The 56607-nt window shown below is 73.7% G+C and carries 48 protein-coding genes (2 of these 48 cut by a window edge); 29 read left to right on the top strand and 19 right to left on the bottom strand.

What is annotated here, in order from left to right; translation table 11 throughout:
• The 3 genes from ACZ52J_RS25805 to ACZ52J_RS25795 form a co-directional block, all read left to right on the top strand.
• Positions 1-470 carry the 3' portion of a DedA family protein gene (locus ACZ52J_RS25805; protein ID WP_465622122.1) on the top strand. Its footprint begins 202 nt before the window's first position, so the window shows 470 of its 672 coding nt (coding positions 203-672); its start codon lies off the left edge, out of view; its stop codon occupies positions 468-470.
• A gap of 468 nt (positions 471-938) precedes the next feature.
• Entirely contained in the window at positions 939-2453 is a 1515-nt protein-coding gene (locus ACZ52J_RS25800; RefSeq protein ID WP_465622120.1) for an APC family permease, read from the top strand.
• Between the two features lie 104 nt (positions 2454-2557).
• Positions 2558-4195, top strand: a complete 1638-nt coding sequence (locus ACZ52J_RS25795) for an amidohydrolase (RefSeq protein ID WP_465622118.1) — start codon at positions 2558-2560, stop codon at positions 4193-4195.
• A 129-nt stretch (positions 4196-4324) separates the two neighbouring features.
• On the opposite strand, the gene ACZ52J_RS25790 is transcribed toward ACZ52J_RS25795, so the two are convergent.
• Complete coding sequence (locus ACZ52J_RS25790) at positions 4325-5062, bottom strand: TetR/AcrR family transcriptional regulator (RefSeq protein WP_465622116.1); 738 nt, start codon at positions 5060-5062, stop codon at positions 4325-4327.
• Between the two features lie 99 nt (positions 5063-5161).
• Positions 5162-6250: a branched-chain amino acid aminotransferase gene (locus ACZ52J_RS25785; protein WP_465622114.1), complete on the bottom strand. Its 1089-nt coding sequence runs from the start codon at positions 6248-6250 to the stop codon at positions 5162-5164.
• A 414-nt stretch (positions 6251-6664) separates the two neighbouring features.
• On the opposite strand from ACZ52J_RS25785, the gene ACZ52J_RS25780 reads away from it, so the two are divergent.
• Positions 6665-7486: a lipase family protein gene (locus tag ACZ52J_RS25780; RefSeq protein WP_465622112.1), complete on the top strand. Its 822-nt coding sequence runs from the start codon at positions 6665-6667 to the stop codon at positions 7484-7486.
• Positions 7487-7608: 122 nt separating this feature from the next.
• Here the strand turns inward: ACZ52J_RS25780 and ACZ52J_RS25775 are convergent, their stop codons facing one another.
• Positions 7609-8901, bottom strand: a complete 1293-nt coding sequence (locus ACZ52J_RS25775; protein ID WP_465622110.1) for a helix-turn-helix domain-containing protein — start codon at positions 8899-8901, stop codon at positions 7609-7611.
• A gap of 110 nt (positions 8902-9011) precedes the next feature.
• Positions 9012-9731, bottom strand: a complete 720-nt coding sequence (locus ACZ52J_RS25770) for a DUF4232 domain-containing protein (RefSeq protein ID WP_465622108.1) — start codon at positions 9729-9731, stop codon at positions 9012-9014.
• 484 nt (positions 9732-10215) lie between these two features.
• On the opposite strand from ACZ52J_RS25770, the gene ACZ52J_RS25765 reads away from it, so the two are divergent.
• The 5 genes from ACZ52J_RS25765 to ACZ52J_RS25745 all read left to right on the top strand — a co-directional run bounded on the left by ACZ52J_RS25765 (position 10216) and on the right by ACZ52J_RS25745 (position 14523).
• Entirely contained in the window at positions 10216-10536 is a 321-nt protein-coding gene (locus ACZ52J_RS25765) for a hypothetical protein (RefSeq protein ID WP_465622106.1), read from the top strand.
• Between the two features lie 3 nt (positions 10537-10539).
• Entirely contained in the window at positions 10540-12129 is a 1590-nt protein-coding gene (locus tag ACZ52J_RS25760; RefSeq protein ID WP_465622104.1) for a peptidoglycan-binding protein, read from the top strand.
• 28 nt (positions 12130-12157) lie between these two features.
• On the top strand, positions 12158-12529 hold the full coding sequence (locus ACZ52J_RS25755; protein WP_465622102.1) for a hypothetical protein: 372 nt from the start codon (positions 12158-12160) through the stop codon (positions 12527-12529).
• Positions 12526-13014 (top strand): protease inhibitor I42 family protein, encoded by a 489-nt coding sequence (locus ACZ52J_RS25750; protein WP_465622101.1) that lies wholly within the window; start codon positions 12526-12528, stop codon positions 13012-13014. Before ACZ52J_RS25755 ends, ACZ52J_RS25750 begins: the two co-directional genes overlap by 4 nt.
• A gap of 207 nt (positions 13015-13221) precedes the next feature.
• A complete protein-coding gene (locus ACZ52J_RS25745; protein WP_465622099.1) occupies positions 13222-14523 on the top strand; it encodes a YhgE/Pip domain-containing protein in 1302 nt (433 codons plus the stop codon).
• A 32-nt stretch (positions 14524-14555) separates the two neighbouring features.
• Here the strand turns inward: ACZ52J_RS25745 and ACZ52J_RS25740 are convergent, their stop codons facing one another.
• The 5 genes from ACZ52J_RS25740 to ACZ52J_RS25720 all read right to left on the bottom strand — a co-directional run bounded on the left by ACZ52J_RS25740 (position 14556) and on the right by ACZ52J_RS25720 (position 21004).
• The gene (locus ACZ52J_RS25740; protein WP_465622097.1) at positions 14556-16928 is read right to left on the bottom strand and encodes an FdhF/YdeP family oxidoreductase; all 2373 of its coding nucleotides are present in this window, start codon (positions 16926-16928) and stop codon (positions 14556-14558) included.
• Positions 16929-17030: 102 nt separating this feature from the next.
• Positions 17031-17948: a LysR family transcriptional regulator gene (locus ACZ52J_RS25735; RefSeq protein ID WP_465622096.1), complete on the bottom strand. Its 918-nt coding sequence runs from the start codon at positions 17946-17948 to the stop codon at positions 17031-17033.
• On the bottom strand, positions 17949-18863 hold the full coding sequence (gene fdhD, locus ACZ52J_RS25730) for a formate dehydrogenase accessory sulfurtransferase FdhD (protein WP_465622094.1): 915 nt from the start codon (positions 18861-18863) through the stop codon (positions 17949-17951). It lies immediately after the preceding gene.
• A complete protein-coding gene (locus tag ACZ52J_RS25725; protein WP_465622092.1) occupies positions 18851-20284 on the bottom strand; it encodes an MFS transporter in 1434 nt (477 codons plus the stop codon). The genes fdhD and ACZ52J_RS25725 overlap by 13 nt, the downstream gene beginning before the upstream one ends.
• 249 nt (positions 20285-20533) lie before the next feature.
• Positions 20534-21004 (bottom strand): GreA/GreB family elongation factor, encoded by a 471-nt coding sequence (locus ACZ52J_RS25720; RefSeq protein ID WP_360490604.1) that lies wholly within the window; start codon positions 21002-21004, stop codon positions 20534-20536.
• A gap of 445 nt (positions 21005-21449) precedes the next feature.
• Here ACZ52J_RS25720 and ACZ52J_RS25715 point away from each other — a divergent pair, with 445 nt between their 5' ends.
• Complete coding sequence (locus tag ACZ52J_RS25715) at positions 21450-22892, top strand: glyceraldehyde-3-phosphate dehydrogenase (protein WP_360490601.1); 1443 nt, start codon at positions 21450-21452, stop codon at positions 22890-22892.
• Positions 22893-23076: 184 nt separating this feature from the next.
• Positions 23077-23583, top strand: a complete 507-nt coding sequence (locus tag ACZ52J_RS25710; protein ID WP_465622090.1) for a hypothetical protein — start codon at positions 23077-23079, stop codon at positions 23581-23583.
• Here the strand turns inward: ACZ52J_RS25710 and ACZ52J_RS25705 are convergent.
• Together ACZ52J_RS25705 and ACZ52J_RS25700 are read right to left on the bottom strand one after the other, a co-directional pair.
• The gene (locus ACZ52J_RS25705) at positions 23557-24501 is read right to left on the bottom strand and encodes an alpha/beta fold hydrolase (protein WP_465622088.1); all 945 of its coding nucleotides are present in this window, start codon (positions 24499-24501) and stop codon (positions 23557-23559) included. The genes ACZ52J_RS25710 and ACZ52J_RS25705 overlap by 27 nt on opposite strands.
• Positions 24502-24589: 88 nt before the next feature.
• Positions 24590-25123: an RNA polymerase sigma factor gene (locus ACZ52J_RS25700; protein ID WP_465622086.1), complete on the bottom strand. Its 534-nt coding sequence runs from the start codon at positions 25121-25123 to the stop codon at positions 24590-24592.
• A 237-nt stretch (positions 25124-25360) separates the two neighbouring features.
• On the opposite strand from ACZ52J_RS25700, the gene ACZ52J_RS25695 reads away from it, so the two are divergent.
• The gene (locus tag ACZ52J_RS25695; RefSeq protein ID WP_465622084.1) at positions 25361-26167 is read left to right on the top strand and encodes a hypothetical protein; all 807 of its coding nucleotides are present in this window, start codon (positions 25361-25363) and stop codon (positions 26165-26167) included.
• A 39-nt stretch (positions 26168-26206) separates the two neighbouring features.
• On the opposite strand, the gene ACZ52J_RS25690 is transcribed toward ACZ52J_RS25695, so the two are convergent.
• A complete protein-coding gene (locus tag ACZ52J_RS25690) occupies positions 26207-26536 on the bottom strand; it encodes a hypothetical protein (RefSeq protein ID WP_465622082.1) in 330 nt (109 codons plus the stop codon).
• A gap of 305 nt (positions 26537-26841) precedes the next feature.
• Between ACZ52J_RS25690 and ACZ52J_RS25685 the strand changes: the two genes are divergently transcribed.
• The 3 genes from ACZ52J_RS25685 (at position 26842) to ACZ52J_RS25675 (ending at position 32968) form a co-directional block, all read left to right on the top strand.
• Positions 26842-27873 (top strand): hypothetical protein, encoded by a 1032-nt coding sequence (locus tag ACZ52J_RS25685; RefSeq protein ID WP_465622080.1) that lies wholly within the window; start codon positions 26842-26844, stop codon positions 27871-27873.
• Positions 27874-28010: 137 nt separating this feature from the next.
• Complete coding sequence (locus tag ACZ52J_RS25680) at positions 28011-29885, top strand: HSP90 family protein (RefSeq protein WP_465622078.1); 1875 nt, start codon at positions 28011-28013, stop codon at positions 29883-29885.
• Positions 29885-32968 carry a hypothetical protein gene (locus ACZ52J_RS25675; protein ID WP_465622076.1) on the top strand — a complete coding sequence of 1028 codons (3084 nt, stop codon included), beginning with the start codon at positions 29885-29887 and terminating at the stop codon, positions 32966-32968. The genes ACZ52J_RS25680 and ACZ52J_RS25675 overlap by 1 nt, the downstream gene beginning before the upstream one ends.
• Positions 32969-33184: 216 nt before the next feature.
• On the opposite strand, the gene ACZ52J_RS25670 is transcribed toward ACZ52J_RS25675, so the two are convergent.
• Positions 33185-34552, bottom strand: a complete 1368-nt coding sequence (locus tag ACZ52J_RS25670; protein WP_465622074.1) for a carbohydrate-binding protein — start codon at positions 34550-34552, stop codon at positions 33185-33187.
• A gap of 333 nt (positions 34553-34885) precedes the next feature.
• Between ACZ52J_RS25670 and ACZ52J_RS25665 the strand changes: the two genes are divergently transcribed.
• The 3 genes from ACZ52J_RS25665 to ACZ52J_RS25655 all read left to right on the top strand — a co-directional run bounded on the left by ACZ52J_RS25665 (position 34886) and on the right by ACZ52J_RS25655 (position 36535).
• Complete coding sequence (locus ACZ52J_RS25665) at positions 34886-35086, top strand: hypothetical protein (protein ID WP_465622072.1); 201 nt, start codon at positions 34886-34888, stop codon at positions 35084-35086.
• A gap of 48 nt (positions 35087-35134) precedes the next feature.
• Positions 35135-35911 (top strand): ABC transporter ATP-binding protein, encoded by a 777-nt coding sequence (locus ACZ52J_RS25660; protein ID WP_465622071.1) that lies wholly within the window; start codon positions 35135-35137, stop codon positions 35909-35911.
• A 168-nt stretch (positions 35912-36079) separates the two neighbouring features.
• Complete coding sequence (locus ACZ52J_RS25655; protein WP_465622069.1) at positions 36080-36535, top strand: S26 family signal peptidase; 456 nt, start codon at positions 36080-36082, stop codon at positions 36533-36535.
• 345 nt (positions 36536-36880) lie between these two features.
• On the opposite strand, the gene ACZ52J_RS25650 is transcribed toward ACZ52J_RS25655, so the two are convergent.
• The 3 genes from ACZ52J_RS25650 to ACZ52J_RS25640 form a co-directional block, all read right to left on the bottom strand.
• Positions 36881-37855: an Lrp/AsnC family transcriptional regulator gene (locus ACZ52J_RS25650; RefSeq protein WP_465622067.1), complete on the bottom strand. Its 975-nt coding sequence runs from the start codon at positions 37853-37855 to the stop codon at positions 36881-36883.
• Positions 37845-39335, bottom strand: a complete 1491-nt coding sequence (locus ACZ52J_RS25645) for an MFS transporter (protein ID WP_465622065.1) — start codon at positions 39333-39335, stop codon at positions 37845-37847. The genes ACZ52J_RS25650 and ACZ52J_RS25645 overlap by 11 nt, the downstream gene beginning before the upstream one ends.
• Before the next feature lie 129 nt (positions 39336-39464).
• Positions 39465-40367: a LysR family transcriptional regulator gene (locus ACZ52J_RS25640; RefSeq protein WP_360490554.1), complete on the bottom strand. Its 903-nt coding sequence runs from the start codon at positions 40365-40367 to the stop codon at positions 39465-39467.
• Between the two features lie 132 nt (positions 40368-40499).
• On the opposite strand from ACZ52J_RS25640, the gene ACZ52J_RS25635 reads away from it, so the two are divergent.
• The 8 genes from ACZ52J_RS25635 (at position 40500) to ACZ52J_RS25600 (ending at position 50934) form a co-directional block, all read left to right on the top strand.
• A complete protein-coding gene (locus tag ACZ52J_RS25635; protein ID WP_465622063.1) occupies positions 40500-41441 on the top strand; it encodes a DMT family transporter in 942 nt (313 codons plus the stop codon).
• Positions 41442-41736: 295 nt separating this feature from the next.
• A complete protein-coding gene (locus ACZ52J_RS25630; protein ID WP_465622061.1) occupies positions 41737-42660 on the top strand; it encodes a GNAT family N-acetyltransferase in 924 nt (307 codons plus the stop codon).
• Positions 42653-43441, top strand: a complete 789-nt coding sequence (locus tag ACZ52J_RS25625) for an aminotransferase class IV (RefSeq protein WP_465622059.1) — start codon at positions 42653-42655, stop codon at positions 43439-43441. Before ACZ52J_RS25630 ends, ACZ52J_RS25625 begins: the two co-directional genes overlap by 8 nt.
• Before the next feature lie 131 nt (positions 43442-43572).
• Positions 43573-44415: an ABC transporter ATP-binding protein gene (locus tag ACZ52J_RS25620; RefSeq protein ID WP_465622057.1), complete on the top strand. Its 843-nt coding sequence runs from the start codon at positions 43573-43575 to the stop codon at positions 44413-44415.
• Positions 44412-46967, top strand: a complete 2556-nt coding sequence (locus ACZ52J_RS25615; protein WP_465622055.1) for an FtsX-like permease family protein — start codon at positions 44412-44414, stop codon at positions 46965-46967. The genes ACZ52J_RS25620 and ACZ52J_RS25615 overlap by 4 nt, the downstream gene beginning before the upstream one ends.
• Positions 46968-47321: 354 nt before the next feature.
• Entirely contained in the window at positions 47322-47795 is a 474-nt protein-coding gene (locus ACZ52J_RS25610; RefSeq protein WP_465622053.1) for a hypothetical protein, read from the top strand.
• Positions 47792-49369 carry a multicopper oxidase family protein gene (locus ACZ52J_RS25605; RefSeq protein WP_465622051.1) on the top strand — a complete coding sequence of 526 codons (1578 nt, stop codon included), beginning with the start codon at positions 47792-47794 and terminating at the stop codon, positions 49367-49369. The genes ACZ52J_RS25610 and ACZ52J_RS25605 overlap by 4 nt, the downstream gene beginning before the upstream one ends.
• Positions 49370-49575: 206 nt before the next feature.
• A complete protein-coding gene (locus ACZ52J_RS25600; protein WP_465622049.1) occupies positions 49576-50934 on the top strand; it encodes a DUF2252 domain-containing protein in 1359 nt (452 codons plus the stop codon).
• On the opposite strand, the gene ACZ52J_RS25595 is transcribed toward ACZ52J_RS25600, so the two are convergent.
• On the bottom strand, positions 50912-51850 hold the full coding sequence (locus ACZ52J_RS25595) for an LLM class flavin-dependent oxidoreductase (protein ID WP_465622048.1): 939 nt from the start codon (positions 51848-51850) through the stop codon (positions 50912-50914). The genes ACZ52J_RS25600 and ACZ52J_RS25595 overlap by 23 nt on opposite strands.
• Positions 51851-51935: 85 nt before the next feature.
• On the opposite strand from ACZ52J_RS25595, the gene ACZ52J_RS25590 reads away from it, so the two are divergent.
• Positions 51936-52676, top strand: coding sequence for a helix-turn-helix domain-containing protein (locus ACZ52J_RS25590; RefSeq protein WP_465622046.1), 741 nt, complete (start codon positions 51936-51938; stop codon positions 52674-52676).
• Between the two features lie 13 nt (positions 52677-52689).
• On the opposite strand, the gene ACZ52J_RS25585 is transcribed toward ACZ52J_RS25590, so the two are convergent.
• Entirely contained in the window at positions 52690-53145 is a 456-nt protein-coding gene (locus tag ACZ52J_RS25585; RefSeq protein ID WP_465622044.1) for a hypothetical protein, read from the bottom strand.
• A 232-nt stretch (positions 53146-53377) separates the two neighbouring features.
• Positions 53378-54526, bottom strand: coding sequence for a Cmx/CmrA family chloramphenicol efflux MFS transporter (locus ACZ52J_RS25580; protein WP_465622043.1), 1149 nt, complete (start codon positions 54524-54526; stop codon positions 53378-53380).
• Between the two features lie 335 nt (positions 54527-54861).
• On the opposite strand from ACZ52J_RS25580, the gene ACZ52J_RS25575 reads away from it, so the two are divergent.
• Positions 54862-55404: a GNAT family N-acetyltransferase gene (locus ACZ52J_RS25575; RefSeq protein ID WP_465622219.1), complete on the top strand. Its 543-nt coding sequence runs from the start codon at positions 54862-54864 to the stop codon at positions 55402-55404.
• A gap of 301 nt (positions 55405-55705) precedes the next feature.
• Positions 55706-56607, top strand: partial view of a DUF6891 domain-containing protein gene (locus tag ACZ52J_RS25570; protein WP_465622041.1) — the 5' portion only. 19 nt of this gene lie beyond the right edge of the window; only the first 902 of its 921 coding nucleotides appear in the window; its start codon is at positions 55706-55708; its stop codon lies beyond the right edge, outside the window.

Below are 56607 nucleotides of genomic sequence, written 5' to 3'. Positions count from 1 at the left end.
TGAGTCTGCCGGCCGTCATCGTCTGGACCACGATCGGCTCGATCGTCGGCTCCTGGATCGTGTACGCCGCAGGTGCCCTCCTGGGCCGCGACCGGACCCGCGCACTCATCACCCGCATCCCGCTCATCCATGCCCACGAGATCGACCGGGCCGAGGCGTGGTTCGAACGGCACGGCCGCAAGGCCGTGCTGATCGCCCGCATGGTGCCGGTGGTGCGCAGCCTCATCTCCGTACCGGCCGGGATCCAGCGGATGCCGCTGATGGCCTTCACCGCCATGACCGTCCTCGGCAGCCTGGTGTGGAACACCGTGTTCGTGCTGTTGGGCTACTGGCTGGGCGACAACTGGCACCTGGTGGACGAGTACGGCGGCTGGGTGTCGAAGGGCGTGGTGGCGGTGGCGCTCGTCGTCATCGGCCGCTGGTTCCTGGTGCGGATGCGCCGCCGCCCGAGCGCCCGGCACCGCGGCTGAGGCCCGGGGCCCTTCGGCGTTCTGCCGCGTTGAGCCGTGCGGTGGGCACGTGGGGGTCGCGTCGTGGTTGCGGGGAGCTCGGGCAGGTGGTCGACCGGCTGCCCCCGCGCTCAGGATGAGGGCGGTGGACCGGCGGTTGCGCTGGAGCAACTGTGGGTTCCCTCTCGTTGACGCGGCTTCGTCGGCACGGCTTCGTTGGCACGGCTTTCGTTGACGCGGTTCCGATGACCTGCGGCGGAAAGAACGTAGGCGTCCTGCGTGAACGTGGTTTCCGGCTCCACGTGAACCCGTGGTGAGGCGGCGGGGGTTGAGGCGGAACGCGGCGGCCGCGCTCTTATGACAACGGCATTGACGTGTGGCGTGGGTCACCGGTTTCATGGCTCGCACTTCCCGCGCACGCCTCCCCTACGGTGCGCGCGGCCTCCCACCCACATCCCCCACACCCCCCACGACCTAGGCGGTGATCCGTTGGCATCGACGGTGAAGGACACGGGCGGCGGCCCGAGAACGGATGCGGGCAGCTCCCGCGTCGTGATGCGGCAGTCCCTCGGCTTGCTGGACGGCGCGGCGATCGCCGCGTCCAGTACGGCCGCCACCAGCAGTATCGGGATCGGCCTGGGCCTGATGGCCGGGGTCGTCGGCCTGCACCTGCCGGCGATCATGCTGCTGGCCTTCCTGCCGGTGCTCGCGATCGCCGGCGGGTACGGCCGGTTGAACGCGGTGGAGCCGGACGCCGGCTCCAGCTACCGGTGGGTCGGGCGCACCCTCAGCCCCTGGCTGGGGTTCCTCACCGGGTGGGTCAACACGGTCGGCACGGTGGTGTTCATGGCGTACACCACGACCGTCACCGGCTCGTCGGTCATCCAGCTCCTCGACCTGGCGCACGTGCGCAGTGTCGCCGGCCTGCGGCTGGACGCGGACTCCACCGTCCAGTGCACCCTGCTCGGCCTGGTGGTCCTGGTCGGCGCCGCGCTGGTCGCGGTGCGCGGGCTGGAGATGGCCGCCCGGCTGCAGAAGGCGCTGCTGGTGTTCGAGTACGCCGTGCTGCTCGGCTTCTGCGGGTACGGGCTGTTCGCGGGTGACCAGCCGTTCTCGCTGCAGTGGTTCAACCCCTTCGACATCCCCTCCTTCGGCGCCGTCGCGCAGGGCATGGTGCTGGCCGTGTTCTGCTACTGGGGCTTCGAGTCGGTGTTCAGCGTCGGCGAGGAGGTGCGCGACCCGCGCGACGCCTCCCGGGCCGGCCTGCTCGCCCTGGTGGTGATGATGCTGCTGTTCCTGCTCGCTGGTACGGCCTTCCAACGGGTGCTGCCGATCGACGAGTTGGCCGACAACGGCGCGCACGGGCTGACCTACTTCGGCACCAAGCTCGCCCACCAGCCGCTCGCCGCACTGCCGTTGATCGCCCTGACGTTCTCCGCGATGGCCTCGCTGCAGTCCTCGGTGATCCCGACCGCCCGCGGGATGTACGCGATGGGGCGCGACCGGGTGCTCGGCCCGGTCTGGACCCGGCTGCACCCCCGGCACGCCACACCCGCCGTCGGCACGCTGCTGATCACCGGTATCGCCGTTCTCCTGGCCCTGGCCTCGATCGCCATCCCGACCGTCAACGACCTGATCTCGGCCGCCGTCAACGCGATCGGCATCATCGTCGCGCTCTACTACGCGCTGACCGCCATCGCCGCCGCCGTCCGGTTCCGCGGGCTGCTGCGCACCGACCTGGCGGAGGGACTGCGCGCGGTGGTCGGCCCACTGCTGGGCGCGGCGGCGCTGCTCGCCGTCGGTGGCTACCTCGCCTGGACCTTCTACGACTCCGCCGACCACTTCGAACTGTCCGCCGACAACGGGTGGTTCGAGCTGACCGTGGTGACGCTGATGGTCGTCACCGGGCTGCCGGCGGCGGCCTGGGCCCGCTGGCGCCGGCGTTCGCCGTACTTTCAGGCGAACGCGACGGGGGATGTCAACTCCCTTGCCAACGAGTCGTAAGAACCGCAAGAGATCCACGGGACACGAGCTCCACGCGACGCAAGATCCAAGTAGCGCAAGAGATCCACGAGATGTTCACGAGACGCAAGAACGGAGCACCAGCCATGACCGAGGCCGATCTGGTCTTCACCCGTGGACCCGTCCACACCGGTGACGCCGCCCGGACGAGGGCGACCAGCCTGGCGGTCGTCGGCGAGCGGATCGCCGCCGTCGGGCACGACGAGGTCCGGGAGCTGATCGGGCCGAAGACCGAGGTGGTGGACCTCACCGGCAAGCTGCTGCTGCCCGGATTCCAGGACGCGCACATCCACGCGGTGTTCGGCGGAGCCGAGTTGGCCGTCTGCGACCTCACCGGGACGGTCGGCGTCGCCGACTACCTGGAGCGGATCCGGGCGTACGCGGACGCGAACCCCGGGCAGGAGTGGATCACCGGCAGCGGGTGGTCGATGGAGAGCTTCGACGGCGGCCTGCCGACCCGGCAGCTGCTCGACTCCGTCGTCCCCGACCGGCCGGTGTACCTGACCAACCGGGACCACCATGGCGCCTGGGTCAACACCCGGGCGCTGGAACTCGCCGGCCTCACCCGGGACACCCCCGATCCGGCCGACGGGCGGATCGAGCGCGAGGCCGACGGTACCCCGGGTGGCACGCTCCAGGAGGGCGCCACCGCCCTGGTCGCCCGGCTGGTGCCGCCGTCCACCGCCGCCGACCGGCTGGACGGGCTGCTGCGCGCCCAGCGGCTGCTGCACTCGCTCGGCATCACGGGCTGGCAGGACGCGCTACTCGGCGAGTTCAACGGCCAGCCGGACCCGTCCGACGCCTACCTGGCCGCGGCGCGCTCCGGCGCGCTGACCGCCCGGGTGACCGGCGCGCTCTGGTGGCAGCGCGACCGGGGAGCCGATCAGATCGCCGAACTCGTGCGACGGCGCGAGGAGTTGAGCCACGGGCGGTTCCGGGCCGGCTCGGTGAAGATCATGCAGGACGGCATCGCGGAGAACTTCACCGCCGCGATGACCAGCCCGTACCTGGACGGCTGCGGCTGCGCCACCGCCAACTCCGGCCTCAGCTTCGTCGATCCGGAGGCGTTGCGCGGGTACGTCACCGAGCTGGACGCGCTCGGCTTCCAGGTGCACTTCCACGCGCTCGGCGACCGGGCCGTCCGCGAGGCGCTGGACGCCGTCGAGGCCGCCCGCGCCGCCAACGGGTGGCGCGGCGCCCGGCACCACCTCGCCCACCTCCAGGTGGTCCACCCGGAGGACCTCGCCCGCTTCGCGCGGCTGGGCGCGATCGCCAACATCCAGCCGCTCTGGGCCGCCCACGAGCCGCAGATGGACGAGCTGACCATCCCCTTCCTCGGCCCGGAGCGCGCCGCCTGGCAGTACTCGTTCGGCGACCTGCAGCGCGCGGGCGCCACCCTGGCGGCGGGCAGCGACTGGCCGGTGAGCAGCCCGGACCCGCTGGCGGGCCTGCACGTGGCGGTCAACCGGATGGAGCCGGAGGCCACCGACGGACGGGTCTTCCTGCCCGAGCAGCGGCTCGACCTGGGCTCCGCGATCGCCGCGTACACGGCCGGGTCCGCGTACGTGAACGGGCACGACGACGCGGGGGTGCTGGCCGCCGGGCGGCTCGCCGACCTGGTCGTCCTCGACCGGGACATCCTCACCGGGCCGGCCGAGGAGATCGCCCACGCCCGGGTGGAACGCACCTACGTGGGCGGCGAGTTGGTGCACGCGGCGGAGTGATCCCGGTCGCGGGCTTGGCGGGCCTGGCGGGCTTCGGGGCTTCTCGGGAGGCGCAGGGCGCGCGACGGCCGCCGGTGGTGAGCGCACGGGGGCGCGCCACCGGCGGCGCCGTGCCCGCCGGGGGCGTCGTCAGCGGTCCCGGTCCCGGTCCCGGTCCTGGCCGCTGCCCGCCGCCCGCAGGCGGGCCTCGGCGGCGTCGAGGAGGAGGTCCAGCGCGTACGGGTAGCCGCTGCGGCGCATGTCCGTGGTGAGCAGGCCGGCGGTGGCGGCGATGTGCGGGTGGGTGGCGGCGTCGAGGCGGGCGTAGGAGGCCTGCCAGACCTCCAGGTCCGCGGTCGCGGCGGGGGCCGGGAGGGCGAGCGCGGCGGCGTCCAGGGCGGCGAAGCCGAGGCTCTGGTCGACGAAGGCGTGGTAGATGCGGACGGCCTCGAGGTCCGGGAAGCCGGCGGTGCGCAGGATGCCGAGCATGGCCTCGACGGCGGCGGTCTCGTGGGTGCGGCCGGTGGTGCGGTGGGCGGCGAGCAGGGCGGCCTGCGGGTGGGCCTGGTAGGCGGCGTGGATGCGCAGGCCGATGGCGCGCAGGTCGGCCCGCCAGTCGCCGGTGGGCTGCCAGCCGTGCTGGGCGCGGCCGATGAGCTCGTCGGCGATGGCGAGCAGCAGGTCGTCGGTGCTGTGGAAGTAGCGGTAGACGGCGCTCGGGTCGGCGCCGAGCGCCGCCCCGAGCCGCCGTACGGTGAGCGCCTCGGCGCCGTGCTGCCCGATCAGCCGCAGGGCGGTGTCGACGATCAGCTCGTCGGAGAGGACGACGCCCTGCTTGGTGGGGCGCCGACGTCTCCGCTGCGGTTCGGGGACTACGCGGTCGTTCATGCCCGCAGGCTATGTCAACTCCGTTGACATAGAGAAGGGGCGAGGCGAGGCGTACGGAGCGAAGGGCCCGGGACGGTGGCCGGTCGGACGACCCGCCGGTCAGACCACCCGCCGCAGCCAGCCGTGCCGGTCCTCGGCGCGCCCGTACTGGACGTCCAGCAGGTGCTCGCGGATGCCGAGGGTGTGCTTGCCGGGCGCGCCGCCGCCGACGGCGAACTCGTAGCCCTCGCCCTTGAACCCGATGATCGGGGTGATCACCGCCGCGGTGCCGGCCGCGAACACCTCGGCGACGGTGCCGTCGGCGGCGCCGGAGCGCAGCTCGGCGAAGGTGATCGCGCGCTCGACCGGGGTCAGGCCGAACTCGGCTGCCAGGGCCAGGATCGAGTCCCGGGTGACACCGTCGAGGATGGTGCCGAGCCCGGGAGTGACCAGCTCGCCGGCCGCGGTGACCAGGCACAGGTTCATCGTGCCGGACTCCTCCAGATCGCCCTCGCCGCCCGTGTCGTCCAGGAACAGCACCTGGTCGCAGCCGTGCTGCTTCGCCTCGATCTGCGCGGCGAGGCTGGAGGCGTAGTTGCCGCCGCACTTGGCCGCGCCGGTGCCGCCCCGCCCGGCCCGGGTGTACCGGCTGCTGACCCAGAGCGTGATGCCGGTGACGCCACCGGCGAAGTACGGCCCGGCCGGGCTCGCGATGACCGCGTAGGTGACCTCCTCGGCGGGCCGGACGCCGAGGAACGCCTCCGAGGCGAACATGTACGGCCGCAGGTAGAGGCTCGCCTCGCCGCCGGAGTCCGGCACCCACGCCTCGTCCGCGCGGACCAGCTCCTCGACGCTCGCGAGGAAGTCCTCCTCCGGCAGCACGGGCAGCGCGAGCCGCTCGGCGGAGCGCGCGAAGCGGCGCGCGTTGAACTCGGGGCGGAACAGCCGCACGCCGCCGTCGGCATGGCGGTAGGCCTTCAGCCCCTCGAAGATCTCCTGCGCGTAGTGCAGCACCGACGCGCTCGGGTGCAGCGAGAACGGCGCCAGCGGCCCGACCCGGCGGTCGTGCCAGCCCTCGCCCGGCGTCCAGGTCGCGGTGGCCATGTGGTCGGTGAAGAACTTGCCGAAACCCGGCGCGGCGAGGACGGCGCGTCGCTCCGCCTCCGGTACCGGGCCGGCCGTCCGAACCAGAGGGAAAGCGCGACTCATCGTCAACTCCTCGGCGCCGAGGCGGAATCCGCCGGATCCGGCGCCGACCACCGGCGCCTCACCCGTCATGCTAACGGCCGTCAGTCGGACGGGATACGGGCCGCCCGGGTCTCCGCGGTGACCGTGCGGGGGCACCGACGGGGCACCGACGGGGCACCGACGGGGCATCGACGGGGCATCGACGGGGTGTCAACGGGCTGCCATGGGGGTGCTCGTGGGTTCCCCTGGCGAGGCCGACCCGCACGGGCGGGCGCGGCCGGGGCAATCGGGGCCGGGAGTGGGCCTGTTCGAGTGAGCGGCGCGTGGTGTCGCGGGGGCGGCCGGGGGAACGGCGGTTACGTAGGTGGGCAATCCCCCGTCGCGGGCCGTGGCTTCGGCCGTCGTCCCGCCCTCCGTGATCGGAGCGCCCCACCCATGGCCGTACCCACCACCTTCGACCACAGCGCGGCCGGCTACAGCCTGCCGCACGCCTACTGCCTGGCCAAGGCGGCCGAACTCGCCTACCAGGACGACGCCGCCATCGACGAGCAGGCCCGGGCCTGGGGCTTCGGCGATGTGCGGCACCACCAGACCCGGTTCACCCCGCCGTTCCCGGTGGAGGACACCCAGGCGTACACCATGGGCAGCGACCGGATGATCGTCGTCGCGTTCCGCGGCACCGAACCGCGCGAAATGCGCGACTGGCTCACCGACTCCACCACCCCGCCCTGGCCCGGCCCCGCCCGGACCGGCCATGTGCACTACGGCTTCGCCGAGGCCCTCGAGTCGATCTTCCCCGACGTCACCAAGGCCGTCGCGGAGCTCCGGACGAACGGGCAGAGCCTCTGGTTCACCGGGCACAGCCTCGGCGGCGCGCTGGCGATGCTGGTCGCGGCCCGCCTCCACCTGGAGGAGCCGCGCCTGCACGCGGACGGGGTGGTCACCTTCGGGCAGCCGCGCACCTGCGACCGCGCGCTGGCGGACGCCTACGACAAGGGCCTCGACGGCCGGACCCACCGGTTCGTCAACAACAACGACATCGTCCCGCAGCTGCCGCCGGAGCCGGCGTTCACCCACGTCCGGACGCTGCGCCACTTCGACGCGTCCGGTCGCATCCAGGAAGGCACCGGACTGATCGCCGGGCTGACGGGAAGGGCCAAGGGCCTGGGCGAAGCGGCCTTCGCGCCGACCGGGGAGGGCATCCGCGACCACCTGATGCGCAACTACCTCGCGGCCCTGGAGAAGAACCTCGGCTGACCGTCGGCCACCGGCGACCGGCCACCGGCGACCGGACACCGGCCGCCCGGCCTCGTCGGTGGTGCCGAGCACCCCTTGCGGGCTGCCCGTCCCGCCGCCGGCCGTGCCCCCCGCCGAGGTGCTCAGCCCTCAGCGGGGGCCGGTGCCCAGGATCTGCCGTTGTAGGAGTAGCTCGGGGCGCCGTGCAGGCCGACCGTACGGAAGGGCCGGCCGTTGTCGTTCACGGTGACCTTGCCCTGGCGGTCGCCGCTGCTCCACTCCAGCTCCAGGTACCAGCTGACGTCCTGGGAGCGGGTGGTGGCGTCCACGTCGATCACCTGCGGGTCGGTGTCCGACACCCGGTAGGGGAAGTCGGACACGGGGGTCTTCTTCGCACCCTCCTTGCCCGGGACGGGGACGGCACGCGGCGTGGGCGAGTCGAGGTCCACCGCGAAGGACGCCGGGACGAGGTTCCCGCCGCAGCCCGCGCCCGGGGTGTAGGCGTTCCACTTGGGGGCGGGCTGGGTGCCGGCGATGTGCACGTACACGGTGTGCAGGACGACGGGCGTGGCGGTCGCGCCCTGGGCGGTCAGCTCCAGGCGCAGGTGCCCGGCGGGGACGGCATGCTGCGCGGCCGCCCAACTCCCGGTGCGCGCGGCGGTGTCCGGGGGCGGGGCCACCTGGGCGGGCGTGCGGGCGGAGAGGAACCACTGGCCGCAGGGGCTGCCCCAGTTGTCGGTGAGGACGTTGACGTGGAAGGGGGGCGGGTTGTCCTCGGGGGCGGGGGTGGGGACCGGAGTGGGGGCGTCCGTGGGGGACGGGGGTGTGGCGGCGGGCGGGGCGGCAGCCGTGGGGGCGGTGGTGGCAGCCGCGGTGGCGGGGGCGTCGGCGGCGCCCGTCGGAGTGGTGCCGGTGCCCGGCGTGCCGCCGACGTCGTGCAGGAGGAAGGCGGAGACCACGGCGGCCACGGCGGCGACGGCCACCGCGCTCAGCAGCACGCGGGTGCGGGTGCGGTTACGGCGCCGGGGTTCGGCGGCCGGGGCCACGGGGAGCACGGGTTCCACCTCCTCGGTCGGCGCGGGAGCCGGCGTGGGAGCCGCTGTGGGGGTGGACTCCGGGTCCAGCGCGAGCTCCGGCGCCGGCTCCGGCGCCGGCGTCGCTCCCGCTGCTCCCGCCGAGCCCGCCTCCCGGCGGCGGGCCGCGTCGGCCAGAATCCAGCGGCGGTGCAGCTCGACCAGTTCCTCGTCGCGCGCCCCGCAGGCCCGGGCCAGGCGTTCCACCGGTGCGTACTCGGCCGGGACGGCGGCACCGTTGCAGTAGCGGTGCAGCGTGGAGGTGCTGACGTGCAGCCGGGTCGCCAGCGCGCCGTAGCTGCGGCCGGAGCGCTCCTTCAGCTCCCGCAGCGTCGCCGCGAACTCGTCGGTCTCCACGCCCATGCTCTGCGCACCTCTCACCCCGGACCGGCCCCGGATCCCGTCGAATCCGCGGATCACGGTACCGGCTCGCCGGGTGAGTGCCCGGAGGAAGGGGAGCACAGCGGCCCTGGTCAGGACTGCCGGTCGGCGGCGGCGGTCGACGCGGCGGCGTCCGCGACGCTGCTCCGGTACAGGCCCAGCTTCGGCTTGGCCACCTTGGCGCCGTTCCCGAGCGGGAAGTCGAGGGTGTCCGCGGCGGCCATGTGGTCGCCGTCGGCGAGGACGTTCAGCTCGTCGACGCCGGCCGCGGTGCCGGTGGCCGCACCACCGGGGTTGAGGTCGAGCACCGCGTACGCCGTCTGACCGGCCGCCACCGGGTAGGCCGGGGCGCCGCCCAGCCCGCTGGGCACCAGCGGCTTGACGTCCTTGCCGTGGTCCGCGGCGTGCGAGTCACCGAGGCTCAGCAGCGGGTAGTAGCTCAGGCCGCAGGCCGTCGTGCCCTGGTTGCGCACCTCGATCACCCGCTGGCCGGGCGCCTCGGCCCGGGTGGTCACGCGGACCGACAGCTTCTTGGCCTCGCAGGGGTGGGAGTAGGCGTAGGCCTCCCCGCCGCCCGCCTCACCGCCGCCACCCGGGGAGGAGGTGGCGGCGGGGGTCTTGGGGCGGGCCGGGGTGCTGTTCGCGGCCGGTGCGGCGGCGGGCGCGATGGTGGCCGCACCCGCGGCCGCCTGGGTGGGCTTGGCGGACGGCTGCGCATCGCCCGCGCCGCCGCCGGACTGGCAGGCGGTCAGGGTGAGCGCGGCGCCGAGGGCGAGGGCGGCCGGAACGAAGAAGGCGCGGCGAACGGACATGGAGGTTCCCCCGTAACAGTGGTGGGTGTGAGAAGAGGATCGGGCGGCGGGGCCATCGCCACCGGGCCGCCGATCAACACTGTGGCCCGCCGCCCGTCCCACCGCCAGCCTTCCCCGCCACCCCGGGACACTGGAACGGTTCCACCCCCTCTGACCTGCACATCCGCCCCCGCCTGGAACGCCCCACCGGAACGCCCCGGGACCTCCAGGACCTTGCCGTAGCGCTCTCCCGGGCCTTGCCGTACCGCTCGCCCGGGCCCCGTCGCCTCGGCCTGTCCGTCGTCCTCCGGGCACGATCCGGGCGGGCATGGGGACCTGACGGTGCACCAAGGGATGCCCTTGATCCTGTGACCGTTCCGGGTAGATCGGGCGGGTTGTGCGGGCACCTGTCCAAGCCGGTGTTCGGGCCCGGGGCGGGCGGCAGAACTGCCGATATGCTGACCGCCGCTCCACGGAGGGAGCGACCGGGAATCGGGGGAAGCGCATGAGCGGCGGCGGTGCCGGGGTGGGGTTCAGTGCCCATCCGGACAAGCTCGGGGACGCGGGCGACCAGCTGATAGCGGCGAGTACGGACGTGGGCTCGGTGAAGGACGCGCTGGGCAAACTGGGCATGTCCGGAGACGGGACCTTCGGGGAGTACGGCGCGGGTGACGCGGCGAAGGCGTTCTGGCAGGCGTGGCAGGACGAGCTGGGGGTGAACGTCGACGCGTTGAACGACCTCGGCGGCAAGGTGCACACCAGCGCGGCGAACTACAGCACCACCGATCACGGTGTCGGCCAGCAGTACCAGCAGCAGGGGGCGTGACCGGTGCCCGACCACAGCGCGAACCCGCTCAGCCCGTTCGGCGTGGACCTGGGCAACCAGCGCCAGCAGGCCGAGCGGCTGAAGAAGACCATCGACGACTCGCACGGCATGTGGGGCGCCGGTGACCTCAAGTACGCCGTCCACGACGCCCTGCAGCTTCCGGCTCCCAAGGGTGACCCGGGCAAGCTCGGCCAGCTCGCCACCTCGTACAACACGGCGAGCAGCCAGCTGGACGAGATCCAGATGAAGGTGGCGCGGGTCGGTGCCGAGCACCTGCCGGACGCCTGGACCGGGCAGGTGGGGGAGAAGGCGGCCGAGGTGGTCAAGGCCTCCGCCGACGACCTGACGCGCTGCCGCGACATGCTGGGCAAGGGCCGGGACCAGCTCAACGCGCTGGCCTCCGCGCTGAGTGAGGCGCAGACCCTGCACGGGCAGGGCCACGCGCCGCTGAGCGAGGCGCTGAGCCTGCTGCACGACATCACCGTCTCGGGCGCGCCGGACCCGTTCAACTGGGACGACGACAAGATGCACACCGCCCACGCCAAGGCGAAGGACGGCATCAAGTCGATCTTCGACGCGGCGGTGAAGGCGGAGGACGCCGGCCGCGCCGCCGCGCGTGAGCTGAACGCGCTGGCGGACAAGGCGCTGGCGGCCCGCTTCAAGAACAAGGGCCTCGGCGCCGCCGACAAGCTGGTCATCGCGGACGCGGAGGTCGCCGGCAGCGACCAGTTCGGGTCCATCCTCACGGCCAACGACGTGACCCGGGCCGGCCAGTTCATGGACAAGATGAGCGACGCCGACCGGGCCCGCTTCGACCAGTTGCTGGCCGGCAGCAAGTCCCCCGAGGAGCGCGCCTACCTGATGAAGGCGCTGGCCGCCGGGCACGGCTACGACGAGGTCAAGGCCTTCGACGACCAGATCCACGAGCACGGCGGCGACCCGGCCTGGCTGGCCCAGCGCCTCTCCCCGGTGCAGATCGACTCCGCCTCCGGGAACCAGTCGGACACCGCCTACCAGGGCGTGGCGTGGAACCAGGGCGACAAGCCGACCTGTGTGGCCGGCTCGACCGTCACCGCCCGGGCGATGGTCGACCCGCTCTTCTCCCTGCAGCTCACCACCGGCGGGCACCCCGGCGACCCGCAGTACGACAACGGCAAGGCCGCGTACGACCGCTGGCTCAAGGAGACCGACCGCGTCTACGACACCAAGAACTGGTGGAACGAGTGGCAGGACGGGATGAGCGACGGGGAGTCCAAGGACGCCGCCAACGACGAGATCGGCAAGCACACCGGGGCGGGCTACCACACCGTCGACCTGGAGGGCCCGGAGCAGCGCAAGGACGTGCTGGCCCAGGTCGAGTCGGCGGTGGACCAGGGCAAGCCGGTGCCGATCGGAGTCAAGGAGGACACCTGGTTCCGTCCGGACGGCCACCAGATGATGATCATCGGGCACCGCGGTGACCAGCTGGAGATCTACAACCCCTGGGGTTACACCGTCTGGGTGAGCGAGAGCGACTTCGTCAACAACCACATGGAGGGCGCGGCCCAGGGCGGCAACATGCCGATCGCCGACCACGTCCAGATGCCCAAGTGAGGTCCGGTTGAGCACCACCCCGCCCCCCATGAGCGACTCTCATCTCGCCGAGCTGGACGTCGAGGTCCTGCTGCGCTTCGGCCTGCCGGCTCCGGGCCCGCACCGTTCCACGCTGTTCGGTGACGGCGCGGTGGCCGCCGCGATCACCGTCGACCGGCTCGGCGCCATGCCGCGCGCCCTGGTCTTCCTCGGCGAGGTGGTCCGCTCCGGCGGCACCCGCTACGCCGCCGCGCTGCCCGAGCCGCTGCCCGGCCCGGCGGCGGCGGTGGCGCGCGGCTGGCTGGAGGCGGCCTCGATGGTCGTCGGGGACGCGACCGGAGACCTGCTGGTCGCCCGCTGGCTGGACGCGGTCGCCGCCGTCCTGGCATTGCGGATCAATCACCATGAGGCGAACTCATGAGGTGGCGTCGGATCCTGATCGCGGCGGTCGCCCTGCTGGCCGTCGCGGGCGTGGTGGGCGCGGTGGTGGTCCACCGGATGACCGCCGGCAAGCTCGACCACGGCACGGTGTTCGCCCAGGCCTCCGGTGAACTGGCGGTCAAGCCGGGAGAGTTGTTCTCCGTCGAGGTCAGCGCCCACCGGGTGACCGGCCAGGTCTGGACGGTGGCCGACCCGGCCCCCGGTTCGGCCCCCGACCCGGCCGCGCCCCAGGCCCCCGATTCGGCCGCCGTACGGTCCGTGGGCGACGAGTACGTCAAGGACTTCGGGCTGAAGGACCTGGTCGGCGCCACCGGCTCGGCGGGCTCCGGCGGCCGCTACTACTTCGTGTTCCGCGCCGGCCCCAACCCGGGCCGCGCCACCATCACCCTGCGCAACCCCAACCGCGCCGCCCGCCCGGGCGGTTCCGACCAGGACGAGCGGCAGTTCACCGTCGACGTGCGCTGAACTGTCGGCCTGTGCTGAACCGTCGGCGTGCGCTGAACCGTCGACGTGCTGACGTGCCTCACCCCCGGCCCTCTGCGAAGGGGGTGAGGGTGCGTCGGCCCCGGCTGCCAACCGGGTGACGCGGGTTTGGCCGCCGGGTCGCCACGGAACGTCTTCCCGCCGTACCGGCAGCGGCGCACCAGGTTGTGCCCGAACCCGAGGGGTGGCATGGCGACCGCAGGTTCCCAGGAGGCTCCCCGGCAGGCGAGGGCGTTGGCGCTCGCCCGGCACCCTAAACTGTGGCTCTTCCCGAGCGTCCTGTGCGGCCTGCTGGCCGTCGTGCTCTCGCTGCTCTACATGGGCGGCATCGTGAACCCGACCGGGCATCTGCACCGGCTCCCCATCGCCCTGGTGAACGCGGATCAGGGCGCGCCGCCGCCCGGACAGCCGGCGAACCTCGGTACCCAGCTGACCAGGGCGATCGTGGCCGGCACGCCCGACAGCACCGTCGACTGGCGGCAGGTGGACGAGGCCGGGATGCGCGAGCAGCTCGCCTCCGGCAAGGTCTACGGCGCCCTGCTCGTGCCCAGGGGCTTCACCTCCGCCGTCACCGCGCTGGTCACCGGCGGCGCCACCGAGCGGCCGACCGTGACCGTGTTGACCAACCCCGGGCTGGGCAGCCTCGGCTCCTCGATGGCCGCGCAGATCGCCCAGAACGCCGCCCACCAGGCCTCCCAGGCGGCCGGCCGCGAACTGCTGGCCGCCGTCCCGGCCGCGACCGCCCCGGGCCCGGACACCGGCGCCACCGCGCGCCTGCTGCTCGCCGACCCGATCGCCGTCGCCACCCAGGTCGGCCACCCGATCGGCAGCCACAGCGGACTCGGCCTGAGCGCCTTCTACTTCACCCTGCTGGCCGTCCTGACCGGCTTCATCGGCGGCAACATCATCCACAACGGCGTCGACGGCGCGCTCGGCTACAGCGACAGCGAGATCGGCCCCTGGCACACCCGCCGTCCGACCGTTCCGATCAACCGTACCCAGACCCTGCTGCTCAAGATGATCATGACGGCCGAGATCATGCTGCTCACCACCTGCCTGGTGATGCTCGGCGTGGTCGGCATCCTCGGCATGGACGCCCCGCACCAGGCGATGCTCTGGCTCTTCGCCTACTGCGCCAGCCTCGCCGTCGGCCTCGGGGTGCAGGCGATCAACGCCGCGTTCGGCGGGATCGGGCAGCTGGTGTCGATGTTCGTCTTCATCGCGCTGGCCCTGCCCTCCTCCGGCGCGACCGTCCCCCTGCAGGCGGTGCCCGGCTTCTACCGCTTCCTGAGCGTCTTCGAACCGATGCGCCAGCTCAGCGACGGCATCCGGGCGATCCTCTTCTTCGACGCCCGGGGCGACGCCGGGCTGGCCCGCGGCTGGATCATGATCGCGGTCGGTGTGGTGCTGGCCCTGGCGTTCGGCTTCGGGATGACCCGCTACTACGACCGCAAGGGCCTGCACCGCTGGACGCCCCAGCCGACCGACTGACGCTTAGGCAGGGGCGTTCAGGGCCGGAAGGGTCAGGACTTCGTCACCGTCACCTTGAGGTGCTTCATGATCGGCTGGTCGCTCTGCGTGCTGTGGTCGCCGATCGCGCAGAGCACGTTCATCTCCGGCATGTAGCCGGCCGCGCAGCCGCGCGGGATGTCGTACGGGACGGCCAGGTAGCCGGTCACCGAGCGGGTGCTGCCGTCCCGGGCGGTGCTGGTGACGTCCACCCGGTCGAACTCGGCGATGCCGCGCTCGCGCATGTCGTCCTTGTTCAGGAAGACCAGGGTGCGCAGGTTCTTCACGCCCCGGTAGCGGTCGTTGTCCGAGTAGATGGTGGTGTTCCACTGGTCGTGCGAGCGCATCGTGCCGAGCGCCAGGGTGCCGGGCTCGGGGACGACGTCGGGCAGTGGGGCGGCGGAGAACTCGGCCTTGCCGGAGCCGGTCAGGAAGACCAGCTCGCGGGCCGGCTGCTTGATCCGGAACCCCAGCGGCAGCCGCACCCGGCGGTTGAAGTCCTCGAAGCCGTCCAGCACCTGCGCCATGGTGTCGCGGATCCGGTCGTAGTCCTCGATGTACCACTCCCACGGGGTGGGGCTGTCCGGGAGTGCCGCGCGGGCCATCCCGGCGATGATCGCGGGCTCGGAGAGCAGGTGCGATGAGGCCGGTTTCTTCATGCCGACCGAGAGATGAACCATGCTCATGGAGTCCTCGACCGAGGTGGACTGCACCCCGCCGCGCTGGTGGTCCTTCTCGGTGCGGCCCAAGCAGGGCAGGATCAGGGCCGTCCGGCCGTGCACCAGGTGGCTGCGGTTCAGCTTGGTGCTCACCTGGACGGTCAGCTCGCACCTGCCCAGGGCCTCGTGGGTGTAGGGCGTGTCCGGGGCGGCGAGCGCGAAGTTGCCGCCCATGCCGACGAAGACCCTGACCGCGCCGCGGCGCATCGCCTCGATCGTGCCGACGGTGTCCAGCCCGTGCTCGCGCGGCGGCTCGATCCCGCACACCTCGGCGAGCCGGTCCAGGAACTCCCCGGCCGGCCGGTGGTCGATGCCGCAGGTGCGGTTGCCCTGGACGTTGCTGTGCCCGCGCACGGGGGAGGGCCCGGCGCCCTCGCGGCCCAGATTTCCGCGCAGCAGCAGGAGGTTGACGATCTCCCGGACGGTGTCCACGCCGTGCTCGTGCTGGGTGACGCCCAGGCACCAGCTGAAGATCGAGCGGTCGGCGTCGCGGTAGATCCGCGCGGCCTTGAGGATGGCGGCCCGGTCCAGCCCGCTCTGGCGCTCGATCTGCGCCCAGGGCGTGGCCTCGCAGACGTCCCGGTAGGCCTCGAAGCCGCTGGTGTGGCGGTCGATGAACAGCCGGTCCAGCGCCTTCTCGTCGGTCGCGGACTGCTCCAGGACGGCCTTCGCCATGCCGCGCAGCAGCGCCATGTCGCCGCCGATGCGCGGCTGCAGGTTCAGGGTGCCGGTGCGGGTGGACCTGTTCAGCGCCATGTCCGTGAAGTCGTGCGGAATGATCGTCCGGGTCGCCGCCGCCTCGACCAGCGGGTTGACGTGCACGATCTGCGCGCCGCGCTTGAACGCCTCGGCGAGCGCGGTGAGCATCCGGGGCGCGTTGGAGGCCGCGTTGACGCCCAGGATGAACAGCGCGTCGGTGACCTCCCAGTCCTTGAGGTCGACCGTGCCCTTCCCGGTGCCCAGCGAGGCCTGCAGCGCCCGCCCGCTGGCCTCGTGGCACATGTTGGAGCAGTCGGGCAGGTTGTTGGTGCCCAGTTCGCGGGCCATCAGCTGGTAGAGGAACGTCGCCTCGTTGCCGAGCCGGCCGGAGGTGTAGAACGCGGCCTGGTTCGGGTCGTCCAGCCCGCGCAGCGTCCGGCCGACGAGCTCGAAGGCGTCCTTCCAGCCGATCGGCACGTAGTGGTCGGTGGCGGCGTCGTAGACCATCGGCTCGGTGAGCCGGCCCTGGTCCTCCAAGGCGAAGTCGCTCCACCCGGACAGCTCGGTCACCGAATGGGCGGCGAAGAACGCGCGGGCGACCCGCTTGCGGGTCATCTCCCAGGTGACGTGCTTGATGCCGTTCTCGCAGATGTCCAGGTGCAGGCCCTTGGTGTCGTCGGGCCAGGCGCAGCCGGGGCAGTCGAAGCCGCCGTCCTCGTGGTTCATCCGCATGACCGCCCGCGGCCCGTCCAGGTACGCGCCCTCGCGGGCCAGGACGCGGGTCACGCTCTTGGCCGCGCCCCAGCCCGCGGCGGGGTGGTGGTACGGCGCGAACCGCGGCGGACCGGCGGGGGAGGGGCCGACGTCCGCTTCCCGCCCGGACTCTGGGGATTCTGTGGAGTCCGCGGACTCGCGGCCGGTGGTCGCGGCGCCCTCGGAGGTGTTCGCGCGGTCGTCGGAAGTGGTCACGGCACTCGCCTTCCCCCGCTCGGGTCGGGGCTCGGAGTTCGGCGGACACCCGGCGGTCGGCTCGAGGCTACGCCGGGTGGTCGGGACCGGCGAGCGGAGCGGTCAGCCGCTCGGGAGACTGCCGAGGACGGCGGCGATCCCGGTGCGCCGGGCGACCTCCAGCAGCGCGCGGGCCATCACCGAGCCCGGCTCCCGGGCAGCGATCACCAGACCGATCGGCGCGCCGTGCACCGGCTCCACCAACGGGACGGCCTGCATGCCGTGCGGCACGCCGAACACGTGCAGCCAGGCGTAGGGCACGACGCTCGCCCAGTGCCCGGTCCGCACGTGCGCGAAGAGCGAGGCCACCGAATCCGTCTCCACCCGCGGGGTCGGCGCCAGCCCGAGGCCCGCGAACACCTCGTCCAGCACCCGCCGCCCCTGCATGCCCGCGTGCAGCAGGCACAGCGGCAGCCGGGAGGCCTCCTCCCAGGTCGCCCTCGGGTGGCGGGCCAGGCCGTCGGCCAGGCTGGTCAGCAGGACGTACCGCTCCTCGTACAGGGGCAGCGTGCGCAGGTCGTCGGCGCCCGGCTCTGGCAGGTACGTGATGCCCGCGTCGATCTCGAAGTTCCTTACCTGGCGCAGGAGTTCCTCGGAGCGCAGGTCGGTGGACAACTCCACGGTGACCAGCGGATGGGCGGCGCAGAGCGGTCCGGTGAGCAGCGAGACGGCGCCCGAGGCAGTCGGCACCGAGCCGATCCGCAGCCGTCCGCTCAGACCGGTTCGCAGCGCGTCCACCTCGTCCCGCAGGGCGTCCCGGTCGACCAGGATCCGCTGCGCCCACAGCACGATCCGCTCGCCCTCGGGCGTCAGGCCCTCGAAGGCGCGGCCGCGCCGCACCAGCAGCACCTTCAACTCGTCCTCCAGCTTGCGGACGGCTTCGGAGAGCGCGGGCTGGGAGACGTGACAGGCCTGGGCGGCGCGGGCGAAGTGACGCTCCCGGGCGAGGGCGACGAGGTACTCGAGCTGGCGGAACAGCATCTAGCCGGCCCCGGGGGCGGAGTCGGCCGGTTCCGTGCCTGCCGGTTCCGTGGCGTTGCTCCCCGTGTCGTTGGTTCCCGTGCCGTTGGTTCCCGTGTCGATGCGGTCCGTGCGGGTGTAGACGTTCATCGAGTCGCCCCGCAGGAAGCCGACCAGGGTCAGACCGGTCTCCTCGGCGAGGTCCACGGCCAGCGAGGACGGGGCGGAGACCGCCGCCAGCATCGGGATGCCCGCCATCACGGCCTTCTGGACCAGTTCGAAGGACGCCCGGCCGCTGACCATCAGCACCGTGCCGCGGGCCGGCAGCAGGCCCTCGCGCAGGGCGTGGCCGACCACCTTGTCCACCGCGTTGTGCCGGCCGACGTCCTCCCGCAGGCAGAGCAGCCGCCCGTCCGCGTCGAACAAACCGGCCGCGTGCAGGCCGCCGGTGCTGTCGAAGACCTTCTGGGCGGCGCGCAGCCGGTCGGGCAGGGCGGAGAGCAGCGCGGGTGTGACGCGCAGCCCGTCCTCGGCGAGGCTCCAGGGCGCGGTGGTGCGCACCGCGTCCAGGCTGGCCTTGCCGCACAGGCCGCAGGAGGAGGTGGTGTAGAAGTTGCGCTCCAGCGAGGCGTCGGGGGCGGGCACGCCGGGGGCGAGGACGACGTCCACGACGTTGTAGGTGTTGCCGCCGTCGGCGGTGGCACCGGCGCAGTAGCGGATGCCGGCCACCTGGTGGGCGGCGTGCAGCGCGCCCTCGCTGACCAGGAAGCCGGCCGCCAGGTCGAAGTCGCTGCCCGGGGTGCGCATGGTCACCGTCAGCGGGCGCCCGCCGACCCGGATCTCCATCGGCTCCTCGGCGGCCAGGGTGTCGGGGCGGTACGAGGGCGTGCCCTGGCGCAGGCGCAGCACTCTGCGCGGTACGGTCACTCGGCCCATGGTCGTCGGCTCCTCGGCGGGTTCTGCGTCGCGGACTGTGTCGTGGACTGTGTCGTGGACGTTGTCGTAGCGGACTCTACGGATGAATCCTCGCTCGTCCGGCGGTCGAGGTGCGTCGCGCGGTCCGGTTCGGGCAGGTGACGGCGGCTGTGCGCGCCCGTCACGGCCAGGCAGAGCAGGCCCACCGCGGCCATACCGGTCAGCAGGGCCGGGTAGGAGGCGTGGCCGGCCGTTCCGGCGAGCAGCAGCGGGGTGAGGAAGCCGCTGGAGGTGGTGCTCTGGTAGAGCGAAGCGGCGGTCGGGCCGGAGGAGCCGGACGGGTTGGCGGGGCCGGCAGGCTCGGGGCGCCCGGAGTGTGCGGAGTGCGCGGGGGGCCTCGGCGTCAGCCGTTCCACCTCGTGCAGCCCCGCGCCGAGCGTCAGCCCGTACCCGGTGCCGAGGACGACGGCGGCCGCGACCACCAGCCCCACCGAGTCGCGCTCGGCGGCGAGGGCGCCGATCAGCAGTCCGCCGATCACGGTGGCCATCGCGGTGAGGGTGGCCCGGGCGCTGCTGCGGTCGTCCAGCCGGGCCGCGAAGGGCTGGGCCAGCACGCCCATGGCGAGCGTGAGCGCCGCCACCAGGCCGCCGAACAGCGGCGCGTAGCCGGGGACACGGTCGGCGACCAGCGGGGGCAGCACGACGTACGCCACGGTGGCGGCGCCGAGGACGGCGGGGCTGGCGGGGAGGACGACGTAGCGGAACCGCGGGTGTCGCACTGCCGCGCTGTGCTCGGCGCTGTGCTCGACGCCCTGCTCGGGGCGTGGGCCGAGGCGGGAGATCGGGCCGGGTGCCGGGCCGGGGACCGGGCGGAGGCCCGGTGCGGTCTCCGGCAGGCGGCGGGTGGCGCGCAGCACCAGCAGGCAGCCGAGGGCGTGGGCGAGCGCGGGCAGCACCGTCGGGCCGGGCAGCCACTCGGCGAGCACCCCGGAGGCCAGCGCGCCCGCCGAGAAGCCGGCCCCGGTGGCGTACATCGCGCGGCGGGCCGAGACCGCGGGCGGGACGGACGGGCCGGAGAGCTCCCGGAGCCAGGCCGTCCCGGCGAGGAACACCAGACCGGCGGCGAAACCGGTGGCCGTCCGGGCGGCGTACACGGCCGGTTCGTCGGCCACCGCCAGGACGGCGCTGGCGGCTGCGGACAGGACCAGCGCACCGCGCACCACCCGCCGACGGCCGTACCGGTCGGCGAAGGAGCGGCCCAGCAGCAGACCGGGGACCAGCCCGACCAGGTAGACCGAGAACATGGCGGCCAGCGACAGCGCCGACCAGTCGGTGCGCGCCCGGTACACGGTCGCCAGGGCGGTGAACTGGTTCGCGCCCCAGGCGGCGACGGCCACGGCGGCCGCTGCGGGGAACCAGCGGGGGAGCCAACGGGTGGGCATCTACGTGCTCTGCTCTCTCGGACGGTTGCGCCCGGCCGTCCTCCCAGACCCTTTTCCGGGTTTCCTGGATTTCTCCCTTTCAGTGTGTTTCCGGTGGTCCACGGTCGTCAAAGAGGCAATTCCTGTGAGCTGATAGGCGGCACTTGTCGAGGTCCTTGGTGCGGCCCGGCAGATGTCTTCGATCGAGCGATCGGGAATTCCGCTTCGACATTCGTCAACGGGATTTCGTGGACGGCTTCCGTCGGTGCTTCAGTCCGTGCCCGGCCCCACCGACAGCACGACCGCGCTGGCCGCGCCGCCCGGCGTCTCGTAGTGCACCGTCTCCCCGGCGTGGCGCCCGAGCAGTGCCTTCCCGAGCGGGCTGTCGTAGGTCACCAGGGTCAGCTCCCGCTCCTCGGCGAGCTCCGCGACCTCGACGGTCTCCTCCTCCCCGTCCGCGAACCGCACGGTGACAGTGGACCCCACCCCCACCACCTCCGTGGACGGCGCCCCGGCGACGGACGCCTCGCGCAGCCGCTCCTCCAACTCGGCGATCCGCCGGTCCAGCCGGGTCACCTCCGACGCCCGCTGCAACTCGTCCGCGGCGTCCGCCCGGTCCCCCACCGGTTCCACCCCACGCAGCGTCGCGGCCACCTCCCCCCGCTCCGCCCGCAGTTGCGCCAATTCCTCCTGCACCGCGTGCAGGCCCTCGGCACTGATGGGTTCGGGACCGCCGGTCATACCTGCTCCCGGGTCTCTCGCGAAACGCTCAAACTCCGGTCGCCTCCCATTACCCCACCCCGCCGGGCCCCGGGCAACTCCTCCCGGAGCGGGCGGGAGCAGCCGATTCCCCTCAGCGACCGGGTGGTGCGTTCCAGTGCGACGTCGTGCGGATCTCGACGCCGTGGGTGGCGGCGTTGACCGATCGTCCGGATCCGGGAATCCCGTTGCTTGGTGGGCTTCTCCAGGTGCGCGCGGTCCGGCTCGGGCGCGCTGCGTGGTCGGTTCCGTCGACGGGGTCCGCGGTGGCTTCCGAGGGTGGCGGTGATCACCTTATGGGGTGGGGCCCTCGGGGAAAGCGCAGGTGGGAGGGGTGGCCGAAGGGGGGAGAGCAGGGACCGGCGGTGGGGGCGCGGGCGGGCGAAGCTACCATGTGCGCAACACCCTCAGCTCGAAAGATGGACTTGTGACTGTCAACGACGACGTGTTCACGGACTGGATGACCCGCGAGGAGATCGCGGAGTCGATGATCCCGATCATCGGGCGGCTGCATCGGGAGCGGGACGTCACCGTCCTGTGCCACAGCCGTTCCCTGGTGAACAAGTCGGTGGTCAGCATCCTCAAGACGCACCGCTTCGCCCGGCAGATAGCCGGCGAGGAGCTCTCGGTCACCGAGACGATGCCGTTCCTGAGTGCGCTGACCGCCCTGGACCTCGGCCCCTCGCAGATCGACCTCGGCATGCTCGCCGCCACGTACAAGGCGGACGACCGCGGCCTGTCGGTGGAGGAGTTCACCGCCCAGGCCGTCGCGGGTGCCACCGGTGAGAACAAGCTGGAGCGCCGGTCCGCCCAGGACGTCGTGCTGTACGGGTTCGGCCGCATCGGCCGGCTGGTCGCCCGTCTGCTGATCGAGAAGGCCTCGGCCAACGGTCTGCGGCTGAAGGCCATCGTCGTGCGCAACGGCGGCGGCGACGACCTGGTCAAGCGGGCCTCGCTGCTGCGCCGTGACTCCATCCACGGCCAGTTCCAGGGCACGATCACCGTCGACGAGGCGAACAACAAGATCGTCGTCAACGGCAACGAGATCACGGTGATCTACTCCGACGACCCGACCAAGGTCGACTACACGGAGTACGGGATCAAGGACGCGATCCTGATCGACAACACCGGCAAGTGGCGTGACCGCGAGGGCCTGTCGAAGCACCTGCAGCCCGGCATCGCCAAGGTCGTGCTGACCGCTCCGGGCAAGGGCGACGTCCCGAACATCGTCCACGGCGTCAACCACGACATGATCAAGCCGGACGAGCAGATCATCTCCTGCGCCTCCTGCACCACCAACGCCATCGTCCCGCCGCTGAAGGCGATGGAGGACGAGTACGGCGTGGTCCGCGGCCACGTGGAGACCGTCCACTCGTTCACCAACGACCAGAACCTGCTGGACAACTACCACAAGGCCGACCGTCGTGGCCGCTCGGCGCCGCTGAACATGGTGATCACCGAGACCGGTGCCGCCTCGGCCGTCGCCAAGGCCCTGCCGGACCTCAAGGCGAAGATCACCGGCAGCTCCATCCGCGTTCCGGTGCCGGACGTCTCCATCGCGATCCTCAACCTCCAGCTGAAGCGGGAGACCAACCGCGAGGACGTCCTGGAGTACCTGCGCAACGTCTCGCTGACCTCGCCGCTGAAGCGCCAGATCGACTTCATCGACTCGCCCGACGCGGTCTCCAGCGACTTCATCGGCTCGCGCCACGCCTCGATCGTGGACGCCGGCGCGACCAAGGTCGAGGGCGACAACGCGATCCTGTACCTGTGGTACGACAACGAGTTCGGCTACTCGTGCCAGGTCGTCCGGGTCGTGCAGTACATCTCGGGCGTCGAGTACCCGACGTACCCGGCTCCGGCGGTCTGATCGGACCGCGAGGATTCGGTGGCGGGGCGGTGACCGGTTGGTCGCCGCCCCGCCGGCGTTTCGGGGTCCTGCCGGGGGCGGTACGGTGCTGGGCGGGCTTCGGACGGTGGAAGTCGGGGTTCGGGGTTCGGGGTTCGGGGTTCGGTCTTCGGGACTCGGGCTTCGGGTGGTGGGAGGGGTGGGGATGGCGGACGGGTGGCCGACGGTCGAGTTGGACCCGGTGCGGCGGCTGAGGGTGCTGGCGGCGGCCGGGGCCGGGCGTCCGCTGTTCGCGGAGCGGCGGTTCGCGGCCGGGTTCGACGAGGTGTGGTCGGTCGCCGGCGACCTGTCCGGTGAACTGCCCGGGCTGATCGGCGGGTTGCGCTCCTTCGAGGTCGGGCCGCCGAGCGGTGACGCTGCGGGCGGGGACCGGCTGGAGGGGCTCGCGGTGAGCGTGGTCGGCCACCGCGAGCGGTTCGACATCGTGCTGCGCAGCGGCTGGTGCCTGATGCAGAGCCGAGTGCTGCTCGGCGGGATGGCCGCCGTGCCGGACGGCGACGGGACGCGCTTCGCCCTGCTCGCCGCCCTGCGGGTGCCCGGCGCGGGGCCGGTCCAGCGGTTCTTCGGCGGGCTGGTGGACCGGCGCGGCGAGGTGCTGCTGGACCGGCTGGAGCGGCGGGTCGGGTCAGGGGCTGACGCGGGCGGCGAATAGGCGGCGGATCGCGGCAGCCACCTCCTCGGGGCGCTCGTGCGGCAGGAAGTGCCCGCAGCCGGGGAGGACTTCGGCCGTCAGGTCGTCCGCCGGCGCGCCGACAGGGGAAAGCAGGGCGGGGCGGATCACCGGGTCCAGCGCGCCGCCGAGCAGACGGGTGGGGACGGTCAGCCGGCGGTGCCGGAACCGGCCGAGGGCCAGGCGAGGGATGTCCCGGGCGACGAAGCCCCAGTGCAGCCGTTCGGCGGCGTAGGCGGCGTCGGGTGTGCTGCCCGCCGCCACGTACTCGGCCAACTCCTCGGCGGGCCAGTGGGTTTCGGCGGTCACGCCGCGCCGGAGGAGGTGGCCGAGGAGGCCCGGGTAGTGGCGCACGACCCGGCGGCCGATGCCCGGGTACTCCAGCAGCGCGGTGTACCAGAACCGCCAGGCCGTACCGAGCAGGGCGCGTTGCCGCGGCCACGGGTGGGTCATGTTGAGCGCGAGGAGGCCGGTGAACCGCTCGGGAGCGCGTAGCGCCAGCTCGAAGCCCGTCCAGGCGCCCCAGTCGTGGCCGACCAGGCCGACGCGTTCCAGGCCGAGTCGGTCGAGGACGGAGAGGACGAGGCGGGCGCGGTCGTCGGTCGTGTAGCCGGATCGGTGCGGGGCCTGCGACCAGCCGAAGCCGGGGAGGTCGAGGCAGAGCAGGCGGAACTCCCCGTCGAGGAGGGGGAGTAGGTGCCGCCAGGCGTACCAGTGCTGCGGGAAGCCGTGGAGGAGCAGAAGCGGCGTGCCGGTGGCGGCGCCGGCGCCGGCGCCGCTGCTTGTGCTTGTGCTTGTGCTTGTGCCGGCTTCGGCGAGGTGCAGTCGGGTGCCGTCGGCGCACTCGATGTCGTGGTGCCGTACGCCGGGCAGGTCGGGGAGCGGGCGGGGGTCGGTCATCGGGGTGTCCCTCCGGGGTGGTGGTCTCAGGAGAGAAGAGGGCGGGAAAGGGCGCCGCAATCCCCGGGGTCGGCGGATTTCTTCCGGCTCAGCGGTGTTCGGCGCCCCAGGCGGTGCGGAATCCGTGCCGGGCACGGAAGAGTCGTGAACGGACGGTCCCGAGTGGGAGATCGAGGATCTCGGACACCGACTGCTCGTCCAGGCCCTCGACATGGCGGAGAGTCAGGACGGCGCGGTGTTCGGGCCGCAGGCGTTCCAGGACGTCCCGGATGTCGGTGGCCAACTCGGGGTCGTGGTCGCCCGGTTGGTCGTCCGCCCGGTCGGTGGCGGCTTCGGTACGGGGGGACCGGCGGGTGGCGAAGCGGACGGCCTCGCGGGCGGCGATCGCCCGGGCCCAGCCGAACAGGGCCTCGGGGGACTTGAGTTGGCGCAGGTTCCGGACGATCGCGATCATCGCTTCCTGGGCGGCGTCGGGAGCGTCCTGCAGCGCGATCGGCGCGCAGACCCGGCCGACGTACGGCATGAGCAGGCTCACCACCTCGTCCAGGGCGAAGGCATCGCCCTGCTGGGCGGCCCGCACGAGCGCGCCCAGGTCCTCCCGCCGCCCGTCCGTGCCTGTCATGTCGCCCCCGTCGCTGCTCGTCGCCCCGGGTGGACGGTACTGGATGGGGGTGGTGGCCGTGGCGGTGGGCACGGCAGCGGCGGTGGGCATGGCACGGCAGCGGCGGGCACGGTTCGTCGGCGGGCCTGGGGGTGGCCGTCGGTACGGCAGGGCGGCGGCGGGTCCGGGGGTGGCGGTGGGTGGGGGCGGGAGCTGCGGCTATGTTGAGGGGTCACTGACAGCCGGAGGGAGCGGGCGATGGGGATGGGTGGTCGGCGGATGGCCGCCGGGGTTGCGGCCGGGGTGCTGGCGGCGGTGCTGGCCGGGTGCTCGTCCGGGGGGTCGAAGGGCGCTGCGGGGACGGCGTCGGGGGCGCCGAGCGCGGCGAGTACGGCGGCGGCGAGTACGGCCGCCGGTACGGCTGCGGCGTCCGCGCCTGCGGAACCGGCCGCACCCTCCGTGCCGGCCGGGACGGCGGCCGCGTCCGGGGCGGCCTCGGCGCCCGGCGCCGCGCCCACGGCGGCCGCCCCGGTGGCGGCGCCCAGTGCGGACCTGGAGGCGGCTCTGCTGGACGACAAGCTGGTCGGCCAGGTGCTGCCGGACGCCAAGGCGATGGCCGGCTGGGAGGAGGAGAAGCGCCAGGTCGACACCGCCGACCACAGCGTCACCTGCACCGCCGCCAAACCCTGTACGGGCAAGCCGCTGAGCGCGTCGGTCCGGTTCTCCTCGGGCGACGTGGTCACCCGCTTCATCGTGGAGACCCTGCCCAGCCGGGACGCGGCCAAGAGCCGGCTCAAGGAGTCGTACGCCTCGTACGCCGCCGGGCCGTTCAAGAAGATCGACACCCCGGCGCTGGGCAGCGAGGGCCAGGCCTTCCAGGGGCCGCTGGCCGAGGGCGAGGGCGTCGGCATCGTGGTGCGCTCGGGCACCGTGGTGGCGAGCGTGACCACCGAGGGCGGCCCGGTGGACGTGGCCGCGACGCGGCGGTTCGCGGTGATGCTGGTCAAGCGGATCGAGCAGGCGCAGGCGGGCACGACGCCGGACGCCGGGCCCGGCCCGGCCTGAGAAGCGACGAGGGGTGCCCGGCTCAGGGGCGCCCGCCCGTCAGCGCTGGGCCGGCTCGTGCAGCCCGAGTCCGAGCCAGTCGTCCGCCGCGCAGTGGGCCACCCGCCAGTCGGGCAGCGGGCCGTCCGGGCCGGTCAGCTCGGCGCAGGCGGCGGTCAGCGCGGTCTCGGCGGTGAGCGGGTGGTCGGCGAGGGTGAAGGCCATCGCGTCCACGGTGCCGGGGCCGGCCAGGATCCGGGCGTGTCCGATCCGGACCGGACCGCGCAGCCCGCGCTCCAGCCCGTCCCGTACGGCCTCGGCCTCGGGGGTCGGCTGGTCCGCGCTGCGGGGGCGGTCGGGAGCGCGCAGGTGGAGGCGGATGAGGTGCACGGTCACAAGACTGACGGATCGTCGGCCCGTGCGGTGTGGTGGGCGGTGGCAGATCGCTGTCAGGCGGCAAGATGTCACCCCTGATGGTCCGCCCGTGCCGGCCCGGGATGGTCCCCGGCTCGGCCCGTGACCGTCTGCGACCCGTGCCCGGTGCGGCCCCACCCGACGCCCTGCCGGTCGCCGATCCGGCAGGGCGTTGGGCTGGGGAAACGGATGTCAGTCGAGCGTGATATGTACTCATCTCGGGTGGCCGCAGTGCGGCCGGCCATGCGAAAGATGCCGATGACGTTCGAGGGGGCCACCACATGCCGCTGTTCCGACGCCGCTCCGGCGGGGAGGGCGCGCAGGACCGGGCCGGGCGGCGCGGGTTCGGGTTCGGCCCGCGCGCCCCCGAGGCGGCGGCCCGCGGTGCCGAGCCGCGACTCGACCCGGCCTTCGGGGACGATTCCCTGCGTCGGCTGCTCGGGCAGGCCGAGGCCGGGGACTGGGCCGCGCTGCGCCCCGTGCTGGCCGCCGTCGAGGACGGTACCGAGCTGACCCACCTCGTCGGGGCGATCGCCGACGTGCCCGGGGTCGAGGAGTGGACCGGCCGCGTCCTCGCCGACACCCCGGACGACACCGTGGCGCTGCTGCTGTCCGGCGCCCGGCAGATCACCTGGGCCTGGGAGGCACGCACCGGCGCCCGGGCCAAGCAGGTCACCGAGGAGCAGTGGAAGCTGTTCCACGAGCGGCTGGACACCGCCGAGGAACAGCTGCTGGAGGCGGCCGAGCGCGAGCCGTCCTGGCTCGCCCCCTGGTACTTCCTGCAGATCAGCGCCCGCGGCGCCTCGCTCGGCCCGGAGGTCGCCACCTGCCGCTTCGAGGCCGCCGTGCGCCGCTCACCCGACCACGGGGGCTCGCACCGGCAGCGGCTGCAGCAGCTGTCCGCCAAGTGGGGCGGCTCGCACGAGGAGATGCACCACTTCGCCCGCTCGGCGATGCTGGCCGCGCCCGAGGGCAGCCACCTCGGCGAGCTGGTGGCGCTCGCGCACCTGGAGCACTGGCTGGACCTCCCGGACGGCGAGGACCACGCCTACCTGACCAGCCCGACCGTGCTGGCCGAGCTGCAGGAGGCCGCCTTCCGCTCCGTCCTGCACCCGGACTTCACGCCGGCGCGCGGCTGGCAGGGCAGCTTCAACACCTTCGCGATGGCGTTCTCGCTCGCCGACCAGCGCAAGACCGCCCGGCTGCTGTTCGAGGCCCTGGACGGGGCCGTCACCGAATCGCCCTGGCACTACCTCTCGGGGGACCCGGTCAAGGTCTTCCGCGCCCACCGCGACCGCTGCGCCGCCTACTGAGGCCGCGGCCGGCCGTGTCCTGACGCCATAGGGACGCCGACCGTGTCCCCGCGCCGTGGCGACGCCGGCCGTGTCCTGACACCGAGCCGCCACCCCCTGAACGTCACCCACCCCACCCGCGATCGAAAGAGCCTCCGGTGTCCCCTACCGACAACCCGACGAGTGCGCACACCTTCCAGGTGGACCTGCGCGGCCTGGTGGACCTGCTCTCCCACCACCTCTACTCCAGCCCGCGGGTCTACCTGCGCGAGCTGCTGCAGAACGCGGTGGACGCGATCTCCGCCCGCCGCGCCCTCGACCCCGAGGCGCCGGCCCGGATCACCGTCCGCGCCGACGACGAGCTGTCCGTCACCGACACCGGCGTCGGCCTGACCGAGAAGGACGTCCACACCTTCCTCGCCACCATCGGCCGCAGCTCCAAGCGCGACGCCGACGGCCGCTTCGACGGCGCCGGCCTGGCCAAGGCCCGCGGCGACTTCATCGGCCAGTTCGGCATCGGCCTGCTCGCCTGCTTCGTGGTCGCCGACGAGATCACCGTCGTCACCCGCTCCGCCGCCACCCCGGACGCCCCGGTGATCGAGTGGCGCGGCAGCTCCGACGGCAGCTACACCATCCGCACCCTGCCCGCCGAGGCCAAGCCCGAGCCGGGCACCACCGTCACCCTGGCCCCGCGCGCCGACGCCGCCGAGTGGACCCGCCCCGGCCGGGTGCTCACCCTCGCCCGGGACTTCGGCAGCCTGCTGCGCCACGACGTCACCGTGATCGACGCGGGCGGCACCGAGCACCGGGTCAACCGCACCCCGCCGTGGGCCGAGCGGTACGCCTCCCCGCTGGCCAAGCGCGACGCGCTCGGCGAGTACTGCCGCGCCACCTTCGACTTCACCCCACTCGACACCATCGAGCTGGACCTGCCGCTGGTCGGCCTGCGCGGCGTCGCGTACGTGCTGCCGGACGCCGCCCCGCCCTCGCGCCGCAACGGCCACCGGGTGCACCTCAAGGGCATGCTGCTCTCCGACCAGGCCGACGAACTGCTGCCGGACTGGGCGTTCTTCCTCCGCTGCGTCGTCGACACCGACGGCCTGCGCCCCACCGCCTCCCGCGAGGGCCTGTACGCCGACGAGACACTGGCCGCCGTCCGCGACGCGCTCGGCGCCCGGATCCGTGACTGGCTGACCGGCCTGTCCGCGAGCGACCCGGCGCTGCTGCACCGCTTCCTGTCCGTCCACCACCTGGCGGTCAAGGAACTCGCGCGCTACGACGACGAGTTGCTGCGGATGATGCTGCCCTGGCTGCCGTTCGAAACCACCGACGGCAACGTCACCCTGGACGAGTTCGCCCGCAGCCACCCGGTGGTGCTGGTGACCCGCACGGTCGAGGAGTTCCGCCAGGTCGCCCCGATCGCCGGCGCGGCCGGCCTCGGCGTCGTCAACGGCGGCTACACCTACGACCGCGACCTGGTCCACCGGCTGCCCGAGATCCGCCCCGGCGTCTCGGTCTCCGACCTCGACCCGGGCACCGTCACCGCGCACCTGGACACCGTCGACCCGGCCGCCGAGCTGGCCGCGGGCGTCTTCCTCGCGATCGCCCGCGAGGTGGTCGGCCGGTTCGACTGCGATGTCGCCCTGCGCAGCTTCCACCCGACCAACGCGCCCGCCCTGCTGCTCGACAACCGGGAGGCCCGGCACGAGCGCACCCGCGCCCAACTCGCCGACGAGGCCGACGGGTTGTGGGCCGACATCCTCGGCTCGCTGCGCGCCGAGGTGCCCCGCGCCCAGCTGGTGCTCAACCACCTCAACCCGCTGGTGCGCCGCGCCGCGACGGTGACCAACCGCGAGCTGGCCGTCACCGCCGTCGAGGCGCTGTACGGGCAGGCCGTGCTGATGACCCGCCGCCCGCTCAAGGCCAGCGAGTCCGCCCTGCTCAACCGCTCGTTCATCAGCCTGCTCGACCATGCCATGCTCGGCCACGAGGCCGGCGGCCGCCCGGATCACCACGGTTCGAAGGAGGCGTGATGCTGGACACCCCCGAGGCGGTGATGGCCGCGCTGCACGAGAACGACTCCCGCCCGTACGGCCGTACCCGGACCGTCACCGCCGAGGAACTCGTCGACGCCGCCGAGCAGTTCGACGACACCAAGGTCCGCTCGATGGCTCTGCTCGAGCTGATGGAGGCCTACGAGTACGACGGCGAGCGCAACAAGACCCCGGTCGTGTTCGCCCGCGTGCTGGGGCTCTGGGACAAGGACCCGGACGGCTTCGGCGAGTGGGCCCGCCACCAGGTGTTCTGGCGCTTCAAGTGGGTGGCCGGCGCGCTCCGGGACAACCCGGACGTACCGCTGACGGCCGTCGACCGCTGGCTCACCGAACTGCGCGACCGCTACCGTGCGGCCGGCTTCGGTCTCCAGCCGTACTACGCCGAGCGCTACCACCTGGCCGACCTCACCGGCGTCGGCGTCCAGGAGGCCTACGAGCTGTGGGCGGCCCGCCCGCGCTCCGAGATGAGCGACTGCCACGCCTGCGAGACCCGGTCCCGCGCCCGGCACTTCCTCGACCTCGGCGACGACGCCCGGGCCCTGGAGGTACTGGCCCCGGTGCTGAGCGGGCACAGCACCTGCGAGCTGGAGCCCTACCTCAGCCTGTCGGTCGCCCTGCTGCCGCTGCTGCGCCAGGGCCGGCTGGACGAGGCCCGCTCCGGACACCTGACCGGCTACCGCTTCGCGCGCGGCAAGTCGTCGATGCTGGGCTCCGTCGCCCGGCACATCGAGTTCTGCGCACTGTCCGGCAACGAGCCGCGCGGCCTGGAACTGCTCGCCGAGAACCGCGACCTGTTCACGGTCACCGGCGAGGCCGCCGCCCGACTGGACTTCCTGACCGGCGTCGAGGTCCTGATCGCCGCCCTGGCCCGGGCCGGCCACGGCGAGCTCGCCGTCAGCGGCCCGGCCGGCACCGCCTGGACCGTGGACACCCTGCTCGCCCACCTGCGCACCGAGGCGGACGCGCTGGCCGCCCGCTTCGACGCGCGCAACGGCACCGACGCGGTCAGCGCCGCGCGGCGTGCCCGGCTGGCCGTCGAACCGCTGCTCACCGAGCCGCTGGCCCTGGGCGTGCGCGCCGCCGTCGGGCCCGAGCTGTCCGCCGCAGCCCCGGCCCTCGCGCCCGCGCCGCGCCGGGCGGTCGAGGCCGAGCCGGAGGACTTCACCGCCCTGGTGGTCCGGGCCCGAGAGCTGGATGTGCTCGGGCACCCGGACTCCGACCGGCTCTGGAAGCGGATCGCCGAGCGCGTCGCGGCCCCGGACTTCGTCCACCCCGAGGGCACGGAGGTCGGCAGCCCCGAGCGGCTGCGCGCCGAACTCGCCGAGCAGCGCGCCCACGACGCGCTGCAGCGCGACGAGCACGCCGAGGGCAAGGCCGGGCTGCTGGCCGCCGCCGAGTTGTTCGAGGCGGCGGGGATGCCCGGGGCGGCGCTGATGGTGCGCACCCGGACACTGATCGTCGACCTCGACGAGGACTCCAGTGGCGAGGGCGCCGGTGGTGGTGAGGGTTCCGGTGGTCGCGAGGGCGGTGAGGATGGTGAGCGCGCCGGTGGTCGGGGCGCCGAGGGTGGTGAGGGTTCCGGTGGTGGCGAGGGTTCTGACAGCGGCAAGGGCAGGGCGGCCGACTGGACGGCGCTCGACGCGGCGCTGGCCCGGGCCGAGGAGCTGAGGGCGACCGGTGAGCTGACCGACGACGACTACCTGATCGTGCTGCAGACCCGCGCCTACGCGGCCCACCACGACCTGGTCGAGGCGATGTCCGAGCCCTCCGCCGAGCCCTCCGCCGAGCCCTTCGCCGAGCCCTCCGCCGAGCCCTTCGCGCGCTTCGAGGCGGCGGTCGGTGGCTACCACCGAACCGCCGTCGAGCTGGGCTCCGCCCGTCGGGCCGCCACCTCCCGGCAGTACACCGCCGATGTCGCCGCCCGGCAGGGCCGGTCGGCCGAGGCGATCGCCGAACTGCGCAAGACGCTGGCCCAGTTGGACGCGGCCGAGCTGCCCTGGCAAACCCCGCGGGTGCTCGGCCTGCTCGGCCAGGTGCTGCTGCAGAGTCGCGAACCGGCCCAGGCCGGCGAGGTGTTCCACCGGGCGCTGGCCGAGGCGGTGCGCTGGGGCGACGACTCCTACCCGTACGCGCCGACGTACATGATGCTCGGCCACTCCTGCCTGCAGACGGGTGACCTCGGTGGCGCGGTCCGGGCGCTGTCGGAGGCGGCCGCGCGCTACGACCGCAAGGGCCCGGAGGCCGTCGAGGAAGCCGCCCAGGTGCGGCTGCAGCTGGCCGACGTGCTGCGTGACACCGGTCGGGTGGCGGACGCGGTCGCCGTCCTGGAGTCGGTGCTGCTCGACGCGTCGGCGGCTCGGCTGGACGTCCGGATGCTCGCCCAGACCCGGCTGGACCTTGCCCGAGGCCTGGCCGAACTGGAGGAGTACCGGGACGCCGCCGAGGAGTACCTGCGGCTGGCCGACCTGGTGGCCGACTGGGAGGACCAGGAGACCCACACCATGGTCGCCTGCGAGGCCACCCTGGCGCTCGCCCAGGCGGACCGCTGGGACGCGGCCGAGGCGGCGCTCGCGCGGGCCCGCGAGGCTCATGGCAGGGCCCCGCAGGTCGACCAAATGGCGGGCACCCTGAGGGAGTTGGCGCGGACCACGATGCGCGCGCATGGCGCGGACGGGCTGGCCGCCGCGCTGGCCCTGCTGGCCGAGGCGGACGCGGTCGGCGCGACCGCCGAGCAGCACGGCCAGGAGTACAACGCCTGGTACCTGCGCGGTGGTTCGCACTACGAGCGGGCGCGCTGCCTGGCCGTCGCCGAGCGGTACGAGGAGGCGCTGGCGGAGGTCGAGCGGGCCATCGCGCTGTACGAGCAGGGCGGCGAGCGGGCCGAGGCGCCTCGGGCGGAGTCCGTCCGGCTGGCCGCGCTGATCGAGGGCAGTGACCTCGGCCGCACCGGGGCGGCGGTGGCCCGGCTGACCGCCGGCATCGCGCGCTGCGAGGCAGCCGGGATGCCGGAGGCGGTGGACGTGCTGGTGGAGCTGCGGGAGCGGTTCGCGGCGCCGCAGTGACGCCGGAGGGCCGCCTGGCGCGAGCGTCGAACTGAGGCGAGGGGCCCCGGGGTTGTGTACCCCGGGACCTCTCGCGCGTGCGGTTCCGTCGTACGGTCGTGCGCGGGGTTCGGCCGGTGAGCGCGGCTCGGGCGGTCCTGTCGGTGAGCGCGGGGTTCGGCCGGTCCTGTCGGTGTGCGCGGGGTTCGGCCGGTCCTGTCGGTGTGCGCGGTTCGGTCAGCAGGGGCCGTCGTCGGCCCAGACGCCCCACTGGCCGCTGGCGCTCGGCACTTCGTTCAGCGTCCACCACTTGGCGTGGTAGTTGTGGCCGTTGTACGAGACCTTGGCGCCGCCGTTGTACGTGGTGCTCGCGCTCCACGCCGGGGCGGTGCAGGTGCCGGGGGTGCCCGGGCCGGACGGCGGCGTGGTCGGGGGAGTCGTCGGCGGGGTGGTGGGTGGAGTGGTGGGCGGGGTCGCCCCGGCGAACTTCACCGTGTACCTGGTGAAGTCCCAGTCGTTCTGCGCCACACTGGAGCAGGAGCCGGACAGCCCCGGGTCCACCGGGCCCTGGCACTGCCGGTCGCGGTTGACCGACCAGTAGGTGTACCGGGCCAGGCCGTGCGCGGTGGCGAAGTCCAGTACGGTCTGGAAGTCGGCCTGGCGGAAGTACTCGGCGGCGTCGGTACGGCCGTTCATCATCGACACGCCCTCGTGGGCGTACGCGGTGGCCTCGTTCCAGCCGAAGGTGCTCTGCAGGATCTGGTTGAACTTCACCAGCGCGTCGGTCTGCGCCGCCGCGCCGTTGAAGCCGCCGTCGAACGGCATGATCGAATAGTTGTTCGGCGTGAAGCCCTGGGACTTGGCCTCGTTGAGCATCTGGGTGCCGAACCAGCCGGTGCCGGCGTTGGTGCCGGCGGTGGTAATCGAGATGTACAGGCCCGGGTTGTTCTGCTGGAGGATCCGCGCGGCGCCGATCTCGTTGTGGATGGCCGCGGTGTTCTCGTACTCGGGCTCCTCCAGGTCGAAGTCGATCGCCTTGAGCTGGTACTTGGTGATCACCTTCTGGTAACCGGCGGCAGTCGCTTCCGGCGTGCCGCAGACCTGGCCCAGCTTGGTGCCGCCGTACCCGCCGACCGACACCGAGACGTCCCCGCCCTTGCCGCGGATGGTCTGGATGACGTTCGGCATGGTGCTGTCGGTGTCGATCGAGGAGGTGCCGCCCCAGGCGGGGGAGCAGCTGTTGCCCTGGGCCAGGATGAACGCCAGCTGGAAGGCCTTCTGACCGGTGGCGTCCATGACGGCGGCCGCGTCCGGCGGGCTGTTGTCCTCGGGCATCAGGTACGGCGCGGAGGCGTACCAGTTGCTGCCCAGGCCGGTCGCGGTGGTGGTGGCGGTGTCCGCGGAGGCGGAGCCGGTGCCGGCCAGTGCGGCGACGCCCCCGGCAACCAGGCCGAGCACGCCGGTCACGGCGAGGGCGGCCCGGCGGGAGCGGCGCCGGTGACCGGCGGAGTGTTGCGAGTCCGTGGAGTGTTCCGAGCCGGCGGAGTGGTGCGAGCCGGTGGAGTGTTCCTGGCTGACGGGGTGTGGGGGAATAGCACGTTCCATCGGAGGCCTTCCAGGAAACGGCGGTGGGGGGAGGCGCCCGTTCGCGCCGGAGGTGGGGGTGGCGCGGCGGCAGGCCGAACGGCCCAGGGGCGTGGGGTGGTTGCCGCAGGCTCCCACTGGTATAGACCTGTCTCGTGGGATGGGTCAAGACCTGGTGGAGCGCGAGTCTGAACGCCAGGGGACAGGAGCCTTCGATTCCGGATCACCGCGCGTTGGCGGCTTTCGAAGTTGGTCTAGACAAGCTCTCGAACGGTCAGTTGGCTTTTCGACCCGCGAGATCTCGTGGGTAAATGCACAGCCTCTCCAATCCACCTTCCCGAGCGGAGGAACACAATGGTTCAGGCGGTTCTCAACCTGGTCGACCGCGTGGTTTCCGGCGGCCGCAACACGAATGTCGCGGACGCTTACTGCGCCTGCCCGGCCGGCACCACCACCCACTGCAGCGGCGAAAACCTGTACGTCACGGAGTGCTGCTCCTGGAACTGTGCGGTCAAGCCGTCCTGTGTCACCTACGTCATGGTCGGCGGCTGCTGACCCGCCCCGGTTTGCTGACCGAACCGGCCGGCTGACACGCGGCCGCCGGTGCCCCCGTCCGACGCGCCGTGGATCCTGCGCGGCGTCGACCTCACCCTGCGGGCCGGCTCCGTCACCGCCCTGGTCGGACTCAACGGCGCGGGCAAGAGCACCCTCGTCAAGCTGCTCTGCCGGCTCTACGACCCGGACCGCGGCCGGGTGCTCTGGGGCGGCGTCGACATCCGGGAGTTCCCGCCCGAGGAGTACCGGCAGCGGATCGGCGTGGTCTTCCAGGACTACTGCCGCTACGACCTGACCGCCGGCGAGAACATCGGCCTCGGCCGCCTCGCCCACCTTGACGACCGGGCCCGCGTCGCCGACGCGGCCCGTGCGGCCGGCATCCACGAACGGGTGCAGCGGCTGGACGGCGGGTACGGGGCCCTGCTCAGCCGGATCTTCCTGCCCGAAGGCGTGACGGAGGCGGGCTGGGGCCACTCCCTGTCCGGCGGGGAGTGGCAACGCCTCGCCGTGGCCCGGGCGTTCATGCGCGGCGACGCCGACCTGATGATCCTGGACGAACCCAGTGCGGGCCTCGACGCGGAAGCCGAACAGGAACTCCACGAGAACGTGCGGGAGTTGCGCCGGGGCGCCACAAGCCTGGTCATCTCCCACCGGCTCAGCGCGGTCCGCGACGCCGACCGGATCGTCGTCCTCGGCGCCGGCCAGGTGGTCGAAGAAGGCACCCACGACGCGCTGATGGCCCTCGGCGGGCGCTACGCGGAGCTGTTCACCCTGCAGGCCTCCGGCTACCAGGACGCGGTGGTGTCGGGTCGCGCGGGGCAGTGACCGGAAGGTGCGAGGCAGTTGCCGGGAGGTGCGGGGCAGCGACCGGAAGGTGCGGGGCAGTGGCCGGCAGGTGGGGACGGGAACGGCCGTCGGCCGTCGCGGTGTTGCGGTGTTGCGGCGGGCCGGGATGTCGGGCCGGTCGGCCCGTTGAGCGGAGGAGGTGTGCCGGTGGGGCTGTGGTCGGTGGTCGGCGGTGCGGTGCTGGCGGCGGTGATGACCCTCGTCGTCCTGTTGCGGGTGGCGCTGTCGGTGGTCGTGGTGTCAGGGCCGAGCATGAGCCCGGCCCTGCGGCCCGGCCAGCGCGTCCTGGTGCTGCGCCGAGGCCTGGCCCGGCTGCGTGCGGGGCGGATCGTGGTGGTCTCCCCGGACGGGCTCGCCGCGCCCGGCGGTGGCCCGGCCCGGCGGCAGCCGGACCGTCTGCTGGTGAAGCGCCTGGCGGCGCTGCCCGGTGACCCGGTCCCGCAGTCCGTCCGCCCGGTCGTGGCGGGCGGGACGGTGCCGGGCGGGCACGTGGTGCTGCTGGGCGACAACCCGGAGTTCAGCACGGACTCCCGGACGTGGGGCGCCGTCCCGGCGCGGAGTGTCGTGGGCGTGGTGCTCGACGGCGTCCGGCTGCGGGGCTGAGCGGCCGGTCGTACGGTCCGGGGCGGCCTGGGGCCCGGGATGGCTCGGGGTCCGGGGTGGCCTGGGGCCCGGGATGGCTCGGGGTCCGGGGTGGCCTGGGGCCCGGGATGGCTCGGGGTCCGGGGTGGTTCGGGGTCCGGGGTGGTTCGGGCGCTTGCCCGGGAGGTGGGGCGGCGTCTGGCGAGATCCCGTCCCGTGGCGGGCGTCGCCTTGGGGGGCGGCGTCCGGGAGGTCGGCGAGAACGTCCGGCTTCGGTCCCGGCGGGCGCTCGCCCGCGGCCGGGAGGGTGTCGACTGTTCCACCCGCCGGTGTGAGGGTGGGGCCACCCACTCGGTCGCGGCGCGGTCAGGGGCGTCCGTGCCCCGGCGGTGCCGGGACCGGGCCGGCGGCCTTGAGGGTGCGCAGGACGGGGGAGGACTCCAGGGCGGTGATCTCCTTGACCGCGCCCAACTGCTGTGTCACGTACCGGTGGAGGTCGGCCGGGTCTGTGCACAGGGCGAGGGCGGTGAGGTTGCTGGGGCCGGTGGTGGCGGCGACGAAGGCGAGTTCGCGGTGCGTCGCGAGGGCGCGGCCGACGTGGTCGAGGTGGGCGGGCGCGACGCTCAGCCAGAGCAGTGCCTGCATGTCCGCGCCCAGGAGCCGGGCGTCGAGTTCCACGTCGAGGAAGACCGTGCCGTCCGCCCGGAGCTCGGCGAGCCGGCGGGCGACGGTGGCCGGGGTGCGGCCGGTCGCGGCTGCGAGGTCGCCGAGGGGCGTGCGGCCGTCACGGTGCAGCGCGCCGAGCAGGGCGTGGTCGGCCTCGTCGAGGCCGCCGGACGGAGGGCTCACGGCGACCGGGCGGAGCCGGTCCTGCTGTTCCTCGCTGAGTGCCTCGGTGCTGACTGGCCAGGCGGACGGGCCGCCCCGATAGGTGTGCAGCAGGCAGTGGGCGGAGACACCGGTGACGGTGGCGGTGCGGGGGATGTCGCGCAGGAGGAGGCTGTGGCCGTCGGGGCCGGGACCGGTGTCGACGATGGCGGTGATCTCGGTGCCGCCGGAGGTGAGTTTCACCCAGGCGGTGTCGGCGCGCCGGACCAGCGCCTGGGCGAGGTTCTGGGCGGTGTGCGGCCCGGCGGTGAGGCGCAGCAGCCACTGGGACCGTCCGGCCCGGTGCGGGTCGGCGAGCCCGACCACCCGCAGCCCGGCCTCGGCGCGCAGCCGCCGGTAGCGGCGTGCCACGGTCTGCGGGGAGACGTCGAGGACAGCGGCGATCCGGTTGAACGGGGCGCGCCCGTCGACGCGCAGGGCGTGGACGAGCGCGCGGTCGAGGTCATCGAGCATGTGTGGGTTCCCGGTGGTCGGACACACCGTCCGATTCTGCCGTGTGGCTGGCGGTGCGAGCGCCATGAGAGTTGCTCATCAGCCGGACCGCCACGGCGGCGGCCGCCAGCACCCCCACCGCCAGCCAGCAGGCGCGCTGCGCCCCGGCGGTGTCCGGGGCGGCCAGGTAGATCCGTCCGAGCACGGCGACGCCGAGTGTGGAGCCGAGCTGCTGCACGGCGTTGAGAAGGCCTGCGGCCGAGCCGGTCTCCTGCGGCCGCAGCGGCTTCAGGGCGGTGGTGAAGAAGGCTGGCGTGAACAGTCCCTGCCCGAGCCCGACCAGGGCGAGCGCGTAGGGCAGCGCCTCCGGCCGCTGGCCCGTGCGGTAGGCGCCGACGGCGGACACCACCCCGACCGCCATCACGGCCAGCCCGACGGGCATCACCCGCGCCCCGTACCGCCGGACCAGGGAGGCGCCCGCCCACAGGGAGCCGACCGCAAGCCCGGCCGACATCGGCAGCAGGGTCAGGCCTGAGGCCAACGCGTCGGCTCCACTGCCGAGTTGGAGCTGCAGCACGACGACCAGGGTGAGCCCGGTGGTGGCCGCGAAGGCGAGCGAGAGGACGACCATCGCGGCCGGGAACCGTACGGAGGTGAACAGGCTCGGCTCGACCAGGGTGTCGGTGCCGCGCCGGGCCCCGCGCCGCTGGTGGACGGCGAAGACCACCGCGGCGACCGCTCCGGCAGCCGTCCACACCGGCGGGGTGCTTCCGGTGGCCAGCAGCGGCAGCACGACCAGCCCGGTGGCGAGCGCCGCGAGCGCGCTGCCTGCCGGGTCGAGGCCGGGGCGGCGCGGGGCGCGGTCCTCGGCGAGCAGCGGGGCGAGGGCGAGGACGGCGAGCGAGAGTGGGAGGTTGACCAGGAAGACCGCGCGCCAGGAGGAGCCGAACAGGTCGGCGTGGGTGAGCACCCCGCCGAGCACCGGGCCGGCGACGGCCGCCAGCCCCATCACCGGCCCGATCGTGCCGAGGGCCCGGGCCGTCTCCGGGCCGCGGAACATGGCCTTGATCAGGCCGATGGTCTGCGGGACGATCACGGCCGCGGCCGCGCCCTGGACGGCCCGGAAGGCGAGCAGCGCGCCGAGCGTGGGCGCGCAGGCGCAGGCCAGCGAGGCGAGCAGGAAGCCCGCGACCCCGATCCGGAACACCCGCCGCCGTCCGGCCCGGTCGCCGAGCCGCCCGCCGGTGAGCAGCAGTACGGCGAACGGCAGGGTGTACGCGGTGGTGAGCCAGGGCACGGCCGCCGCCGGCCCGCCGAGGTCGGCACGCATGCGCGGCGCGGCGACCTGCACGATCGTCGCGTCCAGCAGGTTCATCGCCTCCGCGGTGAGCAGCGCGCAGAGCGCCCACCAGCGGCGCGGGTTCACGGGCGTCGGCTGCTCGGTTGTCGGCTGCTCGGTTGTCGGGCGTGCGGACGGCGGGGGCAGCGGGTGTGCGGACAACGGGTCCTCCCTCGGGTGTACGGCCGGAATGCCGTCACCCTCCGGCCGTACGCCCGTGCCGACCAGCTGCTGCCGCCCGTATCGACGGGAAGTTCCATTAACCCTGCCCGCAGAGCCGAAAAACTCCACTCAGGCCGGCGACCCGGCCAGAGCCTTGCCCTTCGTCATCGCCCCCACTCCTGCGAGCAGCCCGCTGACCACCGGGGACCACGGCCGGCTCGCCGGTCCGGTGAGCGTCAGCGTCCGGTGGACGGCGGGCCGGATCGGGACCAGCACGCAGTCGGCCGGGAGCATGGTCAGTGCCAGCGCGGGCATCACCGAGACTCCGACGCCCGCGTGCACCATGCCGATCAGCGTGTTGAGGTCGCGGATCCGGTGCCGGGGTGCGAAGCGGGTGCCGGCCCGCCGGTAGGCCTCGCGGATGTGGCGCTCGCAGCCGCCCTCGGAGAGCAGGAAGTCGTCGTCCTCCAACTCGGTGACGTGGATGGTCTCCTGACCGGCGAGGGGGTGGTCGCGGCGCAGCAGCGCGTGCATCGAGTCGGCACCGAGCGCGACCGCCCCGGGCTGGAGCGGCCCGGCGTCCACCAGGACGGCGGCGTCCACCGTGCCGGCCTCCAGCCAGGCGGTCAGCTCGGCGTCCTCACCCTCGAAGACCCGGACGGTGACCTCCGGGTACGCGGCCTTCCAGTCCCGCAGCAGCCCGGGCAGCAGCGCCTGGCAGACGGTGGTCGGTGCGGCGAGCCGGACGGTGCCGGTCAGGCCGCCCGTGTGCTGGGTGGCGATGAGGCGGACGGCGGTGGCGGAGGCGACGGCCGTACGGGCGTGCGGCAGGACCTGCTCGCCCAGCGGGGTCGGCCGGCAGGGGGTGCCGCGCATCAGGACGGGTGCGCCGAGGGCCCGCTCCAGCGCGCCCACGGCGTGTGAGACGGCGGACTGGCTGATACCCAGTTCGTCGGCGGCCGCGCCGAAGCCGCCGGTGTCGGCAACCGCGACCAGAGCCCTGAGCTGGGCCAGGTTGACCTCCGTGGTCATCGGACGCCCTGGGGCGTGTGACCTCGGGTCACGAGACTTCCTCATCCAGGTCGGAATGCCACTTGTTGGACTCATGGTCGAACGTCGCACCATCCTCTGTCCAGGTGCAGGGAACACCGGAGGAATGCGGGGGTGGTTGCGGTGCGGCGCTGGTTGCCGGGTTTTGCGGCACTGTCGGCGATCTGGGGTGCGAGCTTCGCCCTGATCAAGGTGGCGGTCGACGCGGGGGTGCCCCCGGTCTGGGTGGCGCTGTGGCGGTGCCTGCTGGGCACGGCCACGCTGGGCGCGGTCCTGGTGCTGCGCGGTGAGAAGGTCCCGCGTGACCGTGCGCTGTGGGGGCACTCGGCGGTGGTCGCGGTGCTGCTCAACACCGTGCCGTTCATCCTGTTCCCGTTCGGCGAGACCAGGGCCAGCTCGGTGCTCGCCGGGGTGATGAACGCGACCACTCCGCTGTTCGCCCTGCTGCTCACGGTGCTCACCGTCCCCGAGGAACGCCGCCCGGGCGCCCGCCGGCTCACCGGCCTCGCCCTCGGCTTCGTCGGCGTGCTCACCGTGCTCGGGGTCTGGCGCGGCATCGGATCCGGTACGGCCGTCGGGGGCCTCACCTGCCTGGCCGCCGCCTGTTGCTACGGGGCGGGCTTCGCCTACCTGCGGCGTTTCCTGTCCGGTCGGCCGGAGTCGGTCACCACCCTCTCCGCGCTCCAGATCGGCTGCGCCACCGCCGAGTTGGCCGTCATCGTGCCGTTCGCCGCGGGCGCCCCGCACTGGCCCGGAGCCGGCCCGGCCGTCGCCCTGCTGGTGTTCGGCGTGGTCGGCACCGGCCTGGCGTACCTGCTCAACCTCGGCCTGGTCCGGACCGCGGGCACCGGGGTGGCCTCGGCCGTCGCCTACGTGATGCCGCTGTGGTCCACCGCGATCGGTGCGCTGTTCCTCGCGGAGCCGGTCGGCTGGAACGCCCTGGCCGGTGGTGTCCTGGTGATCGCGGCGGTGGCGCTGACCCGCCCCCGCCCCCGCCCCCGGACCGCGACCGGCGCGGCGGACCAGACCCCGAAGGCGGGCCAGACCGTCGGATAGGGCACGCGCCGCCCCGACGACGGCGCGTACGAAGATGCCGCGCATGGGGATCTCCTTCCCTGAACGGGCCCACCCGGGACAAGCCGACGGGAACCGGGCTGATCGGACAGCGCATTCGTACCCGACCTGACGTTCGGTGTCCAATGAATTACGGAATGTCTTCGGGCCCCGCTAGGGTGGCGGCGTGGTGAGGGCGTGGGATGCGGCGGTTGAGCGGGCACAGGACCGGCTGGCGGCGGGGCCGCGGCTGAGGGCGGTCGCCGAGGGGGACGAACGGCGGTTCGCCCTCTGGGACTTGGCGTCTCTTGTGGAGGGCGAGCTGGGCGCGCTGGTGGACCCGGACGGGCTGGCGCCGTCGGCGGAGCGCGGCTGGCGAGAGCGGCTGGGCGAGAGCGGCCGGGAGTGGCCCGGCGGGGAGCTGTACCGCCGGAGGTACTGGATCCAGGGCGACGACGGCGCCGTCGTGGGCACCGTCGCGGTCGACAACTGGACCAAGGGCCCGGGCCAACTCGCCGTCTCCTCCCTCTATGTGAGCCCGGTGGCGCGCGGTCGCGGGCTGGCCGCCGCCACGCTGGACGAGGTGTACGCGGCGGCCACCGCCGAGGGCCTGCCCGGATTCCGGCTGGAGGCGCACTGGACCTGGCAGCCGGCTGTCCGCTACTACCTGCGCCGAGGGCTGTGGGCGGTCGGCTGGAAACGCTCGCTCGCGCTCGCGCGGATGCCCCAACTCCCTTCCTACCGGGTGCGCGAGGAGGACGGGCGGCTGCTCCTGCTGGTCGCCGACCGGCTGCGCGGCTGGGTGCCGATACTGACCGCCGGCCGCGAGGGCCGCTGGCTGCGGCTGGACGAGACGGCCGACTACCGGGGCGCCGACGGCTGGGTCCACGACTACGCGCGCTCGACGCTGGCCCTGCACCTGGCGCTGGCGGGCTTCCCGCTGGTGCGCGGCCCGCAGTGGTGGGCGGAGGCGTGGCGCTGGTCGGACGCGGGCGAGCCGGAGGGACTGGCATACCGGATCGAGGAGTTCGAGCGGGCCGCCCCCCGCCCGGCGTCCTCCCCGTACGGCCCTGCGCCGGTCCCCGCTCCGCAGAGCCCGACGCAGGGTTCGGTGCAGTACCCGGAGCGGGACCCGGCACAAGCCCCGGAGCGGGCGGCGACGCAGGCCCCGTCGCAGGCCTCGGTCCCGTCGTCGCAGCTGGCAGACTCGGGGGATGGCTGAGATCGAGATCGACGGCGCCCCCGCCGACCCGGCGCGGCTGGCCGCGCTGGGGCTGCTCAACTACGGGCACTTCACCACCCTGCGCGCCGAGGCGGGCCGGGTCCGCGGCCTGACGCTGCACCTGGACCGGCTGGTCCGTGACTGCCGCACGCTGTTCGCCGTCGAGCTGGACAGGGCGGCGGTGCGGGAGCGGATCCGCGCGGTGCTGCCCGCCGGCGGCGAACCGGTGATCGTCCGGGTCACCGTGTACGACCCGGCCCTCGGTCTGGAACGCCCCGCCGCCCCGGCCGCACCCGCCCTGCTGGTCACCACCCGCCCCGCCGCGACGGCGGAGCCCGCCCCGCTGCGGGTGCGCACCTCGGTGTACCGGCGGGAACTGCCGGCGGTGAAGCACGTGGGCCTGTTCGGCCTGGTCCACCACCGGCGGCAGGCCCAACTCGCCGGCTACGACGACGTGCTGCTGATCGACACGGACGGCCGGGTGACCGAGGGCGCGACCTGGAACGTCGGCTTCCTGGACGAGGACAGGCTGGTCTGGCCGGAAGGCCCGAGCCTGCCTGGCGTCACCGAGTCCCTGCTTTCCCGGGCGTACCGGGGCCCGCAGTCCCGCGAGCCGTTGCCCGCCGCCGCGCTGGGCCGCTTCGCAGCCGCCTTCGCGGTGAACGCGGGCATCGGCGTCCGGCCGCTGGCGGCCGTCGACGGCACCACCCTCGACCCCGCCCACCCGGTGCTCGCCGAGCTGCGCGCGGCCTACCTCGGGACCACCGCCGAAGCGGTGTAGGGATAACCCCACCCCCGTTCCGCCGGTGACCTCCATGGCCCGCGGGGCCCGGACTTCCTAGCGTTGAACACGTTGACGACGAGCGAAACACGTTGACGACGAGCGACGCAGAACCGAAGGAAGGCCCCTCCATGGCACGCCGCCACGACCGCCGCAGGACCGACGAGCGGGTGACCCACCCGTACGCCACCGACGCGTACGACGGTGCCCCGCACGCCGCACCGTCGGCGGCCCCCGCGATCGAACTGCGCGGCGTACGCCGCACCTACGGGCGCGGCGAGGCGGCGGTGCAGGCGCTGCGCGGGATCGACCTGGCGCTCGCCCGCGGGAGCTTCACCGCCGTGATGGGCCCCTCCGGCTCCGGCAAGTCGACCTTCCTGCAGTGCGCTGCGGGCCTGGACCGCCCGGAGGCGGGGGAGATCCGGCTCGGCGGCGAGGAGATCACCGCGCTGAGCGAGAACCGGCTCACCAAGCTGCGCCGCAGCCGGATCGGCTTCGTCTTCCAGTCCTTCAACCTGCTGCCCTCGCTGAGCGTCGAGCAGAACGTGCTGCTCCCGCAGCGGCTCGCCGGGGAGCGCCAGGACCGCGCCCGGGCGCGGGAGTTGCTGGAACGGGTCGGCCTCGGGCAGCACGCCCGGCGGCGGCCAGGCCAGCTCTCCGGCGGCCAGCAGCAGCGGGTCGCGATCGCCCGCGCGCTGATAACCCGCCCGGACGTGCTGTTCGCCGACGAGCCCACCGGCGCGCTGGACACCCGCACCGCACACGAGGTGCTGGCCCTGCTGCGGCAGGCCGTGGACTCCCTCGGCGCGACCGTCGTCATGGTGACCCACGACCCGGTGGCCGCCTCCTTCGCCGACCGGGTGCTGTTCCTGGCCGGCGGCACGATCGTGGACGACCTGCCGCACCCCAGCCCGCAGGCCGTCGCCGACCGGATGGTCGCGCTCACCGCCCGCCGGGTGGGAGCGGCGGCATGACCAACGGACTCGCCCGCGCCTCGGTGCGCTTCCGTCCCGCCTCCTTCGTGGGCACCCTGGTCGCCCTGCTGCTCGGCGCCGCCGTCGTGACGGCCTGCGGCGTGCTGCTGCAGACCGGCCTGACCGCCGGCCTCGAACCCGACCGGTACGCCTCCGCGCCCGTGGTGGTCGCGGCCGAGCAGACGGTGAAGATCCAGAAGAAGGTCGGCGAGGACACCGAGACCCAGGAGCAGGCCACCCCGGAGCGGGCCCGTGCGGACGCTGCGCTGGTAGGCCGGCTGACCGCCCTGCCCGGGGTCGCGGTCGCCCGGCCGGACACCGCCTTCCCGCTCACCGCCTTCCCGCTCACCGCCTTCCCGCATACCGCCGCGAACGACACCCCGGCCCTGACCGGCCGCGGCTACGCCGCCCTCGGCATCGCGGGACCGGCCGACAAGCTGACCGAGGGCCGTGCACCCGGCGCGAACGAGGTCGTGCTCGACGCCGACACCGCGCGCGCCGCCCACCTCGCGCCCGGCGTGAACCTCACGCTCACCGCGCCCGGTGGCACCGCGAGCTACCGGGTCTCCGGCCTCGCCGCCGCCCAGACGGCCGGGCCCACCGCCTGGTTCGCCGACACCGCCGCCGACCGCCTCTCCGGCCACCCCGGCCGGATCGACGCCATCGCCGTCCAGCCCCGCCCGGGCGTGACCGCCGCCGCGCTCGCCACACAGGTGCGCCAGGCCGTCAGCGGCGAGGCGAAGGTCTTCTCGGGAGACGACCGGGGCACCGTCGAGCACCCCGCTCTGGGCGAGGCCCGGACGACGCTGATGGCCCTCGGCGGCACCTTCGGCGGCTACGCCACCATGACCGCGATCTTCGTGGTGATGAGCACCGTCGCCCTCGCCACCGGCCAGCGCGCCCGCGAGTTCGCCCTGCTGCGCGCCATCGGCGCCACCCCGCGCCAGATCCGCCGAACCATCGCCGCCGAGGCGATGCTGATCGCCCCGGTCGCCGCGGCGCTCGGCATCCTGCCCGGACTCGCGCTCGCCCGCTGGTGGTTCGGCCAGCTGGCCGAACGCGGCGCCGTCCCCGAGGGCATCCGCCTCGACGTCGGCCCACTGCCGATGCTCGCCGCCGTCCTCACCTGCACACTCGCCGCGCTGACCGCCGGCTTCCTGGCCGCCCGCCGACCGTCCAAGCTGCGCGCCGCCGAGGCACTCGGCGAGGCCGCCGTCGAGGCGCCCCGCCCGGGCAAGGTGCGCACCCTCCTCGGACTGGTCTTCACCGGCGGCGGCATCGCCGTCGCCGCCCTCGCCGCCTCCCTCGACGGCGCCAAGGCCGCCCAGACCGCGCTCGGCGTGGTCATGTGCTTCATGACGGCCGTCGCCCTGCTCGGCCCGTGGGTGGCCCGGATCGCCGCCGCCGTGCTCGGCGCCCCGCTGCGGGCCGGCGGCGCGCCCGGCTCGCTGGCCGCCGACAACACCCGCGCCAACGCCCGCCGGCTGGCCTCCGCGATCACCCCGATCGTCCTGGTCACCGCCTTCTGCGGCACCCTGCTGATCCTGCAGAGCACCCTGCGCCACACCACCGGCGAGAACGTCCGGGCCGGCATCACCGCCGACCACGTGATCGGCACCACCGGCCCCGGCCTGCCCGCCGGGACCGCCGAGCGGGCGGCCAAGGTACCCGGCGTGGACACCGCCGTCGGCGTGCTCCGCACCGGCCTGGTCCTCGAGAGCGGCGGCCGGCTGAGCTCCGCCCCCGCGCTCGGCGTCGACGGCGACCCGGCCCGGCTGCCCAAGGTGCTCGACCTGGGCGTACGCAGCGGCTCACTCGCCGACCTCGGCCGCGCCACCGACACCATCGCCCTGAGCACCACCCTGGCCGACGCCCTGGATGCCAAGGTCGGCGACCGCGTCCCGCTGCGCCTCGGCGATGGCACCGCCGTCCGGCCCGCCGTGGTCGCCGTGTACGAACGCGGGCTCGGCGTCGGCCAGGCGGTGCTGCCCCGGGCGGCCCTGGCCGAGCACGTCACCACCGGGTACGACAGCCAGGTGCTGGTCGCCGACGTGCCGGGCGCCGACCGCACGGCGGTGGCCGCCGGGCTGGGCACGCAGGCCGGGACGAGCGTGACCGACCGGGCCGGGTTCGTCGCCCAGGCCGACAAGGACATGGAGCTCAGCGGCTGGGCCAACACCGTGATGGCCGGCGTGCTCGGCGGGTTCGCCGCCGTCAGCGCCGCCAACACCCTGGTGATGACCGTGCTGGACCGCCGCCGCGAGGTCGCGCTGCTGCGACTGGCCGGCACCACCCGGCGCCAGGTGCGCGACATGATGCGCTGGGAGGCTCTGCTGGTGGCCGCGACCGGGCTGGCGGTCGGCGCGGTGATCGCCTGGATCACGCTGGTGCCGGTCACCCGTGGCGTCGCCAACGCTTCCCCGTACGTCCCGCCGATGCTCGCCCTGCCACTGGCGGCAGGGGCCGTGCTGCTCTGCCTCGGCGCGACCGGGCTGCCGGTCCGGGCGCTGCTGCGGACCCGTCCGGCGGCGCTGGGAGCGGCGCGGCAGTAGGCCGGTGGGGCGATGAGCGGGACTCATGGGGCCGCCCCGTGAGACGAGCTCATGAGGCCCTCCCATGAGAGGAGTGCATGAGGTCCTCATGAGGCGGTCTCATGGCGTCCCCCATGAGACCGCCTCATGAGGCGCCCCGGCGAGAAGCCCATGAGACGCACTGGAGAGAAGCTCATGACGGATGCCCTTGAGAACCACTCAAGGGCATCACTCGTCCGGGTGACAAAGGCGGGACGAGCAGGCGCAATGGGGTAACCGGAAGCCCCAAAGGACTTTATTGGAACTGATCGTGATGTCGGATCAGCTACGCTCTCGCCCGCCCCGCCCGACCGCCGAAGCAGAGAGTAGCCCGACATGAGCAGTCCCCCTGCCGTCCCCGCGGCCCGCTGGCCGCTGATCCTGCTGCGCACCACCGCCACCGTGCTGGCCCTGCTGGCCCTGCTCCAGGTCATGCTGGCCAGTAGCTTCCTCAACGGCACGTTCGACTCCCTGAAGGACCACGAGGGCAACGCGATGACGCTGGCCACCGTGGTGGTGCTCCAGCTGGTGGTCGCCGTCGCGGTGCGGTGGCCCGGGCGCGGCCCGCTGTGGCCGCTGTGGACGACCCTCCTGCTCAACGTCGCGGTCATCGGCCAGATCGCGGCCGGCTACGCCCGGGCCGTCGGCGTGCACGTCACCCTCGGCGTGCTGCTGGTCAGCGGCATCCTGTTCGGCCTGGTCGAAGCCTGGCGGCTGCCGCTGCCCGCCCGGACGGGGCAGCCCGATGCGGGCCCGGACGGCAGCGGACTGCTGCCGCGCCCCGGCGGGCCAGTGGAGGTGTCCAAGTGAAGCGTCGCCGGTTCCTGGGCATCGGCGCCTCCGTCCTCGGCGCGGGCGCGCTGGCCGCCGTCGCCGTCCCCTCGGCCGCCCGGCTGCTCGCCGAGGGCCGCCCCGGGCAGCTCCTGAGCAGCGGGCTCGACCTGCCCGAGGCGTTCCAGGTCCCGCTTCCGGTGCCGGCCGTGCTGAATCCGGTGCGCACCGACGGGACCAGCGACTACTACGAGATCACCCAGCAGGTCGCCAAGCTGGAGATCATCCCCGGTGTGAAGACCGAGGCCTGGACGTACGGGGGCAGCTTCCCCGGGCCGACCCTGGTCACCCGCTCCGGGCGGGCGGCGGTGGTCAAGCACCGCAACGAGCTGCCGGTGCCGTCCGTCACCCACCTGCACGGCGGGCACACCCCGGCGGACAGCGACGGCTACCCGGTGGACCTGCTGCTGCCCGTCGGGTCGTCGGCCGACGCCGCCCAGGGCATGGCCGGTATGCAGGGCATGCCGGGGATGCGCCACGCGGGGGGCCGCAGCATCGTCGGCGAGCGAAGCCACACCTACCCGGGCAGGCAGCGCGCCGCCACCCTCTGGTACCACGACCACCGGATGGGCTTCACCGGCCCCGGAGTCTGGCGCGGACTGGCCGGCTTCCACCTCGTCCAGGACGACGAGGAGGGCGCCCTGCCGCTGCCGCGCGGCGAGCGCGACCTGCCACTGATGATCGCCGACCGCTCCTTCGCCGCCGACGGGTCCTTTCAGTACCCCTCCACCGACCCCGCGCTCGGCGAGCCCGGCGTCACCGCCGGCTACGCCAACGGCGTGCTCGGCGACGTCATCCTGGTCAACGGCGCGCCGTGGCCCCGTCTGGACGTCGACCGCGCCCGCTACCGGCTGCGCCTGCTCAACGCCTCCAACGCCCGCCTCTACCGGCTCGAACTCGACCCGCAGCCCCCTGGCGGCGGCGCCCTGGTCCAGATCGGCTCCGACGGCGGCCTGCTCGCCGCCCCGGTCGCCCACGACGGCATCGAGATCGCTCCCGCCGAACGCTTCGACGTCGTGGTCGACTTCTCGCGCTACGCGCCCGGCACCCTGGTGCGCCTGGTCAACCGCTTCGGCAGTGGTCGGACGGCCGAGGTCATGCGGTTCGACGTCTCCTCGAAGCAGGTGAACGACGACGCGACGGTGCCCGACAAGCTCGCCGCCGTCGAGGGCCTGGACGCCTCCGCCGCCGTCACCACCCGCGACTTCACCTTCCGCCGCAGCCGCAGCGACGGCTGGACCATCAACGGCGAGCCCTACCACCCAGGCCAGAACATCGCCACGCCCGCCCTCGGGACGATCGAGCGCTGGCGCTTCTCGTCCGACCTGCACCACCCCGTGCACGTCCACCTGGACCACTTCCAGGTGATCGGACGCAACGGCGCGAACCCGGGCCCCTACGACGCGGGGTGGAAGGACACCGTGGACCTGCGCCCGGCCGAGGCAGTGGAGCTACTGGTGCGCTTCACCGACTACGCGGGGGCGTACATGCTGCACTGCCACAACCTGGAGCACGAGGACATGGCGATGATGGCGGACTTCACGGTGCAGTGAACCGTGCGGTGAGTCGGCCCGGTGAGCGGCGGGGTGATCGGTGCGGTGAGCCGTCCTGCGGTGAACCGCCCGGTTTCACTCGGACGGCCGAGTGCCGGAGGGCGTGCGCTGCGCCCTCCGGCACTCGTGTCCTAGCGTCGCGGAGAGGGGCACCCGCCGGCCGCCCGGCGTCGCGGGCAGCGCCCACCGACGGATGGAGCCGCCGCATGACCACTCCCGCCGAACGCCGCCGCCGCGGCCGGGCCGCCCGCGACCGCGTCTCCCGCTCCGACCACGGCCGGTGGATCCCGGCCGCGGACCGGCCCGACCCGCTCGGCGTGCTGGAACGGCAGGGCGAGGACCGGGTCACCCGGCTGCTGCCGATCCGCTACGGGCGGATGGCCGAAAGCCCGTTCAGCTACCTGCGCGGCGCCGCCGCCGTGATGGCCGCCGACCTCGGGGCCGTGCCCGACACCGGTCTCACCGTCCAACTCTGCGGCGACGCCCACCTGGTGAACTTCGGCGTGTACGCCTCGCCGGAACGCGCCCTGCTCTTCGACGTCAACGACTTCGACGAGACCTACCCCGGCCCCTTCGAGTGGGACGTCAAACGCCTCGCCGCCAGCGTTGCCGTCGCGGCCCGCGACAACGGCCAGGACGAGGAGCGCGTGCGCCGCGCCGCCCGCACCGCCGTCGAGGGCTACGCGACCGCGATGCGACGCCTGGCGGGCCTGGGTGAACTCGACGTCTGGTACGCCCGGGTGGACACCGCGCAGCTGCTGCCGCTGCTGGGCAAGCCCCGGCAGCGCAAGCGCGCCGAGGCCCAATTCGCGCACGCCCGGCGCCGTACCAGCCTGCAGGCCTTCGGCAAGCTCACCGAGGAACGGGACGGGCGGCGCCGGATCATCAGCGCGCCACCGCTGATCGAGCCGCTGAAGAAGACCGAACTGCGCGGCATCGGCAAGGTGTTCAGCGACTACCGGGGCACCCTCGCCGAGAGCCGCCGTGTCCTGCTGGACCGCTACCGCTTCGTCGACGCGGCCACCAAGGTGGTCGGTGTCGGCAGCGTCGGCACCCGCTGCTTCATCGTCCTGCTGGAGGGCCGGGACGGCCGCGACCCGTTGTTCCTGCAACTCAAAGAGGCCGGCCGGTCGGTACTGGAGGACCACCTGCCGCCCGCCAAGGTGGACGCCGAGGTCGCCCCTCACCACGGCGGCCGCCGGGTGGTCACCGGCCAGCACCTTATGCAGGCCGCCAGCGACATCTTCCTCGGCTGGACCACCGGCCCCGCCGGGCGCCACTTCTACGGCCGCCAACTGCGTGACATGAAGGGCTCGGTCGAGGTCGGCGACATGAAGCCCTCCGGCCTGCGCGCCTACGCCGACCTCTGCGGCCGCACCCTCGCCCGCGCCCACGCCCGCACCGGCGACCGCCTCGCCATCGCCGGCTACCTCGGCAGCGCGGACACCTTCGCGGAGGCGGTGGCCGAGTTCGCGGTGCGGTACGCGGACCGGACGGAGGTGGATCACCGCGAGTTGGTGGCCGCCGTCGCGGACGGGAGGATCACGGCGACCCGGGGAGTGTGAGAGCGGCCAGCCTCTCCAACTGCTCCCGCTGATCCGCCAGTTCGAGCGCCCCGAGGCGGGCCACCAGGTGCCGGGCACCGGCCGACGTGTACCGGGTGAGCTTGGCGGCCACCTCGTCCGGCGTGCCTAGGGCGAACGCCTGGATCTGCTCCGTCTCGGCCAGCGGCAGGCCGTAGTTGGAGCGGGTGTAGGCGTCCATGGCCCGGCGGGCGGCTTCCGTGTCGCGGTCGATCCGGACGTTGACGAAGAGGGCGGGGCTGACGGCCTCCGGTGTGCGTCCGGCCTGGCGGGCCGTCGCCCGGACGGCGGCGAGCCCGGTGGCGTAGTCGGCCGGGTCGGGCGGATAGGGCAGCCAGCCGTCGTAGTGGCGCCCGGTTCGGGCCAGGGCCGCCGGGGTCGCGCCGCCGAGCCAGACGGGCGGCCCCTGCTCGTGGAACGGCCTGGTGGCGGGCGGGAGTTCGGCGAAGGAGTGGAACTCGCCGTGGAACTCCTTCGCCCCGGCCCAGAGCGCCCGCCACAGGGCGACCGTCTCGTCCAGCCGGGCGAAGCGGCGCTCCCACGGCACTTGGGACAGCTCGTGCAGCGGGCGGCCGAAGCGCCCCGGGAAGCCGGCGCCGACCGCGACCGTCAGCCGGCCGCCGGACAACTGGTCCACCGAGGCCAGCGTCTGCGCGGCCTGCACCGGGCGGCGCAGGACCGGCAGCAGGGCGCCGGTGCCCAGCCGGACGCGTTCCGTCACCGCGGCGGCGGCCGCCAGCATGGTGAGCGGTTCGATCCTCGGGCTCAGCAGGGAGTCGTTGACGAACAGCGAGGAGAAGCCCAACTCTTCGCTGCGGCAGGCGAATGCGACCAGGTCGCGGGGGCCGTGCGCGGCCCACTGGTCCTGGCCGGTGGGGAGGAAAACACCGATGTCCATGGCGTCGATGCTGGCGGCCGGGGCGAATGGCCTCAATTCCCCCGGGGGAATGGCGGGCCGCGGCCGCCCGCGGTTGGCTGGTGCCGTGGACTTCTCCCAAACGCTGCGTGAGCGCCGTACCAGCCGCCGCCTGAGCCAGCTCGACCTCGCCACCCGAGCGGGAACGACCCAGCGGCACCTGAGCTTCATCGAGTCCGGCCGCTCCGTGCCGGGCCGGGGCATGGTCGTCCGGCTCGCCGAATCGCTCGACCTGTCGCTGCGGGACCGCAACGAGCTGCTGCTGGCCGCCGGTTACGCACCCGTCTACCCGGAGACACCGCTGGACGGGCCGACGCTGGCACCGGTGCGGGAAGCGATCGGCCACATCCTGGCCGGCCACCTCCCGTACCCGGCACTCGTCGTGGACCACCGAGGTGACGTGGTGGCCGCCAACGCCGCCCTGGACGTGATCACCGCAGGCGCCGACCCGCGGCTCGTCGGCCCCGGCACCAACGCCTACCGGCTCGCCCTGCACCCGGACGGCCTCGCCCCGCACATCCTCAACTTCGCCGCCTGGGCCCGCCACATCGTCGAACGCACCCGGCATCTCGGCGAACTGCACGCGGAGTTGAGCTCGTACGTTCCAGAAACCGAGGTGGGAGAACAGCACTTGGGCTTCGCCGTCCCGCTCGAGCTGCGCACCTCGCTCGGCGAGCTGCGTCTGATGACAACGGTCACCACCTTCGCCACCGCCGTGGACGTCACCCTCGCCGAACTGAAACTGGAAGCCTTCCTGCCGGCGGACGCGGCCACCGCCGAGGCGTTGCGGGGAGCGGCCGCGGCATAGCGGGAGCGGCCGCTCAGAGCCCCGGGAACTGGTAGTCGGCGGTGATCCGGCCGTCGGTGTCCAGGACGACGAACTCCACCCCGCTGCCGACCGGTTCGCCACCGCCGACGGGCACCATCTCCCAGGTGAAGCGGACGACGTCCCGCAGCCGCACGGCGTCCGGCCGGGCCCGGAAGGTGAACTCGCCGGGCGCCACGAACTCCTCGTGGGCGCGGGCTACCCGGAACTCCAACTCCTCGTAGCCGCGCGCCTCCAGGACCGGCTCCGCGAACCCGACCCGCGCGGCTGCCTCCCGGGCTTCGACAGGCGGGTGCAGGAGGTGCACGCCGCCCACGGCCCACAACCGCTCGACCGCCGACCGGCGGGCAACAGCGTCGGGCTCGGTCCACAACGCGGCGTAGCGGTCGGCGAGTTGCTGGGCGCTGGTGGCGATGGATGTGCCGGTGGCGATGGGCGTACCGGTGGTCATGGCGGACTCCTGTGGTGTTCGGCCGGTCTCGGTGCGACCCATCCTGGGGATGGCCCCGCAGCCGGACAATTCCCGCCGGGGAATAACCGGTTGGCGGCATCGTCGGTCGGCGGCCCGGCCGGGCGGCCCACGGGCGGGAGGTCGCGGGCCCCTCGAGCTTCCTTCGAGCGGTCCGCGGTCGACCCCGTGGACCCGCGCCGTGCCGCCGTGGTCGGACGGCGGCACGGTACCGCTAACCGGCTCCGGGTCGGACGGCGGCGATCGGCAGGGCCGTCGCCACCAGGAGGCCGGCGGTGTAGAGCGGGCCGAGGTCGCCGGCCGCCGAGCCGAGCGTGGTCGCGGCGAGCAGCGGGCCGGCGGTGGCGCCGAGGTTGAGGGCGGCGGTCGCGTAGGCGCCGGCCATGGTGGGCGCTCCGGCCGCCTCGTACAGCACCCCGGTGATCAGCGTGCCGCCGACGGCGAAGGACAGCGCGCCCAGCAGGAACACCAGGGGCAGCAGGACGGCCGGTCGGTCCGCGAGGACGGCCGCCGTGGGCCAGCCGGCCAGCAGCAGCGGGCCGCCGGTGGCGAGGACCAGACCGGGGCGGCGGTCCGCCAGCCGTCCCGCGGCGGTGACGCCGACGAAGGACCCGGCGCCGAACAGCACCAGCACGACCGGCACCCACAGTGCGCCGAGCCCGGCGGGGCCGGTCACGACAGGGGCGAGGAAGGTGAAGCCGCCGAAGGTCGCCGCATTGACGAGAGCGGCGAGCAGCATCGCACGGAGCAGCCGCGGACGGCCCAGCTGCCGGAACTCCGTGCGCAGGGACGGGGCGTGGGGCCCGCGCGCGGTCGTGGGACGGGCGGGGAGACCCCAGACGAGGCCCACGGCGGCGGGCAGGCAGAGCACGGCGACGGCCCAGAACGCGGCGCGCCACCCGCACAGCGCGCCGAGGACCGAACCGCCCGGGACCCCGGCGACCGTGGCCACCGTCGTCCCCGACAGCAGTACGGCGAGCGCTCGCCCCTTCCGGTCCGCCGGGACCAGCGCGGCGGCCGTGGTCATCGCCACGGCGAGGAACCCGGCGTCGGCTAGCGCGGCCACCACCCGGGTCGACAACAGCACCGGGAAGCTCGAGGTCAGGGCGCCCACGGCGTGAGCCGCCGCGAACGCCAGGACGAACCCGAGCAGGCTGCCGCGCCCCGGCCGGCTGCGGGCGAGCGCGGCCATCAGCGGCGCGCCGACGGCCATCCCGACCGCGAAAGCCGAGGTGAGGCCGCCCGCCGTGCCGACGGTGACGCCGAGATCGTCGGCGAGGTCCGGCAGCAGACCGGCGAGCATGAACTCCGAGGTGCCCATGGCGAAGACGGCCAGGGCGAGCAGATAGAGCGGAAGGGGCATCGAGGGGCTCCGGAACGAGGAGAAGCAACGAGGAACGGCGTCTCGTCACCGCGCTCAGCCCCCGAGGGCGCACGCTTTCGCGGCCGGGCCCGCGCTCGCGCACGGCATTTCAGCGCTCAGCGCTTCAACGGCTGCGGGGGTTCAGGGGGCTGACGGCGTGACCGAAAGTCCCCACCCTGGATGCCTCAGGGCTCGACATGCTCCGTACGCTACCCGACGGGCGGCCGTCCCGGCACCGGAGTTATTTCCGTTTGCCCGAGAGGTCAGGATGCCGTTGGGTTGGCCGCATGAACGAACCGCTGAACCGACCGCAGGCCGAACCGCTGAACCGACCGCTGACCGAGCTGCGCACCGAACGCCTGCTGATCCGCCGCTGGCGCGAGTCGGACCTCGTCCCGTGGGCCGCGATGAACGCTGACCCCGAGGTCCGCGAGCACCTGGGCGGCCCGCTCACCCGGGAGCGGAGCGACGCGTCGGTGGCACGCTTCGAAGCGGCGATCGAGCGGCGGGGGTACGGCTGGCTGGCCGTCGAAGTACGGGACAGCGGCGAGTTCGTCGGCTTCGTGGGCCTGGACGACATCGAGGAGACGGACCCGGTCGACGGCGTCGAGATCGGCTGGCGCCTGGCCCGCTCCGCCTGGGGACACGGCTACGCCACGGAGGCGGCCCGCGCCGTCCTGGCGTACGGCTTCGACGCCCTCGGCCTCCCCGAGGTCCTCGCCATCACCACGGCCGCCAACCAGCGCTCCCAGTCGGTGATGCGCCGCCTCGGCATGACCCACGACCCCGCTGAGGACTTCGACGACCCCGCCGCCCCGGACGGTCCGCTGCGCCGCAACGTGGTCTTCCGGCTGCGCCGCGAGGACCGTCTGTCCTAGGGGAGGGGACCGGGCCTTCCGGTCGGCCGTGTGGACCGCCTCCGACCGGATCACCGTCAGCACCGACGTCACCGATATCACCGACACCGGGTCACGGGTCCTCAGCGCCGACCGGGAGCCGGCGAACCCACCGGCACCAAGAGCGTCGGCGCCGTCCGATCGCCTGGCCGTGGATGGCGCGAGGTTCGCCGCCCAGGCGGCGGAGGCCGTCGCGCACCTGGCCGACCGGCCCCGCTCGCACCGGGCCTGAACTGCGGGATCGGGCGGCGCGATTGTCAGTGGGGTGTGCAAGGGTGGCCCCATGCTGGCGATCACGGTGCAGACGAACGACGGGAAGCGGCGTTCCCGACCGAGCGCGGACGAGTTGGCGGGACTGGTCCGGGGCATCGGCGCGGAGGACGACCGCTTCCTCGTCCTGGAGCGGATACCGGACCTGCCGGACGTATACATCCAGGTGTGGCACTCCGACGGCGAGGGCTACACGCTGGAGCACCGCGACGGCTCCGCCCAGCGGCACTTCGAGGTGCGGCTGGACGGGCCCGGGCCGGTGGCCGAGGCGATGACGGCCTGGGCGCGCGGCGAGGCGGGCTGGGGTGACGGCCTGGACTGGCAGCTACTCGACATGGGCCCGGTGCCGGAGCCCGTACCGCCGGTGGAGCTGGGAGCGGGCGAGCGGCGGGAGTTGGAGGACCGGCTGCGCCTGACCCTGGCCTGCGGCTACACCGACCGCGCCCGGCTGGCCGAGGAGGCCGAGGAGTACCTGGTGTCGGGCGGCCTCCGTCCCCTCTCGCGTGCGCAGGCCGAGCAACTCGCCGACCGGCTCTGGCTGGAGCGCGTCGGCGAGCAGACCGGCTGGATCGGCGACACCGATCCGGAGCGCCTCGCCCACGCCTTCGCCGCCCTGGAGGCGAGCGGCATCACGGCCCGGGAGGACTTCACCTGCTGCCGGTCCTGCGGCGAGGCAGAGATCGGCGCGGCCGGCGCCCCGGACGCCCGCGGCTTCGTCTACTTCCACTCCCAGTGCACCGAATCCGCCGCCGCCGGCCACGGCCTGTCTCTCCTCTACGGCGGCTTCGACGGCTCCCCGTCGACCGCCACGGCCGTCGGCCACGAGGTTGTCGCCGCCCTCACCGCCGCCGGCCTGCCCACGGTCTGGAACGGCGACCCGTCGCACGCGATCGAGATACGCCCCCTGCTCTGGCG

Source organism: Kitasatospora sp. NPDC034035 (genome assembly GCF_055575755.1).
This window is presented reverse-complemented; position numbering and strand designations above follow the sequence as displayed.

What these genes read in the sequence shown, in the direction of transcription:
- ACZ52J_RS25620 (WP_465622057.1), top strand. Translation starts at nt 43,573, where the DNA reads ATGGCACGCCGCCACGACCGCCGCAGGACCGACGAGCGGGTGACCCAC.
- ACZ52J_RS25735 (WP_465622096.1), bottom strand. Translation starts at nt 17,948, where the DNA reads ATGCTGTTCCGCCAGCTCGAGTACCTCGTCGCCCTCGCCCGGGAGCGT.
- ACZ52J_RS25610 (WP_465622053.1), top strand. Translation starts at nt 47,322, where the DNA reads ATGAGCAGTCCCCCTGCCGTCCCCGCGGCCCGCTGGCCGCTGATCCTG.
- ACZ52J_RS25795 (WP_465622118.1), top strand. Translation starts at nt 2,558, where the DNA reads ATGACCGAGGCCGATCTGGTCTTCACCCGTGGACCCGTCCACACCGGT.
- ACZ52J_RS25675 (WP_465622076.1), top strand. Translation starts at nt 29,885, where the DNA reads ATGCTGGACACCCCCGAGGCGGTGATGGCCGCGCTGCACGAGAACGAC.
- ACZ52J_RS25625 (WP_465622059.1), top strand. Translation starts at nt 42,653, where the DNA reads ATGGCTGAGATCGAGATCGACGGCGCCCCCGCCGACCCGGCGCGGCTG.
- ACZ52J_RS25585 (WP_465622044.1), bottom strand. Translation starts at nt 53,145, where the DNA reads ATGACCACCGGTACGCCCATCGCCACCGGCACATCCATCGCCACCAGC.
- ACZ52J_RS25720 (WP_360490604.1), bottom strand. Translation starts at nt 21,004, where the DNA reads ATGACCGGCGGTCCCGAACCCATCAGTGCCGAGGGCCTGCACGCGGTG.
- ACZ52J_RS25595 (WP_465622048.1), bottom strand. Translation starts at nt 51,850, where the DNA reads ATGGACATCGGTGTTTTCCTCCCCACCGGCCAGGACCAGTGGGCCGCG.
- ACZ52J_RS25695 (WP_465622084.1), top strand. Translation starts at nt 25,361, where the DNA reads ATGGGGATGGGTGGTCGGCGGATGGCCGCCGGGGTTGCGGCCGGGGTG.
- ACZ52J_RS25705 (WP_465622088.1), bottom strand. Translation starts at nt 24,501, where the DNA reads ATGACCGACCCCCGCCCGCTCCCCGACCTGCCCGGCGTACGGCACCAC.
- ACZ52J_RS25780 (WP_465622112.1), top strand. Translation starts at nt 6,665, where the DNA reads ATGGCCGTACCCACCACCTTCGACCACAGCGCGGCCGGCTACAGCCTG.
- fdhD (WP_465622094.1), bottom strand. Translation starts at nt 18,863, where the DNA reads ATGGGCCGAGTGACCGTACCGCGCAGAGTGCTGCGCCTGCGCCAGGGC.
- ACZ52J_RS25665 (WP_465622072.1), top strand. Translation starts at nt 34,886, where the DNA reads ATGGTTCAGGCGGTTCTCAACCTGGTCGACCGCGTGGTTTCCGGCGGC.
- ACZ52J_RS25615 (WP_465622055.1), top strand. Translation starts at nt 44,412, where the DNA reads ATGACCAACGGACTCGCCCGCGCCTCGGTGCGCTTCCGTCCCGCCTCC.
- ACZ52J_RS25710 (WP_465622090.1), top strand. Translation starts at nt 23,077, where the DNA reads ATGGCGGACGGGTGGCCGACGGTCGAGTTGGACCCGGTGCGGCGGCTG.
- ACZ52J_RS25650 (WP_465622067.1), bottom strand. Translation starts at nt 37,855, where the DNA reads ATGCTCGATGACCTCGACCGCGCGCTCGTCCACGCCCTGCGCGTCGAC.
- ACZ52J_RS25785 (WP_465622114.1), bottom strand. Translation starts at nt 6,250, where the DNA reads ATGAGTCGCGCTTTCCCTCTGGTTCGGACGGCCGGCCCGGTACCGGAG.
- ACZ52J_RS25685 (WP_465622080.1), top strand. Translation starts at nt 26,842, where the DNA reads ATGCCGCTGTTCCGACGCCGCTCCGGCGGGGAGGGCGCGCAGGACCGG.
- ACZ52J_RS25750 (WP_465622101.1), top strand. Translation starts at nt 12,526, where the DNA reads ATGAGGTGGCGTCGGATCCTGATCGCGGCGGTCGCCCTGCTGGCCGTC.
- ACZ52J_RS25745 (WP_465622099.1), top strand. Translation starts at nt 13,222, where the DNA reads ATGGCGACCGCAGGTTCCCAGGAGGCTCCCCGGCAGGCGAGGGCGTTG.
- ACZ52J_RS25775 (WP_465622110.1), bottom strand. Translation starts at nt 8,901, where the DNA reads ATGGGCGTGGAGACCGACGAGTTCGCGGCGACGCTGCGGGAGCTGAAG.
- ACZ52J_RS25580 (WP_465622043.1), bottom strand. Translation starts at nt 54,526, where the DNA reads ATGCCCCTTCCGCTCTATCTGCTCGCCCTGGCCGTCTTCGCCATGGGC.
- ACZ52J_RS25725 (WP_465622092.1), bottom strand. Translation starts at nt 20,284, where the DNA reads ATGCCCACCCGTTGGCTCCCCCGCTGGTTCCCCGCAGCGGCCGCCGTG.
- ACZ52J_RS25670 (WP_465622074.1), bottom strand. Translation starts at nt 34,552, where the DNA reads ATGGAACGTGCTATTCCCCCACACCCCGTCAGCCAGGAACACTCCACC.
- ACZ52J_RS25755 (WP_465622102.1), top strand. Translation starts at nt 12,158, where the DNA reads ATGAGCGACTCTCATCTCGCCGAGCTGGACGTCGAGGTCCTGCTGCGC.
- ACZ52J_RS25600 (WP_465622049.1), top strand. Translation starts at nt 49,576, where the DNA reads ATGACCACTCCCGCCGAACGCCGCCGCCGCGGCCGGGCCGCCCGCGAC.
- ACZ52J_RS25640 (WP_360490554.1), bottom strand. Translation starts at nt 40,367, where the DNA reads ATGACCACGGAGGTCAACCTGGCCCAGCTCAGGGCTCTGGTCGCGGTT.
- ACZ52J_RS25765 (WP_465622106.1), top strand. Translation starts at nt 10,216, where the DNA reads ATGAGCGGCGGCGGTGCCGGGGTGGGGTTCAGTGCCCATCCGGACAAG.
- ACZ52J_RS25770 (WP_465622108.1), bottom strand. Translation starts at nt 9,731, where the DNA reads ATGTCCGTTCGCCGCGCCTTCTTCGTTCCGGCCGCCCTCGCCCTCGGC.
- ACZ52J_RS25790 (WP_465622116.1), bottom strand. Translation starts at nt 5,062, where the DNA reads ATGAACGACCGCGTAGTCCCCGAACCGCAGCGGAGACGTCGGCGCCCC.
- ACZ52J_RS25700 (WP_465622086.1), bottom strand. Translation starts at nt 25,123, where the DNA reads ATGACAGGCACGGACGGGCGGCGGGAGGACCTGGGCGCGCTCGTGCGG.